Source organism: Schinkia azotoformans LMG 9581 (assembly GCF_000307855.1).
Classification (GTDB): Bacteria; Bacillota; Bacilli; order Bacillales; family Bacillaceae_J; genus Schinkia; species Schinkia azotoformans.
Window position 1 is genome coordinate 1 of the sequence record NZ_AJLR01000147.1, and the last position, 55,744, is coordinate 55,744.

Annotated in this window: 62 protein-coding genes and 4 riboswitches (1 of these 66 cut by a window edge); of the genes, 38 read left to right on the forward strand and 24 right to left on the reverse strand. The window is 37.9% G+C overall.

From position 1 onward, the window contains the following. Window positions 1–22 precede the first annotated feature (22 nt). Entirely contained in the window at window positions 23–262 is a 240-nt protein-coding gene (locus BAZO_RS17615) for a NifU family protein (protein ID WP_035192388.1), read from the reverse strand. Between the two features lie 104 nt (window positions 263–366). Between BAZO_RS17615 and BAZO_RS17620 the strand changes: the two genes are divergently transcribed. Continuing rightward, complete coding sequence (locus BAZO_RS17620; protein ID WP_003332771.1) at window positions 367–687, forward strand: YuzD family protein; 321 nt, start codon at window positions 367–369, stop codon at window positions 685–687. A 46-nt stretch (window positions 688–733) separates the two neighbouring features. Then, window positions 734–973: a YuzB family protein gene (locus BAZO_RS17625; RefSeq protein WP_003332773.1), complete on the forward strand. Its 240-nt coding sequence runs from the start codon at window positions 734–736 to the stop codon at window positions 971–973. A 92-nt stretch (window positions 974–1,065) separates the two neighbouring features. Here the strand turns inward: BAZO_RS17625 and BAZO_RS17630 are convergent, their stop codons facing one another. Then, window positions 1,066–1,773: a DUF2225 domain-containing protein gene (locus tag BAZO_RS17630; protein WP_003332774.1), complete on the reverse strand. Its 708-nt coding sequence runs from the start codon at window positions 1,771–1,773 to the stop codon at window positions 1,066–1,068. 356 nt (window positions 1,774–2,129) lie between these two features. Here BAZO_RS17630 and BAZO_RS17635 point away from each other — a divergent pair, with 356 nt between their 5' ends. After that, window positions 2,130–2,486 carry a HesB/IscA family protein gene (locus tag BAZO_RS17635; protein WP_003332775.1) on the forward strand — a complete coding sequence of 119 codons (357 nt, stop codon included), beginning with the start codon at window positions 2,130–2,132 and terminating at the stop codon, window positions 2,484–2,486. Window positions 2,487–2,540: 54 nt separating this feature from the next. Here BAZO_RS17635 and BAZO_RS17640 read toward each other — a convergent pair whose 3' ends face one another. Next, complete coding sequence (locus BAZO_RS17640) at window positions 2,541–3,539, reverse strand: NAD(P)/FAD-dependent oxidoreductase (RefSeq protein WP_003332776.1); 999 nt, start codon at window positions 3,537–3,539, stop codon at window positions 2,541–2,543. Between the two features lie 372 nt (window positions 3,540–3,911). On the opposite strand from BAZO_RS17640, the gene BAZO_RS17645 reads away from it, so the two are divergent. The 3 genes from BAZO_RS17645 to BAZO_RS17655 all read left to right on the forward strand — a co-directional run bounded on the left by BAZO_RS17645 (window position 3,912) and on the right by BAZO_RS17655 (window position 6,337). Continuing rightward, the gene (locus BAZO_RS17645; RefSeq protein ID WP_003332777.1) at window positions 3,912–5,135 is read left to right on the forward strand and encodes an NAD(P)/FAD-dependent oxidoreductase; all 1,224 of its coding nucleotides are present in this window, start codon (window positions 3,912–3,914) and stop codon (window positions 5,133–5,135) included. A gap of 67 nt (window positions 5,136–5,202) precedes the next feature. Further along, the gene (locus BAZO_RS17650; protein WP_003332778.1) at window positions 5,203–5,520 is read left to right on the forward strand and encodes a YuiB family protein; all 318 of its coding nucleotides are present in this window, start codon (window positions 5,203–5,205) and stop codon (window positions 5,518–5,520) included. Window positions 5,521–5,632: 112 nt separating this feature from the next. Then, the gene (locus tag BAZO_RS17655) at window positions 5,633–6,337 is read left to right on the forward strand and encodes a 3D domain-containing protein (protein ID WP_003332780.1); all 705 of its coding nucleotides are present in this window, start codon (window positions 5,633–5,635) and stop codon (window positions 6,335–6,337) included. Between the two features lie 52 nt (window positions 6,338–6,389). Here BAZO_RS17655 and BAZO_RS17660 read toward each other — a convergent pair whose 3' ends face one another. Next, a complete protein-coding gene (locus BAZO_RS17660) occupies window positions 6,390–6,866 on the reverse strand; it encodes a divergent PAP2 family protein (RefSeq protein ID WP_003332781.1) in 477 nt (158 codons plus the stop codon). 118 nt (window positions 6,867–6,984) lie between these two features. Between BAZO_RS17660 and BAZO_RS17665 the strand changes: the two genes are divergently transcribed. After that, complete coding sequence (locus BAZO_RS17665; RefSeq protein WP_003332782.1) at window positions 6,985–8,487, forward strand: leucyl aminopeptidase; 1,503 nt, start codon at window positions 6,985–6,987, stop codon at window positions 8,485–8,487. 64 nt (window positions 8,488–8,551) lie between these two features. Here the strand turns inward: BAZO_RS17665 and BAZO_RS17670 are convergent, their stop codons facing one another. From BAZO_RS17670 to BAZO_RS17675, 3 genes are all read right to left on the reverse strand, one after another. Then, a complete protein-coding gene (locus BAZO_RS17670) occupies window positions 8,552–9,142 on the reverse strand; it encodes a biotin transporter BioY (protein WP_003332783.1) in 591 nt (196 codons plus the stop codon). 136 nt (window positions 9,143–9,278) lie between these two features. Further along, complete coding sequence (locus BAZO_RS22500) at window positions 9,279–9,431, reverse strand: hypothetical protein (RefSeq protein WP_157382172.1); 153 nt, start codon at window positions 9,429–9,431, stop codon at window positions 9,279–9,281. A gap of 255 nt (window positions 9,432–9,686) precedes the next feature. Beyond that, window positions 9,687–9,869, reverse strand: a complete 183-nt coding sequence (locus BAZO_RS17675) for an aspartyl-phosphate phosphatase Spo0E family protein (RefSeq protein ID WP_003332784.1) — start codon at window positions 9,867–9,869, stop codon at window positions 9,687–9,689. Between the two features lie 301 nt (window positions 9,870–10,170). On the opposite strand from BAZO_RS17675, the gene BAZO_RS17680 reads away from it, so the two are divergent. Continuing rightward, on the forward strand, window positions 10,171–10,707 hold the full coding sequence (locus BAZO_RS17680) for a DUF420 domain-containing protein (RefSeq protein ID WP_003332785.1): 537 nt from the start codon (window positions 10,171–10,173) through the stop codon (window positions 10,705–10,707). Between the two features lie 69 nt (window positions 10,708–10,776). On the opposite strand, the gene BAZO_RS17685 is transcribed toward BAZO_RS17680, so the two are convergent. Continuing rightward, the gene (locus tag BAZO_RS17685) at window positions 10,777–10,968 is read right to left on the reverse strand and encodes a hypothetical protein (protein WP_003332786.1); all 192 of its coding nucleotides are present in this window, start codon (window positions 10,966–10,968) and stop codon (window positions 10,777–10,779) included. Between the two features lie 241 nt (window positions 10,969–11,209). Then, window positions 11,210–11,253: riboswitch (PreQ1 riboswitch) on the forward strand. A gap of 9 nt (window positions 11,254–11,262) precedes the next feature. On the opposite strand from BAZO_RS17685, the gene queF reads away from it, so the two are divergent. Then, on the forward strand, window positions 11,263–11,664 hold the full coding sequence (gene queF, locus BAZO_RS17690; protein WP_003332787.1) for a preQ(1) synthase: 402 nt from the start codon (window positions 11,263–11,265) through the stop codon (window positions 11,662–11,664). A 124-nt stretch (window positions 11,665–11,788) separates the two neighbouring features. Here the strand turns inward: queF and ribH are convergent, their stop codons facing one another. From ribH to ribD, 4 genes are read right to left on the reverse strand one after another with little or no spacing between them, the layout of a single operon-like run. After that, window positions 11,789–12,256 (reverse strand): 6,7-dimethyl-8-ribityllumazine synthase, encoded by a 468-nt coding sequence (ribH, locus tag BAZO_RS17695; RefSeq protein ID WP_003332788.1) that lies wholly within the window; start codon window positions 12,254–12,256, stop codon window positions 11,789–11,791. Between the two features lie 16 nt (window positions 12,257–12,272). Further along, a complete protein-coding gene (locus BAZO_RS17700; RefSeq protein WP_003332789.1) occupies window positions 12,273–13,466 on the reverse strand; it encodes a bifunctional 3,4-dihydroxy-2-butanone-4-phosphate synthase/GTP cyclohydrolase II in 1,194 nt (397 codons plus the stop codon). 25 nt (window positions 13,467–13,491) lie between these two features. Beyond that, a complete protein-coding gene (ribE, locus tag BAZO_RS17705) occupies window positions 13,492–14,142 on the reverse strand; it encodes a riboflavin synthase (RefSeq protein WP_003332790.1) in 651 nt (216 codons plus the stop codon). 1 nt (window position 14,143) lies between these two features. Beyond that, window positions 14,144–15,238: a bifunctional diaminohydroxyphosphoribosylaminopyrimidine deaminase/5-amino-6-(5-phosphoribosylamino)uracil reductase RibD gene (gene ribD / locus BAZO_RS17710; protein WP_003332792.1), complete on the reverse strand. Its 1,095-nt coding sequence runs from the start codon at window positions 15,236–15,238 to the stop codon at window positions 14,144–14,146. A 333-nt stretch (window positions 15,239–15,571) separates the two neighbouring features. Then, a riboswitch (FMN riboswitch) is annotated at window positions 15,572–15,824 on the reverse strand. Between the two features lie 222 nt (window positions 15,825–16,046). Between ribD and BAZO_RS17715 the strand changes: the two genes are divergently transcribed. The 8 genes from BAZO_RS17715 to BAZO_RS17750 all read left to right on the forward strand — a co-directional run bounded on the left by BAZO_RS17715 (window position 16,047) and on the right by BAZO_RS17750 (window position 25,014). Further along, on the forward strand, window positions 16,047–16,388 hold the full coding sequence (locus BAZO_RS17715) for an STAS domain-containing protein (RefSeq protein WP_003332793.1): 342 nt from the start codon (window positions 16,047–16,049) through the stop codon (window positions 16,386–16,388). A gap of 113 nt (window positions 16,389–16,501) precedes the next feature. After that, window positions 16,502–18,196 (forward strand): response regulator transcription factor, encoded by a 1,695-nt coding sequence (locus BAZO_RS23265; protein WP_003332794.1) that lies wholly within the window; start codon window positions 16,502–16,504, stop codon window positions 18,194–18,196. Between the two features lie 174 nt (window positions 18,197–18,370). Beyond that, window positions 18,371–18,841, forward strand: coding sequence for a chemotaxis protein CheW (locus tag BAZO_RS17725; RefSeq protein ID WP_003332795.1), 471 nt, complete (start codon window positions 18,371–18,373; stop codon window positions 18,839–18,841). After that, complete coding sequence (locus BAZO_RS17730; RefSeq protein ID WP_003332797.1) at window positions 18,834–21,416, forward strand: chemotaxis protein CheA; 2,583 nt, start codon at window positions 18,834–18,836, stop codon at window positions 21,414–21,416. Before BAZO_RS17725 ends, BAZO_RS17730 begins: the two co-directional genes overlap by 8 nt. Window positions 21,417–21,446: 30 nt before the next feature. Beyond that, on the forward strand, window positions 21,447–22,991 hold the full coding sequence (locus tag BAZO_RS17735; protein WP_003332798.1) for a methyl-accepting chemotaxis protein: 1,545 nt from the start codon (window positions 21,447–21,449) through the stop codon (window positions 22,989–22,991). Between the two features lie 133 nt (window positions 22,992–23,124). Then, window positions 23,125–23,553 carry an ATP-binding protein gene (locus tag BAZO_RS17740; protein ID WP_003332799.1) on the forward strand — a complete coding sequence of 143 codons (429 nt, stop codon included), beginning with the start codon at window positions 23,125–23,127 and terminating at the stop codon, window positions 23,551–23,553. Next, on the forward strand, window positions 23,553–23,897 hold the full coding sequence (locus tag BAZO_RS17745; protein ID WP_003332800.1) for an STAS domain-containing protein: 345 nt from the start codon (window positions 23,553–23,555) through the stop codon (window positions 23,895–23,897). Before BAZO_RS17740 ends, BAZO_RS17745 begins: the two co-directional genes overlap by 1 nt. Continuing rightward, window positions 23,890–25,014 (forward strand): SpoIIE family protein phosphatase, encoded by a 1,125-nt coding sequence (locus BAZO_RS17750; RefSeq protein WP_003332802.1) that lies wholly within the window; start codon window positions 23,890–23,892, stop codon window positions 25,012–25,014. Before BAZO_RS17745 ends, BAZO_RS17750 begins: the two co-directional genes overlap by 8 nt. A 52-nt stretch (window positions 25,015–25,066) precedes the next feature. Here the strand turns inward: BAZO_RS17750 and kapB are convergent, their stop codons facing one another. After that, entirely contained in the window at window positions 25,067–25,450 is a 384-nt protein-coding gene (kapB, locus tag BAZO_RS17755) for a kinase-associated lipoprotein KapB (RefSeq protein ID WP_003332803.1), read from the reverse strand. 96 nt (window positions 25,451–25,546) lie between these two features. Between kapB and BAZO_RS17760 the strand changes: the two genes are divergently transcribed. From BAZO_RS17760 to BAZO_RS17785, 6 genes are all read left to right on the forward strand, one after another. After that, window positions 25,547–26,308: a peptidylprolyl isomerase gene (locus BAZO_RS17760; RefSeq protein WP_157382173.1), complete on the forward strand. Its 762-nt coding sequence runs from the start codon at window positions 25,547–25,549 to the stop codon at window positions 26,306–26,308. A 160-nt stretch (window positions 26,309–26,468) separates the two neighbouring features. Next, the gene (locus BAZO_RS17765; protein ID WP_003332805.1) at window positions 26,469–26,732 is read left to right on the forward strand and encodes a DUF1871 family protein; all 264 of its coding nucleotides are present in this window, start codon (window positions 26,469–26,471) and stop codon (window positions 26,730–26,732) included. A gap of 102 nt (window positions 26,733–26,834) precedes the next feature. Next, the gene (gene nosD, locus BAZO_RS17770; protein ID WP_233276047.1) at window positions 26,835–28,190 is read left to right on the forward strand and encodes a nitrous oxide reductase family maturation protein NosD; all 1,356 of its coding nucleotides are present in this window, start codon (window positions 26,835–26,837) and stop codon (window positions 28,188–28,190) included. Then, complete coding sequence (locus BAZO_RS17775; RefSeq protein WP_003332807.1) at window positions 28,190–28,672, forward strand: nitrous oxide reductase accessory protein NosL; 483 nt, start codon at window positions 28,190–28,192, stop codon at window positions 28,670–28,672. The genes nosD and BAZO_RS17775 overlap by 1 nt, the downstream gene beginning before the upstream one ends. Window positions 28,673–28,712: 40 nt before the next feature. Next, window positions 28,713–29,543, forward strand: a complete 831-nt coding sequence (locus BAZO_RS17780; RefSeq protein ID WP_003332808.1) for an ABC transporter permease — start codon at window positions 28,713–28,715, stop codon at window positions 29,541–29,543. Beyond that, window positions 29,533–30,279: an ABC transporter ATP-binding protein gene (locus tag BAZO_RS17785; RefSeq protein ID WP_003332809.1), complete on the forward strand. Its 747-nt coding sequence runs from the start codon at window positions 29,533–29,535 to the stop codon at window positions 30,277–30,279. Before BAZO_RS17780 ends, BAZO_RS17785 begins: the two co-directional genes overlap by 11 nt. 214 nt (window positions 30,280–30,493) lie before the next feature. Here the strand turns inward: BAZO_RS17785 and BAZO_RS17790 are convergent, their stop codons facing one another. Beyond that, window positions 30,494–31,213, reverse strand: coding sequence for a nitrous oxide reductase accessory protein NosL (locus BAZO_RS17790; protein ID WP_003332811.1), 720 nt, complete (start codon window positions 31,211–31,213; stop codon window positions 30,494–30,496). Between the two features lie 191 nt (window positions 31,214–31,404). On the opposite strand from BAZO_RS17790, the gene BAZO_RS17795 reads away from it, so the two are divergent. From BAZO_RS17795 to BAZO_RS17820, 6 genes are all read left to right on the forward strand, one after another. Continuing rightward, window positions 31,405–32,382, forward strand: a complete 978-nt coding sequence (locus tag BAZO_RS17795) for a YncE family protein (protein ID WP_003332812.1) — start codon at window positions 31,405–31,407, stop codon at window positions 32,380–32,382. Window positions 32,383–32,386: 4 nt separating this feature from the next. Continuing rightward, complete coding sequence (locus tag BAZO_RS17800) at window positions 32,387–33,064, forward strand: response regulator transcription factor (RefSeq protein WP_003332813.1); 678 nt, start codon at window positions 32,387–32,389, stop codon at window positions 33,062–33,064. 4 nt (window positions 33,065–33,068) lie between these two features. Continuing rightward, complete coding sequence (locus BAZO_RS17805; RefSeq protein WP_039957708.1) at window positions 33,069–34,469, forward strand: sensor histidine kinase; 1,401 nt, start codon at window positions 33,069–33,071, stop codon at window positions 34,467–34,469. A 143-nt stretch (window positions 34,470–34,612) separates the two neighbouring features. Next, complete coding sequence (locus BAZO_RS17810) at window positions 34,613–35,131, forward strand: hemerythrin domain-containing protein (RefSeq protein ID WP_003332815.1); 519 nt, start codon at window positions 34,613–34,615, stop codon at window positions 35,129–35,131. A 135-nt stretch (window positions 35,132–35,266) separates the two neighbouring features. Beyond that, window positions 35,267–35,764 (forward strand): Lrp/AsnC family transcriptional regulator, encoded by a 498-nt coding sequence (locus BAZO_RS17815; RefSeq protein WP_003332816.1) that lies wholly within the window; start codon window positions 35,267–35,269, stop codon window positions 35,762–35,764. Further along, a complete protein-coding gene (locus tag BAZO_RS17820; RefSeq protein ID WP_003332817.1) occupies window positions 35,761–36,939 on the forward strand; it encodes an aminotransferase in 1,179 nt (392 codons plus the stop codon). Before BAZO_RS17815 ends, BAZO_RS17820 begins: the two co-directional genes overlap by 4 nt. A 151-nt stretch (window positions 36,940–37,090) precedes the next feature. On the opposite strand, the gene BAZO_RS17825 is transcribed toward BAZO_RS17820, so the two are convergent. Beyond that, on the reverse strand, window positions 37,091–38,449 hold the full coding sequence (locus BAZO_RS17825) for a sodium-dependent transporter (protein WP_003332818.1): 1,359 nt from the start codon (window positions 38,447–38,449) through the stop codon (window positions 37,091–37,093). A 183-nt stretch (window positions 38,450–38,632) separates the two neighbouring features. On the opposite strand from BAZO_RS17825, the gene yugI reads away from it, so the two are divergent. The 3 genes from yugI to BAZO_RS17840 all read left to right on the forward strand — a co-directional run bounded on the left by yugI (window position 38,633) and on the right by BAZO_RS17840 (window position 41,752). Beyond that, window positions 38,633–39,061 (forward strand): S1 domain-containing post-transcriptional regulator GSP13, encoded by a 429-nt coding sequence (gene yugI, locus BAZO_RS17830; RefSeq protein ID WP_003332819.1) that lies wholly within the window; start codon window positions 38,633–38,635, stop codon window positions 39,059–39,061. A gap of 141 nt (window positions 39,062–39,202) precedes the next feature. Continuing rightward, on the forward strand, window positions 39,203–40,369 hold the full coding sequence (locus tag BAZO_RS17835; protein WP_003332820.1) for an iron-containing alcohol dehydrogenase: 1,167 nt from the start codon (window positions 39,203–39,205) through the stop codon (window positions 40,367–40,369). A gap of 21 nt (window positions 40,370–40,390) precedes the next feature. After that, window positions 40,391–41,752 (forward strand): glucose-6-phosphate isomerase, encoded by a 1,362-nt coding sequence (locus BAZO_RS17840; RefSeq protein WP_003332821.1) that lies wholly within the window; start codon window positions 40,391–40,393, stop codon window positions 41,750–41,752. On the opposite strand, the gene BAZO_RS17845 is transcribed toward BAZO_RS17840, so the two are convergent. Next, window positions 41,732–42,721: a potassium channel family protein gene (locus tag BAZO_RS17845; protein ID WP_003332822.1), complete on the reverse strand. Its 990-nt coding sequence runs from the start codon at window positions 42,719–42,721 to the stop codon at window positions 41,732–41,734. The genes BAZO_RS17840 and BAZO_RS17845 overlap by 21 nt on opposite strands. Window positions 42,722–42,868: 147 nt before the next feature. Here BAZO_RS17845 and BAZO_RS22505 point away from each other — a divergent pair, with 147 nt between their 5' ends. The 3 genes from BAZO_RS22505 (at window position 42,869) to BAZO_RS17855 (ending at window position 44,583) form a co-directional block, all read left to right on the forward strand. Further along, the gene (locus tag BAZO_RS22505) at window positions 42,869–43,009 is read left to right on the forward strand and encodes a hypothetical protein (RefSeq protein WP_157382174.1); all 141 of its coding nucleotides are present in this window, start codon (window positions 42,869–42,871) and stop codon (window positions 43,007–43,009) included. Window positions 43,010–43,202: 193 nt separating this feature from the next. Further along, on the forward strand, window positions 43,203–44,120 hold the full coding sequence (locus tag BAZO_RS17850; protein ID WP_039957709.1) for a DMT family transporter: 918 nt from the start codon (window positions 43,203–43,205) through the stop codon (window positions 44,118–44,120). Window positions 44,121–44,256: 136 nt separating this feature from the next. Then, window positions 44,257–44,583, forward strand: a complete 327-nt coding sequence (locus BAZO_RS17855; protein ID WP_003332824.1) for a hypothetical protein — start codon at window positions 44,257–44,259, stop codon at window positions 44,581–44,583. Between the two features lie 51 nt (window positions 44,584–44,634). Here BAZO_RS17855 and BAZO_RS17860 read toward each other — a convergent pair whose 3' ends face one another. The 5 genes from BAZO_RS17860 to BAZO_RS17880 all read right to left on the reverse strand — a co-directional run bounded on the left by BAZO_RS17860 (window position 44,635) and on the right by BAZO_RS17880 (window position 49,824). Beyond that, the gene (locus BAZO_RS17860; protein WP_003332825.1) at window positions 44,635–46,212 is read right to left on the reverse strand and encodes an S-layer homology domain-containing protein; all 1,578 of its coding nucleotides are present in this window, start codon (window positions 46,210–46,212) and stop codon (window positions 44,635–44,637) included. Between the two features lie 101 nt (window positions 46,213–46,313). Beyond that, the gene (locus tag BAZO_RS17865) at window positions 46,314–47,060 is read right to left on the reverse strand and encodes a stalk domain-containing protein (RefSeq protein ID WP_003332827.1); all 747 of its coding nucleotides are present in this window, start codon (window positions 47,058–47,060) and stop codon (window positions 46,314–46,316) included. 104 nt (window positions 47,061–47,164) lie between these two features. Continuing rightward, window positions 47,165–47,935, reverse strand: a complete 771-nt coding sequence (locus tag BAZO_RS17870; protein ID WP_003332828.1) for an ABC transporter permease — start codon at window positions 47,933–47,935, stop codon at window positions 47,165–47,167. A gap of 11 nt (window positions 47,936–47,946) precedes the next feature. Next, complete coding sequence (locus BAZO_RS17875; protein ID WP_003332829.1) at window positions 47,947–48,708, reverse strand: ABC transporter ATP-binding protein; 762 nt, start codon at window positions 48,706–48,708, stop codon at window positions 47,947–47,949. An 18-nt stretch (window positions 48,709–48,726) separates the two neighbouring features. After that, complete coding sequence (locus BAZO_RS17880; RefSeq protein WP_003332830.1) at window positions 48,727–49,824, reverse strand: ABC transporter substrate-binding protein; 1,098 nt, start codon at window positions 49,822–49,824, stop codon at window positions 48,727–48,729. A gap of 76 nt (window positions 49,825–49,900) precedes the next feature. Further along, a riboswitch (SAM riboswitch) is annotated at window positions 49,901–50,012 on the reverse strand. A 182-nt stretch (window positions 50,013–50,194) separates the two neighbouring features. Then, window positions 50,195–50,308: riboswitch (SAM riboswitch) on the forward strand. A 144-nt stretch (window positions 50,309–50,452) separates the two neighbouring features. On the opposite strand from BAZO_RS17880, the gene BAZO_RS17885 reads away from it, so the two are divergent. The 3 genes from BAZO_RS17885 to BAZO_RS17895 are packed head-to-tail and all read left to right on the forward strand — an operon-like array spanning window position 50,453 to window position 53,066. Further along, complete coding sequence (locus BAZO_RS17885) at window positions 50,453–51,226, forward strand: enoyl-CoA hydratase-related protein (RefSeq protein ID WP_003332831.1); 774 nt, start codon at window positions 50,453–50,455, stop codon at window positions 51,224–51,226. A 26-nt stretch (window positions 51,227–51,252) separates the two neighbouring features. After that, window positions 51,253–52,281, forward strand: coding sequence for a CoA transferase subunit A (locus BAZO_RS17890; protein WP_003332832.1), 1,029 nt, complete (start codon window positions 51,253–51,255; stop codon window positions 52,279–52,281). Continuing rightward, entirely contained in the window at window positions 52,278–53,066 is a 789-nt protein-coding gene (locus BAZO_RS17895; protein ID WP_003332833.1) for a CoA-transferase subunit beta, read from the forward strand. The genes BAZO_RS17890 and BAZO_RS17895 overlap by 4 nt, the downstream gene beginning before the upstream one ends. Before the next feature lie 351 nt (window positions 53,067–53,417). Here the strand turns inward: BAZO_RS17895 and BAZO_RS23120 are convergent, their stop codons facing one another. The 3 genes in view from BAZO_RS23120 to BAZO_RS17910 are tightly spaced (each overlapping or abutting the next) and all read right to left on the reverse strand, a layout consistent with a single transcriptional unit that may run on beyond the window. Next, a complete protein-coding gene (locus tag BAZO_RS23120) occupies window positions 53,418–54,275 on the reverse strand; it encodes a PhnE/PtxC family ABC transporter permease (RefSeq protein WP_003332834.1) in 858 nt (285 codons plus the stop codon). Further along, the gene (locus tag BAZO_RS23125) at window positions 54,272–55,066 is read right to left on the reverse strand and encodes a PhnE/PtxC family ABC transporter permease (protein ID WP_003332835.1); all 795 of its coding nucleotides are present in this window, start codon (window positions 55,064–55,066) and stop codon (window positions 54,272–54,274) included. Before BAZO_RS23125 ends, BAZO_RS23120 begins: the two co-directional genes overlap by 4 nt. Continuing rightward, window positions 55,063–55,744, reverse strand: the 3' portion of a protein-coding gene (locus BAZO_RS17910; protein ID WP_003332836.1) for a phosphonate ABC transporter ATP-binding protein. 77 nt of this gene lie beyond the right edge of the window; only the last 682 of its 759 coding nucleotides appear in the window; its start codon lies off the right edge, out of view; its stop codon occupies window positions 55,063–55,065. The genes BAZO_RS23125 and BAZO_RS17910 overlap by 4 nt, the downstream gene beginning before the upstream one ends.

Genomic DNA, 55,744 nt, shown 5'->3' on the forward strand with positions numbered 1-55,744 from the left:
CAAGGCGCTTGCGCTTTTCTCTCTAAAATACTTGCTCTACTTCAACAATGCCTGGAACTTCCTCAACAAGAGCGCGTTCAATTCCAGCCTTTAATGTGATCGTAGAACTTGGGCAGCTCCCGCAAGCACCCATTAGGCGTAATTTTACAATTCCATCTTCTACATCTACTAATTCACAGTCACCGCCATCACGTTGTAAAAATGGACGCAATTTGTTTAAAACTTCTTCAACTTGCTGAATCATTGTATTGTTTTCACTCATTATAATCGACTCCTTCCTTACCTCCCTATTATAATTGTTGATAATTTAAAAAGCTATTCAAACAACTTGGGTTTTAGTAAAATAAAAAACAAGGGGGAGTTAATATGAGTCAACAAAATGTGCAAATAAAAGTTTACGGGAGTGAACATCCTTGTCCAAGCTGTCTGCATTCTCCTTCTTCAAAGGAAACGTTTGAATGGCTTAAAGCGGCCTTAACGAGGAAGTACCCAAATCAGTCCATAACAATTAATTATATAGATATTGAACAGCCGCCTTTTGAAAATGATCCGTATGTGGCATCTATTCAAAATGGGGATATTTTTTATCCGGCTGTTGTGATAAACGATGTCCTTGTTGGTGAAGGAAATCCTCAGCTAAAAACAATATTTGCAGAGTTGGAGAAAATGGGATATATATCGAAATAAGAAAAACTAGTTCTATTTGTAGATTAGTTGTGAAAGAGGTCGTAATATGATTAACCCACTTATTGAATTTTGTGTCAGCAACTTAGCAAGTGGTGCACAAAAGGCTAGAGAAGTATTGGAGAAGGATCCGAATCTTGATGTCATTGAATATGGATGCCTTAGCTATTGCGGGAAATGTGCCCATACATTATTTGCTTTGGTTAACGGTGAGTTTGTTTCGGGTGAGACTCCAGATCAGTTGGTAGAAAATATTTATAAATATTTAGATGAAAATCCAATGTTCTAATTAGAAAAGCGGAAGCGCCTTGTTCATCGCCGCACAAACTGGAGGAGCTAGACAATGATAAAGCTTCCATCAATTTTCTGATGGAAGCTTTGTTACTTTTCTGTCATGCTTCGCTTTTCATCCCTTGCCGCATACCATTGTTGTCTGGCCAAGTTAACAACCTTTCTTTCATGGGTTTTATTTTGCATGTCGACGACCTTTGAAAAATGAGAGATTGCTTGGTCGTAACGTCCCAAACGCCGGTTTAATTCACCAATTAAATATAAAACACGAATTTCCGTCATATCCTCACTATTCCCATAGTAAGCGTCTAAATAGGCTTTATTTAAATGCTCCAATGTCAGTTCGGTAAAACGTTTTTCCTCGTTATGATTATTAATTTTCCGACAGAGCCAGGCAAGACGAAGTAAAAGGTTCGCAATAATAATTGATTTTTCCTTCTTTAGTGTGGCGCAATAGAATGCTAGTTTATATGTTTGGATCGCTTGACTTATAGATCTTTCATCACCAAAGTTATGGGGCACCCATTTGTCAGAGACGGCCTCCTGGATTGCTTCTTGAGTTCCTTCATAGAAGTATGTAGTAAATTGGTCAGTATAAGAATATCCGCAGGATGGACATACTTTGACAAAATAAAGAAGGGGACTGATATTTTCATCTTGATAATAGGGACAAAAATCAGTATCACTATGGTCGAGTTTGATAAATCGTGAACGAATCTTTTTTGTAGTAAATGTTGTTTTACAATTTGGGCATGTTTCTTTTTTATCATACAAAGGTGTTAATAACTCTTTTGCCATTCAAGTTCATCCCCTCATCATGATATAATCTAATAATTCTAATGTACCACTAATTGTATTCAGAAGGTAGGAATATGTGCGAAAAGAACTGCATCCAATTACCTTATAGACAAAAAAATAAGAAAAACAACGTAATTTCCCTTTTGGCAAATTACGTGTCTTTCAAAATTTAGAGAAACGGGGGATAAAAACATTATGGTCAATCAAACTATCTTTTATACATCCTTTCTAACAATTTTTTAAAAATGCCATATAATAATATAGATTAAGCAACATTTTTGTATTAAAAGTAGGAAATTAGTATACTGTTATCAACCAGATGAAAAGTTATACACAAACAAAAGGAGGTTAATCTCATGAATCTTACGATCACCGAGGCAGCTGCCAGTCATATATTCGGAATGATGAAAGAAGAAGGCAATGAAAACCTGTTTTTACGTATTGGTGTTAAAGGTGGAGGCTGCAGTGGTTTATCATATGGGATGGGGTTTGAACAAGAGCAGTCCGATGCTGATTTATTGTTGGAACAACATAACTTAAAAATTGTAGTCAATAAGGAAGATGCACCAGTGCTTGATGGAGTGAAAATAGATTACAAACAAAACATGATGGGCGGGGGTTTCACGATTGATAATCCCAATGCCATTGCGTCCTGTGGCTGTGGTTCGTCATTTAGAACTGCTGAACGTACTGGCTCACCAGAAGAGTGTTAAATCTAATCCAATAATGCAGAAAAGAGCTAAGGGTGCCTTAGCTCTTTTTTAACTCTAACTATTAAACATACTTGAAGAATGCATTGGCTGCACTTTTGCATCGGGATCAATGTAAGACTTTGCAATATTTACTGCTGTTGGTGCTTCCCCAAAGCCAGTGGCAATTAGTTTAATTTTTCCGTTATAAGTTGCAATATCTCCAGCTGCATAAATCCCAGGTATATTAGTTTCCATCCTTGAATTTACAACGATTGAATTCTTTTCGATTATTAGGCCCCATTCTTTAATAGGTCCTAATGATGACACAAATCCGTAGTTCACGATTAATGCATCGATATCAATTGTAACTTCTTCTTTTGTGTTAGCTTCTGCTAATACGATCTGCGTTATTTTTTCTCCATCACCAATTAATCGGAGCGGATTATATGGAGTTAATACATTCGCTTTAGAATTCACTAAATTTTCAACGCTGTGTTCGTGGGCACGGAATTTATCACGGCGGTGAGCAATTGTTACTTCACCCGCAATTGGTTCTAGCATCAATGCCCAGTCAACTGCTGAATCTCCCCCGCCTAATACGACAACGCGCTGACCTTGAAATTTATTCATATCATCAACAAAGTAGTGTAGATTTTTACCTTCATATTGGGCCGCATCATCAAGTTCGAGACGACGGGGCTGGAAGGCACCATTACCTGCTGTAATAATGATCGCTTTAGTAAAATGGACCTCAGAATTCGTTGTCAGTTTAAATGAACCATCCTCTAATTTTTCAACCTTATCAACAGATTGATTTAACGTAATGGCAGGTTCGAATTTTTTCATTTGTTCCTTTAATCGATCTATTAATTCCTGAGCGCGGATTTTCGGAAAGCCGGCTACATCATAAATATATTTTTCAGGATATAAAGCGGACAGCTGACCTCCTAATTGTGGAAGACTTTCAATTATTTTAACGCTCGCTTGTCTCATGCCAGCATAGAAAGCGGCAAACAAACCGCAAGGTCCCCCACCAATAATGGTGATATCATACACTTTAGGATCTTTTTTCATGCCATTCCCCCCCTAGTCTAGTCTAGACTTACATATATTTTTATTCTAGCATATTTATAATGAAAATTCACAATATTTAGAAATACATTCAATCCAGAAAAGAAACAATTTTTGGCATAATATTTTTGAAATAAAATAGTTGATAAATGCATGAGAAAGGAATAATATGAATTCAAGAAGATATTGTTAAAAATTTGTTACAAAAAGTCAACTTATTTGTGAACAACCAGTAAACTTTTGATGAAATCTTTCATATTATGTAATAATGAAAGATTTAATTTTAGATAAGTTTGTGAAAAAGGTAACAAGATTATAAAAATGTTATGAAATGCAAAAAATATAACTACTAAAATAAAGGTGGATGTGATTGTCTTGAAAAGACCAAACGTAGTAATTCTAGGAGCAGGTTATGGTGGAATCATGACTGCCGTAAATTTACAAAAAACTTTAGGGGTTAATGAAGCGAATATTACACTTGTGAACAAGCATAATTATCATTATCAATCAACATGGCTTCATGAAGGTGCTGCTGGAACGCTTCACCATGATAAAATTCGTATCCCTATTAACGATGTTATTCAACCAAGCAAGGTTAATTTTATCAAGGACACGGTAGTTGAAATAAAGCCTCAAGAGAAAACGGTAATCCTCGAAAAAGGGGAGCCTCTTTCCTATGATTATTTAGTAATTGGGCTGGGCTTTGAATCAGAAACTTTTGGAATAAAAGGTTTAAAGGAGTATGCCTATTCAATTACAAGCATTAACTCCGTCAGACTTATTCGTGAACATATCGAGGTTTGTTTTGCTCAGTATAATAATGAAGTTGAAAAGCGTGAGGAATTATTAACCATTGTTGTAGGTGGTGCGGGCTTTACCGGAATTGAATTCTTAGGAGAGCTTGCGAATAGAATTCCTGAGCTCTGTGACGAATATGATATTGATCGCAAAAAGGTCCGTGTTGTCTGCGTCGAAGCAGCTCCAACAGCCTTACCTGGATTCAACCAAGCATTAGTTGAATATGCTATGAACCATTTAGAGCAACGTGGCGTTGAATTTAAAATTGGAACAGCCATTAAAGAATGTACGCCAGATGGAATTATTGTTTCAAAAGATGAAGTAGTTGAAGAAATAAAAGCGGCTACTGTTGTTTGGGCAGCTGGTGTCCGCGGGAATTCAATCGTTGAAAAATCCGGATTTGAAGCAATGCGTGGCCGTGTTAAAGTACAACCTGACTTAAGAGCCCCAGGTTATGATGAGGTATTTATCGTTGGTGACTGTGCACTATTAATTAATGAGGAAATTAATCGCCCTTATCCGCCAACCGCGCAAATTGCTATTCAAATGGCCGATACCTGTGCAGCTAACCTAGCAGCGTTAATTAGAGGAAAAGAGGGTGAATTGAAAGCATTTGTGCCGGATATTAAAGGTACAGTTTGCTCACTAGGTCACGATGATGCTATGGGTGTTGTCTTTGGCAATCATCAGTTATATGGAACACAGGCTTCGATTATGAAAAAGATGATTGATAACCGCTATCTGTGGAAGCTTGGCGGCCTTTCATTAGTTCTTAAAAAAGGAAAGCTAAACTTCTTTTAACTTTATTGATTGACGGCTCCCCCCACTTTAAGTAAACTAACTAATAGGTGTAGGGGAGGTATCTGTAGTGGGTATTCCACAGTTGCTAGTATCGATGTTATTATTTATTGTATTATTTTTGGGAATTGGTTTTATTTTAAATATGTTGCTCAGAACTTCATGGTTAATGGCTGTTGTTTATCCAATAGTTGTTATATTAATTGTTGATAAAATTCGCTTTTTTAAATATTTTACAGAACCAGCTGAATCATTTAAAAGGCTAGCAGATAACTTTTCTGCTTTAGGCGGGGCTGACGTCATTATTTTATCAAGTGGATTTTTAGGAGCCATTTTATCAGGAGTAGTCATTAAATTCTTACGTAAAAATGGATATCAAATGTTTTAAGGGACTGACGGTTTATGTCAGTCTCTTTTATTTTTGGGATAAATTAACACTCTTTTCTGTATATTTATTTTTCATTTTGGAAATAAATAGTTTAAGAGAGGAGTGGACATGAGTGAGATTTTGGAAACAAACACTAAAACGGACCATTATGACCTTTATGTTTATTGCGGCCTTATTGACTACTTTTCAATCTATATCAGGTGTTCAAGCAAAAGATTTTTCAATTTGGGAATGGTATCAAACGAAATTTGTTAAACAAGGTCCTGTAGTTTATGAAAACAAGGAGCATACTTCAAAGAAGTTATCATTAGGGAAAAAAGGATTATCAAGATATGTTGTTGAAAGAAAGGCAATTTCAAGTGAGTCAGTTGAAATGCCGCAGAGCCTTGAAGAGGCTTTCGATTGGTCTAAGTACCCTTCACAAAAGGTGGTGGCAACTGGTTATACGGCGGGAGTTGAATCGACAGGCAAAGATGAAGATCATCCCGAGTATGGCATTACCTATTCAGGGGTGAAGGTTAAACGTGACCTTTATTCAACGGTTGCAGCTGATTTGGATGTCTTTCCAATTGGGACAATCCTGTTTATTCCTAACTACGGGTACGGGGTTGTTGCTGACAAGGGTGGAGCAATAAAAGGTCATAAGATTGATCTTTATTATGAAACAGTTGATGATGTTTACAATAAGTGGGGCAAAAAAGAAGTGAAAGTATATGTCGTTAAAAAAGGCGATGGCTCCCTTACGGAAGAGGAACTAGTTCGTTTAAATGAAGATCGGTCCATGCAAGTATTTAGACAGCAAATCATAAAAGGTTAGTATAAAAGAGAGAAAAAGCAGCATTCTAACTGAAAATAGAGTGCTGCTTTTTTTAATATAGAAGATAATACAAAAGTAAAGTTAATAAAATGCCGGTTAGTGCTCCGAAAAAGACTTCGATCGGCTTGTGGCCAAGTAACTCTTTCAGTTCTTTTCTTCTTTCAAAGCTCTCCTTTTTAGGCAGTGCTTTAGCCTCTTCCACGAATTTATTGAATTCAGCGACGAGCCAATTCAGAACAGTGGCTTGCTCCCCTGCATGGTATCGAATTCCAGTTGCATCAAACATAACAATGACTCCGAAAATGACGGAAATTGCGAACAGTGGTGAACTTAACCCTTCTTGTAGTGCAATCGCAGTCGATAAAGCTGTGACAGCACCAGAATGAGAGCTGGGCATGCCACCTGTGCTAGTTAATAAGGACCAATCGATCTTCTTTGTTGCAATTAATGATATCGGGACTTTAACGAATTGCGCGAAGAATATTGAAAAGAGTGCTGCCCCAAGCGGGAAATTAGAAAATAGCTCCATAATTTCGTTTCGTCCTTTCTTGGTTTCGCTTTTCTTAATTATATCATAATTCATGTTATTCATTCGAAATTTGCAATTGTTTTCTAATAATTGGATAATAAAAATGGAGGTGTCGAAAATGTTTAAAGTCGTGGAGGAATTGGCCTTAAATGAAGTGCAGGAAGCACTTATTATTGGTTTGTTCGAGCATCAAAAAGTTGAAGGAGTCATCAAGGAAATAGATGATATATTTGCTGGACAGTTATTCGAATTAATACGGGATGGGGAACTTAGCGGAAAGAAAAAAGTAATTTCTAAAATACATACATTAGGAAAAATCGGATTCAAGCGCATTTATTTTGTTGGACTTGGAAAGGAAAAGGAATTAAAGTTTTCCGACTTACGCGAATTGTTCGGCTGCCTAGTAAAACAGGTAAAGAAAGATCGATTATCAAGTCTTTCATTTGTGTTAGATACTTTTATAACAACTGAAATTGAGGAGCTTGATGCAGCCCATGCCCTTGGAGAAGCTGTGGCTTTGGCCGCTTATCAATTTGAAAACTATAAGAAAAAACCGAATATCCCTGATAAACGGATTGAGTCTGTTGATGTCTATTCTGGTGAAGAGAAAAGCGAAATTCGTGCAGCACTAACAGTTGGCTACACCTACGGTAAGGGTACGAATACAGCCCGTAATTTAGTCAATCTGCCTCCTAATATGCTGACTGCTTCTGATCTCGCTGATTATGCGGTTGGAATAGCCAATAAATATGGAATGGATTATGAAGTGCTTGAAAAGGCAGATATGGAAAAGCTTGGGATGGGGGCGCTTTTGGCAGTTAATAAAGGGTCCGTCGAACCACCCAAAATGATTGTCCTTAAATATCATGGTAAAGAAAAATGGGATGATGTTCTAGCGTTTGTAGGGAAAGGGATCACCTACGATACCGGCGGCTATAGCCTGAAACCCCGTGAAAGCATGGTTGGGATGAAAACGGACATGGGTGGTGCAGCGGCAGTCCTCGGGGCAATGGAAATTATCGGGGAGCTCAAACCAGATTTAAATGTTGTCGCGGTTATTCCTTCAACAGATAACGTCATAAGCGGCACAGCCTACAAACCAGATGATGTCATTATCTCCATGAGTGGTAAAACGATTGAAGTATTAAATACAGATGCAGAAGGCCGCTTAGCCCTTTCGGACGCGATTACATATGCAAAGCACCAGGGGGCAAATTATATTGTAGATATCGCAACGTTAACTGGCGGTGTCATTGTTGCCCTTGGCGAAGAAATAACTGGTGCAATGACCAATCATGAGGAATTTTATGAAGAGGTTTTGGAAGCTTCCCATGAAGCCGGGGAACCGATCTGGCTCTTGCCTTATTTTGAAATTCATAAAGAAAGAGTCCGTAACCATAGCAAAATCGCTGATTTAAGCAATTCCCCTGGACGTGAAGGTCATGCCATTATGGCTGGTGCATTTTTAGGGGAATTCGCCGAAGATACACCATGGGTCCATCTCGATATAGCCGGCACGGCAACATCCAAAAAAGATTATGATTTAGGGCCAGCCGGGGCAACCGGTGTCATGGTCCGAACACTGGCAACCTTAGCTGAAAGAATGGCGGATAAGGATTAGCACTTACGAAAAAATCGCCTTTGGTTGCACTCTTAAAGTGCTAAAACCAAAGGCGATTTTCAATCTATTCAGCAACAGTCTCTTTCGCTAATGGATTTGATTTTTGGACTACAGCATAAATACGTGGTGACATTGCTCCGGCAAGAACGGATAAAATGATGTCTTTAGGCAGCGGTACCATCATCCATCCCCATGCCATAGCGTAACTAAAGCCATCCGGTGCATCGGCCCAAAGCTTATATGCATAATACATCCAGTTCGTGCCGATCACATAATTGATGACCATACCGATTAAAGAAGCAGTAATAAAACGGCGCATCGTCGGCTTTTGGCCGTTTTCAATGATTTTACCAATAACATAAGCAACTAGAATATACGATAAAATAAAGCCAAAGGTCGGTTTAATTAAAATAGCGGCCCCGCCTGTAAATTGTGCAAATACGGGTGCGCCAGCAATGCCGACTAAAGTATAAACGATCATCGCTAAAGCCCCGATTCGACTTCCTAAAATCGCCCCGGCAAGGATCGCGAAGAAGGTTTGCAACGTGATGGGTACACCGCCTATGACTAAAAAGGATGCTGTATTAGCCCCAATCGCCATCAATGCAACGAATACCCCTACCATTGTTAAATCAATCGTCCTAAAACGTTTCATCCGTGTTCCCCTTTCAAAATTTGTTAATTTAATAATAGTATGGGGGGTGGATTATTGTCAACTTAAATTTATAATAGGTTAACAATAAAACGAAAAAATAAAAGATAGGGGATGGGCCCCTATCTCTCTGCTCATGCTAATTGAAAAATTCTTTATAACCATGTTGGTCTTTCTGTGCTTTAGAAAATTCACTTGAGAACTCTGTTGTCTCAATATTTGTTTGAAGACCATCATGGACCTTTTTTTTAGGAGTTTTCGACTTTTTTCCTCTTCCAGCATGTTCAGCCATCGTCTTCACCTCTTAAGTGAAATTTTGAAAACGCAGGACGTTTTCATCGATTCTAGTTTGTGAAATTGGGGCGACTTTATACTTTTAGAAAGTTAAAACTTTTTGCGACAACTACTGAAGTGTAAAAATATAAAAAGGGGGCATTATAATGATAGGTGGATCTATAGAGAGCAGAAAGAAGGGAGAGTCCCTCTCACACAGAAAAAGTGTCCAGCATTATTTTTTATCGATGCCAGACACTTTTTCTTCAGTCCTTCAAGCCGTTTGTTTATGATACAACTTATAATTTAAACGATTCAATAAAATATCAAGTTCTTGACTGCATTGTAATGTAAGCTTACTATTAATGCCGTAAGTAGCTGCATAATTGAACATTTGTTTTCTTTTTGTCTCTATCTGTTGTTGTAGTAACATAACGTTTCCTGTTACATTAGTCATTTGTTCTTCTCCCCGCAATTCCCTATAAAAATAGTACTGTTTACTGTAAATCTATTATTACATATTTTGAAAAATAATATAATAGCTTCGACAAAACTAGTCATAATGCACTATAAAAAATGAAAAAGTGGAATTATTCGCTGCAAACTTCTATAATAAAAACAAATATATATATATATTATAAATAGACTTTGTGTCAAAACTATGACTATTTTGCTTTTAAAGTCGGTATTTACTGGGAAATAGTCTATAATTAGGGAAAGATATAACAAAAGGAATATTAAGAGGAGATGAGCGGGGAATGAATGACCATTCTGTTAAAGAACGCAATTTCACACCTATCATTGTATTGTTGACAATTGTAATCAATGCACTTGTAGCTTTTCTGTATTTTATGCCAAAATATGATACATTAAGCGATGTTGACTTAACGATTTTGCCGTTTTTGAATGCTGTGTTCAACAGTTTTACGTTTGTATTTTTGGTAGCAGCTTTAGTATCAATTAAACAAAAAAATATTAAACTCCATAAGCGCTTTATATTAGCAGCATTTACAACGACTGCCCTCTTTTTAGTATCATACGTAACCTACCATGGCATGGCTGAATCGACTGCTTTTGGCGGAGAGGGAATAATCCGATATGTGTATTATTTTATTCTATTAACTCATATCGTGTTATCGGCGGCCATTGTTCCGTTGGCATTAGTAACAGTTGCTAGAGGTTTCAATATGAAGGTTGAAAAACATCGTAAAATAGCACGTTGGACAATGCCGATTTGGTTGTATGTAAGCTTAACGGGTGTCCTTGTTTACATTATGATTGCACCTTATTACTAAACTAAACGTAAAAAAGCTGTAAGACAATGGTCCTACAGCTTTTTTACTTTATTTAGTGATATTATCACGTTAAATCCTTCCGACCCGTGACATTTCTACTAGGGCAAATACGATGTTGATCATTAGAATAGCGATCAAAACAGGAATGAAGTTTAATAGATTTGTTTTGCTGAACTTTGCCGAAATCATCCCAACCGCGTAGCCACAAACTAGTAATGCAATTAATGTGGCGAACATCATAATTGTATAAGTTACCGTCATCTTACCCTCTCCCTTTTAGGTATTAGTAATAATACCCTGCTTAGTAATATTATACGGCATTAAGGGCTTAATAAATTTGTCGATTTTGTGACAAGTGTTTTTGGCGGGACAGTTATTCCTTGATTTAATAGGTTTACAATAAAATTAACATAAAATATTAAAAAAGTTTTAAATAAATATTTTTAAAATACACATAATGACTTTTGTGGTATAATAATATGTCGTTTGTCTTATTCAATAAATGGCAGCAGTTCGAAAAATCCTGCTTTAAAAAACTAAGGAGATGAATATAAAATGAAAGAAAATTACTATTTGCCAAGATCCGGTCCAATGCCAAGACCAGGAAGTGTTGAGGAAAGCCGTGAAGTATTAAAGGGTGAAGCATTTCCAGCACCAAATGTACAACAAATAACATTCAGAGCAATGGAATTTACCGCTGTATGTCCCAAAACAGGGCAACCGGATTTTGGACGTGTTGAGATTTCCTATGTTCCGAATGAACTATGTATTGAATCTAAGTCGTTAAAATTTTATCTATGGTCTTATCGTGATCATGGTGCCTATTGTGAATCGTTGGCGGCCAATATTGCTGATGATATTGTTTATGCGATCAATCCGAAAAAGGTTGTTGTTACTGTTTACCAAACAGCTAGAGGCGGCATTGAATTAGAGACTCAAGCGATTAGAGAAAATTAAAAGGAGAACCATATCGGTTCTCCTTTTTTGCGCTTCTATGTTTAGCTCCAGCGCCTATCGCCTAGCAAACTTCAGGACTCCTCCAGTTTGTACGGCGATGAGCAAGGCGCTTGCGCTTTTCTATTTACCCTAAGTTTTTCATTAAGTTTGCCATTTCAATTGCCGCAACAGCGGTATCCCAGCCTTTATTTCCGGCTTTCGTACCGGCTCTTTCGATAGCTTGTTCAATATTTTCAGTTGTTACAACACCGAAAATAACCGGGATTCCTGAAGACATTCCTGCTTGAGATACACCTTTAGCAGCCTCATTGCAAACATAGTCATAATGTGTGGTTGCTCCACGAATTACAGTGCCCAAAGTAATGACAGCGTCATAATTTCCGGACTCAGCCATTTTTTTCGCCACTAGTGGCAGTTCGAATGCACCCGGTACCCAGGCAACGTCAACCGCATCATCATCAACGCCATGTCTTTTTAAAGCGTCCTGTGCGCCTGTTAGCAATTTTCCTGTAATAAATTCATTAAAACGTGATACGACGATCCCTACTCTAATTCCTGTCCCTACTAAATTACCTTCGAAAACTTTCCCCATGACGAATTCCTCCTAATTAGAATTTAAGCATATGTCCAAGCTTTTCATATTTTGTTTTTAAATAATTTGCATTTTCATTTCGTGCCGGTATTTGGATTGGCACGCGTTCTACAATTGTTAAATCATACCCTTCAAGACCAGCAATTTTGCGAGGATTATTCGTTAATAAGCGCATATTTTTTATTCCAAGATCTTTTAAAATTTGGGCGCCAATCCCGTATTCACGGAGATCTGGAGCAAAGCCAAGTTTCTCGTTTGCTTCAACTGTATCATAGCCTTCTTCCTGTAGTTTATACGCTCTTAACTTGTTTAATAAACCGATGCCACGCCCCTCTTGTCTCATATACAAAAGGACGCCTTTTCCTTCCTCTTCAATTTGCGAAAGGGCAGCGTGTAGCTGTGGTCCGCAATCACAGCGGTATGAACCGAAAACGTCGCCTGTTAAGCATTCGGAATGAACACGTACTAATACCGGCTCATCTCCGCTTACATCACCTTTCACTAGGGCAACATGTTCCTTGGAATCGACAATATTGGAGTAGCCGTAGGCTTTGAATTCCCCGAATTCAGTTGGAAGGGTAATTTCAATTTCTCGTGTTACAAGCTGCTCTTTATGATTGCGGTACTTAATTAAATCCTTGATCGTAATCATTTTCAAATTGAATTCATCTGCAATTAGACGAAGATCCGGAACCCTTGCCATCGTTCCGTCTTCTTTGATAATTTCACAAATAACACCGGCGGGCGCTTCCCCGCAAAGTCTCGCTAAATCCACCGCAGCCTCAGTATGACCAGCCCTTCGTAAAACACCGCCCTCTTTCGCAATTAACGGAAAGATATGACCGGGTCTTTTGAAATCACTAGCTTTTGAATTTGGATTAATTAATTGTTGGACCGTAGTTGCTCTTTCGAAAGCACTGATGCCTGTTGTTGATGTTTTATGATCAACACTGACAGTAAATGCGGTTCCGTGTGGGTCCGTGTTTCGGTTAACCATTGGGACTAAATTAAGAGTGCGGGCTATCTCTTCAGATATTGGAGCACAAACAAGTCCGCGCCCGTGCTTAATCATAAAGTTGATTGTTTCAGGTGTTGTCTTTGAAGCTAATGCTACAAAATCACCTTCATTTTCTCGATCTTCGTCATCACAAACGATGACAACATTACCTTGGATAAGCTCATTAATGGCTTCTTCAATCGTATCAAACATGTTCCATCACTCACTTTCGTTACCTTTATTTATAGCCGTTTTCTTCCAAAAAAGCTTCGGTAATTGTACTTCCCGTTTTGTTCATCCTGTCTTTTGATAAAAATTTTTCTATATATTTCCCTAAAATATCACATTCAATATTGACGATATCTCCAGGTGTTTTAGCACCGAGGATCGTTTCAGAAAGAGTGTGTGGGATAAGTGATATCGTAAATGATTTATCACTTAGACCAAAAATCGTAAGGCTTGTACCATCGACTGTGACAGATCCTTTAAGAAGCATATATTGCAGCAATTCCTCATTTACTTCAATTTCATAATAAACAGCATTGGATACAGGCTTCTTCGAAATGATTGTACCGATTCCATCAACATGGCCTGAAACGAAATGTCCTCCAAATCGTCCGTTAGCGGCCATTGCCCTTTCAAGGTTGACTTTAGACCCGTTGGTGAGATCCCGTAATGAAGTGGCCTTTACCGTTTCCGGCATTAAATCGACTGAGAATGTATGTTTATCAAAGGTCATTACAGTAAGACAAACGCCGTTAACTGCAATGCTGTCGCCTAAGTGAACATCCTCTAGTATTTTAGGAGCTTGAATCGACATTTTAATTGCATCACCCGATTTTGTTATCGATTTAACTGTTCCCTTTTCTTCAACAATTCCGGTAAACATTTTACTCCTCCTTTCGGATAGGCTTTGAGATTATTTTTATATCCGGTCCGATTGTTTCTATGGATTTTATTTGTAAAGAAAGGACTTCGTTCATTTTTTCAAAGCCTTCCCCGCCAATAGATGTAGGTGCTGATGTCCCTCCAATTATTTTGGGAGCTATATAGGTAATGACTTGATTGATCGCTTTAGCCTTAATAAAGCTGCCGTTGATTTGTGAACCACCCTCAACAAATAGGGAGGTAATTCCTTTTTCAGCAAGAAGCTTCAGAACGTTATGAATGTTCAGTGTATCAAACGACATTTCAATGACCTGAGCTTGTTTTTCATTCATGGTCTGAATTTTCTCAGCGGCAGCATTTTTTCCAACGATAATCCATGTTGGTGCTTTGTTATCGTTTACTATTTTTGCACCCGGCGGTGTTCTTAAATTCGTATCAAGAATGATGCGAATCGGATTTTTGCCGCCTAATGGAAGTCTTGTTGTTAATTCGGGGTCGTCCTTGATAATTGTATTTACACCGACTAATATCCCATCATGCTGATGTCTGTATTTATGAACATCCAGTCTAGATTCTTCGCTTGTAATCCACTTGCTTTCACCTGAAACAGTTGCAATTTTTCCGTCAAGACTTGTCGCTGATTTTAATGTGACATAGGGCATCCCGGTTGAGATGTAGTGAAAGAATACTTCGTTTAGCTGTTCCGCTTCTTCTCGTAAAATGCCGACATCTACCTCAATTCCAGCTTTTCTCAGCTTTTCAATTCCCTTCCCAGCTACAAGTGGATTCGGATCAGTAGATGCTATAACTACTCTTTTTACTTCACTTTTTATTAAGAGATCAGCACAAGGGGGGGTTCGTCCATGATGACTGCACGGTTCTAATGTCACATAAATAGTAGCACCTTTTGCTTTATCTCCGGCCATATTTATCGCATGAACCTCAGCATGCGGTTCGCCCGCTTTCAAGTGGGCCCCCATTCCGACTATTTGGTTCTCTTTGACCACTACCGCCCCAACAAGTGGATTTGGGCTTGTCTGACCGTTCGTATTTGCCGCAAGCTCAATCGCTAATCTCATATAATCTTGGTCCGTCATCGTATCACCTTTTTCAGTGTAAATGCATAATTACTATTGTGGGTTGGTATTCCTGAACGAGCCTTTGCTCTTGCACTTTAGAGCAACAGCGAAGTGAAGGGATGCCAACCCACAATTCTCATACTAGGTTGTCCGATCACTTTAGGGAGCGATAATCGACTTATGGAATAATTGGCTATACAAAAAGACCCTTAGAATGATTTCCAAGGGTCTCGAAATAAACAAATAAATATGAAAGCCAAAAATAAGTACAGAAAATAAATGTTCAAAAATTGCGCGTCAAATAAAATACACCATAGCGTATTCCATGACAACTTGAACTATCTGCCTTTACATTCTCTTCTCCCATCCAGACTGTAACTGTCGGCCCTGGATTCACACCAGCTCCTGCCAATCAAATGCGCCTTGGCGTATTTGCGCCCAGCGGATATTATCGAGCTACCATGCTCGAAAAACTACCTTTAAAAATCTGAGGCATCCGCCGGAGGCTTTAACTTCATTTATGAAGTTATATGGCTCGCGGGCTTATTAGTATATGTACTACATCACCGCCGATTGGGAATTTCACCCGACCCCGAAGAAAAAATATTCAATTACTTATATTAACTATATCTTACCTTTATTAAAAATTACAAGTATTTTCGTTTCCTTCGTGATAATAAGTGTTTTTACAACGTAAATCGTCAGGATATACACTTTTGCTGTCTCTAAATGTCTGAATAATACGATGAGATGGGGGTGTTCAGTACTAGGTATTGTATGAATAATTAATATAGTACCAAGTAATAAAAGAAAGGAGTGAGAATGGTTGTTCCAAACACTTGTATGGAATGATAATATTTCTCTAAGTAACATTGATCGATTCGAAAAGTCAATCAAAAGGCTTCTTTACGCAAATTTAAACGGCCTTATTTTAAATCTTGAAAATGTATCTTATATGAATGAATGTGCCCTAGGTATTATTGCGGATTCAATTAAAGAAGCTAAAGAGATGAACAAGGAACTTGTGATTATTAATAATACAACAACAATAAGAACGATATTTGAGATTGTTCGTTTCTATTCAATTGTACAAGTGTTTTCATATGAGCGTGATGCGCTTCACTATTTGGAAGACTACTTTTCTTCGACAACACGGAAAGTAGTTTAACAAACGCCCCTTTATCACAAAAAATCCATAATTATTTTATCTTGTAAAATTAAAATTTGGTAGAATATAGATATATTTGATATATTGCATTTTTGATAAAGGGGCTAAAGAAGTTGTTAAATCATTCGAAAATGCTTTTACAAAATTTGCAAGATTCTTTTTCAGCCTACATAAATATGACCCTCTATATGACAGATCAGGATGGCAGTCCGATGACAAACATGTCTGGCATTTCTCCATTCGTGGAATTATTAGTTTACAAGCAAAAATTACCCTTTTTGAGTCAGTTGAAAAAAATAATCGTTGAATATCCTACTATAACAACTTGTGTAGTCATTGATGTGATGGGGTGCCCTGTTTATTCTGGTGTGAAGGGGTTATTAGTTCCGGTTATTATCGATGAAAAAATAATTAGTTACATATGGTGTTGGGCATATATTGAAGAAGGGGTTTCTGATTATGTAAAGGCAGGCATTAAACTTGATGAGCTGAAGGAAGATTGGAAGTATCCAATCTACCAGCTCCCGGTGTTGACTAACAAACAACTTCAGCAAAAAAAAGAACAGTTAATCAACATGGCAAGTATATGTGCGGAATTATTGAAATCTAAAAGGGAACTAGAACTCTTGAATGTCGAAGAGCATCTCTTAAACGCTGTAAAAGCTACGAATGTCCATTACTATCAATTACTAGAAATAATGAAAAAAAATGAAAACCTTGATTATGCCGGTATTGCTTCGTTAACAGATGAAACGGTCAAAATTAAAGCTTTTATCGGTCCTTTAGAAGACAGTATTATTGGATGTAGTTTTATAAAGGCTGGAACATTTTTTGAGGATGTTAGTTCCTGTAAAAGCATGAAATATTGGGAATACATTGGCTTTGACCCCAGGCTTTCATTTTTAATGATCAATGGAATAAGAACGGGTTGCTTTTTTTGTTATCCGATTCTAATTAATAATCAAGTTGGCGCGTTTCTTTTTGGGGGAAAAACAATAGAAAATAGACTGAGTCCCTATTCAATACGAAGAATAGGTATCGTAGGGTCAATCGTTGAAATGGGTATGAATAATGAATGGCTAAAAACACGAATTGACTTGCATTTAATGAAATTATCTATATTAATGGAAATCTCAAAGTCAGTGACAACCATTAAAAACGTGCAAGATATGCTGCTATTAATGACTAATATAGCGAACTCACTGGTACCATCCCATTTTACTAGTATTACAACGAAGTTCGGCAGTTTCGAATTCTTGAATGTAACAAATATAATCAACGACATGACGATTAAGGAATATTGTCAAAATCTTCACGATCAAACCTTTAAAACAGAAAAAACGAATGCTACTTATCGAAAATCGTCAAGAATACTTGAAAAGTATGAAACATTTATGATCGAATGTCCGATCTATATTGATGATTCGCTGTTTGGAATGATCAGTGTTTCGTTGCTGGAGTCGATTGGATTTAAGGAAGCTGAGGCCTATTTAAATAGTTTAAGCTCCATTTGCGGCCTGGCTCTCAAACCTTTATTGAAAAAGTTAAAGCAGAAACAAATAAAATCAATAGAGGTTGAAAAAGAATTCATCAAATCATCGCCGCTAATGGGACTGTTAACGGCCAGAGAGCTGGAGGTATTGAGGCTTATCGTCAGAGGTAGGAGTAATAAAGAAATTGGTGATGAGCTTTATATTAGTAAACATACAGTTAAAAACCATATATCCAATATATTAAATAAATTGGAGGTTAATGATAGGCGTCAAATCATTGCGGCTTTTTACTCATTAAATTACAAAAACTTTTGATAAAGGCAGTTGCTAACTAAGGCAAGTGTCTTTTTCTTTTTTTTTCTATAGGAAAACGATCCTAATTCTATCACAAACATGTGAACGAGGGGAAAGAAGATAGGAATGATAGGTAATGGTGCTGGTAAAATTTTCATTTTATACTAGATGTATACCAATTCGGGAGGTGATAGCGTGGATACTGCAATAAGCTTAAAGGCTGGTCAATATGTTGTTTTTTCTATTAATAAACAACTATGTGCACTAGCGATTGAGGAGGTGGTGGAAATCATTCGTGTTCAAACGATAACAGAGGTTCCCGGTATTAAAGAGTATATTTCTGGAATGATCAATTTGCGCGGGAAGATCATTCCTGTTATTCATCTACGGAAAAGATATCATATGGAGGGCGAACCATTTACGAAAAAGAACAGAATTGTCATTGTCGAGGAGGATAGCGAGGATATCGGATTAATTGTAGATGAGGTTGTTATGGTTACTTATATTGAAGAGCAAGATTTGGAACCGACACTCGAAATGTTTAATACGTTAGAAAAAGGGTGCTTTAAAGGTTTTGCTAAAGTAAAAGACGAGTTAATTGGCATTTTAAATAAAAACAAAGTACTCTACCCTGATTTGGAAATGGGGGTGGCCTATAATGAGTGAATTTGATATATCAGCCTACCTTGGTGTTTTTTTGGATGAGGTTGATGAGCAGCTTCAAATTTTAGAGGAAGAGGTCCTTCATCTTGAACAGGATGGTGAAAACCTTCAAACCATACAGCGAATTTTTAGAGCAGCCCATACTTTAAAAGGGTCATCGGCAGCAATGGGCTTTGACAAAATGAAGGAACTTACGCACAAGGTCGAAAATTTATTTGATCTCATCCGTAATCAACAACTACAAGTGAATACGGATATTATTAATGTAATTTTTGAATCAATCGATTTTATTAAAGCTTTGAAGGAAGCTATCCTTAATGGAACTATCGAAGCAATTGATATTTCTCCAGTCGTTAATAAATTAGAAAAAGTAAAAGATTCAGCAGGAACTATGGAAGATTTTAGACCTGCCAGTAAAGAAGAAGAACACCTACCACATATTGATGATGTATTTTATCCCGAAGTAATTTTAGATGTTTATCAGAAAGATATAGTTGAAAAGGCTTTTGAAACAGGTTTTCAAGTGATGGCTATTTATGTCAGTATAAGACAAGATGCAATGTTAAAATCTGTAAGAGCATTTTTGATTCAAAACAATTTAAAAGAAATCGGAGAAATCATCGCCGCCTTTCCGCCACCAGAGATTATTGAAGATGATGCTAAATTCAAAGGGAGTTTAGTTTATCTTATCATTACCAATGCCACTGAACATGAAGCCATTCAAATTGTTAATAATATTTCAGATATTTACTCAGTTAATCTGACAAAAATTACGAAAGCGAACCTCGCTAAATTTGTTGAAGGAAATAAAATGGAATTTTCTGAGACAAAACAAGAGGTAGTCATCACTAGTAATCCAAAAAACGATGCCAAGATCAAACAAACCGTTCGTGTTGATGTGGAACGCCTCGAGCATTTGATGAACTTAGTCGGAGAACTTGTCATTGACCAGACAAGATTAGCCGATGTCCGCAGCCGGCTGGAAGACTGCTATTCAAATGATGTGGATATTGAATTATTCAGTGAAGTCGGGAATCACTTAGGACAAGTGATTAGCGAACTTCAAGAAGGCATGATGAAAACGAGAATGCTGCCGATTGAGCAATTATTCAATCGTTTTCCCCGTATGGTTCGGGATTTAGGTCAAAAGGCCAATAAAGAGATTGATTTTGTTATTGAAGGGAAGGAAACCGAGCTTGACCGTAATCTGATTGAAGAAATTGGTGACCCTATCATTCATTTACTCCGAAATGCGATTGATCATGGAATTGAAGACCCAAATGAGCGGGAAACAACAGGGAAGTCAAGGAAGGGACAAGTGTTATTAAAAGCTTCCCATGAGGAAAATCATATTGTCATTACGATTTCTGATGACGGGCGTGGTATTGATCCTGAAAAAATAAAAACATCAGCTATTAAGAAAGGCCAAATAACGAAAGAAGAAGCAGATAATATGAGCGATAAAGATTTAAGCTTCCTTATCTTTAGATCTGGAGTATCAACCGCCAGAAAGGTTACTGACATATCAGGTCGTGGTGTAGGGATGGATATAGTCAAGAGTCATATCGAAAAATTAAACGGACTCGTTGATATTGATTCAACCGTTGGTAAGGGTACAACCTTTACCATTAAACTGCCACTCACATTAGCGATTATTCGTTCATTACTTGTAAAAATTGGAGATAAAGAATTTGCCATCCCGCTCGTCAATGTACAGGAAATTGTCCGTTTGAACCAACATGAAGTAAAAACGATCAAAAATCAAGAGGTTGGTGTTGTCCGTGATCGTGTACTTCCGTTAGTGAGAATGCACAAGCGTTTAGGTGTTAGTGAAATAAAACTGGCTGGCACAAAGCGGATTTTCGTCATCGTTATCGGGTTAGCGGAGAAACGTGTTGGACTTGTCGTTGATAAAACATTGGGCAATCAAGAGATCGTGATAAAGCCTTTAGGTAAATACATTGGCACACCAAAGTATATTGCAGGTGCAACAATCATGGGTGATGGCAAGGTAGCGATCATTCTCGATACAGGGGCGATCGTTCGTGAAGAAGGTACAAAGGATATGATAAACGAAGAACTTAACTTTAAAAATGCAAAACGGCATGAAGAAATCATTGAGCTTGCAACCTTTAAGCTAGGGATGGAGGAGTATGGCATCGAAATTGATCGTGTGAAAGATATTATCACTGTACCGCCGATCACTAGAATTATGAATGCACCACATTCCGTTCTTGGAATGATTAATCTTCGCGGAAAGTTAATTCCGGTCATGGATGTAAGAGAGAGATTCGGGATCAATAAAACGGATTTAACTAGAAAATCAAGAATAATTGTGGTCGAATTGGCTCAGGAATTTATCGGTATATTAGTAGATAAAGTTACCCAGGTTTTAAAAGTAAACAGAGATACGATTGAAGCACCAATAGACTCTAACAACCAAATTGATGAGAAGTATATTCGTGGAATTAGTAATTTGAAAGATCGATTAATCATTCTATTAGATTTAGATCTTATTTTAGATATGGGGGAGCTTAAAGCTATTTCAAAGCTTACGGAAGAAAATAATAGGGTCTAATCAAAATGATCAATGGGAGGGATCTTCACTATGAAAAGCTTGCGGTTAAAAATATTAAGCGGTTTTGCAGTTATCCTTTCATTACTATTAGTTTTATCGGTCGTTAGTTATATTCAAACAAGTAAGTTTAAGGGACAAGTTGAGGAGGTACTGGGGCATGAATTGGACAAGCTATTAAACTGGGAAGAGTTGAATTATAGTGTGGCAAGAAGAACTGCCAATATACGTGGATATTTATTGACTGGGAATCAGGATTATTATACAGAATTTGAACAATTAACGAATGAAAGTAAAATAGTTCAGGAAAATTTATTAAAACAAGATATCACTACTGAAGATAGAACTATATTCGATAAAAGTGCAATATGGGATGAAGAAATATATTCACTTTTTGAATTATATAGGGAAAATCCTGAAGAAGCCATTAAACAAAGTGGCAATGTTCGAGACCTTACTAAGGAATTATGGGCTGATTTTGAAGGGGCTGCTGGTAAAACTAGAGAAAAGATGGATGATTTAGAAGAACAAATAAAGAAAAGTGGTAACTCCTTAATTATGATCACAACGCTCATTAGTGTATTCGGTATCTTGCTAGGAACCGTTATCGCTTTATTTCTAGCACAGAAAATTACCGGCCCAATTCTGGAAATCGTCAATCGCATTAAAACAGTAGCAGTTGGAGATTTATCAGGGGATACATTAGTGACGAAATCAAAGGATGAAGTTGGACAGCTGGTGAAATCAACGAATGAAATGGTTTTATCTCTAAGGAATTTAATTGGTAAGGTCACTGAAAATGCGATGAGTCTTGCCGCCAGCTCAGAAGAAATATCAGCAAGCACTGAGCAAATCGCTTCGGGGAGCGGACAGCAGGCTAACGATGCCGCCGCCTCCTCAGAGATGGTGAAAGAGGTGGCTAATGCTATTAGAAATGTTTCACAAAATGCCGAAGCAGCTTCAACCGGGGCTGATCAAACAGTCAATGCTGCTGAGGAAGGCGGTCGTGTTATCAGGGATACAGTTGCTGGGATGGCTGACATAAGTCAAAAAATTGGCGATCTTTCTTCTAAATCAGTGCAAATTGGTGAAATTGTGGAAGTGATTGATGATATTGCCGAGCAAACAAATTTACTTGCACTTAATGCAGCAATTGAAGCTGCACGTGCTGGTGATGCTGGAAAAGGCTTTGCCGTTGTAGCCGATGAAGTTCGAAAACTGGCAGAACGAAGCGGCAAAGCAACAAAGGAAATTTCAGAGTTAATTTTTTCTATTCAAAAAAACACGGAAGATTCAGTGGCAGCTGTTGCAGCTGGAAATGAAACCGTGGCAACTGCCGGAGATACATTTGACCATATCGTCAAGTTAACGAAAGAAGCTGCTCTAAAGATTGCTGAAATAGCAGCGGCTGGTGAGGAGGTGGCGGCCCAATCTAATGAAGTATTACTTGCTGTTGAAAATATAGCTTCCGTATCAGAGGAAACTGCAGCGGGTATTCAAGAAACAGCTGCAACAGCGACTGATTTGGCGAAAATGGCTGAAAGCCTTACACAGCTTGCGGCAACATTCAAGCTGTAAAAGTTTTTCTATAAAATAAGTATATTTTGTGACATTCGAGGAGGTAGGAAAGGATTTCTCTTACTTCCTCTATAATTTATAATATTGTGGGCGTTGTAATGAAAAATACACAACTCTAGTAAGGTGAATGGTCATGAATAATTATGAGGAAGAATTAAAACTGCTAGTAAAAAAAGCAGATGATATTTCCCGCGCAATGGATATGACTGACGAAATTGCCAACAAAATGGGTTTCATTCATTACGATAGATTATTTTTGCGACTTGTAACGGAAGAAGCCTGTATGAATGCCTATGAATATTGTCAAAAAACAAATCAACAAGGCTTTTGGATCTGCTGGGATCATAATCATAAGGACTGCCTTTCGATTTTCATAAAACATCGTGGGAAAAAATTTGCGATTACCCCAATGAACGGGACCAATCGTGGTCTTAGAGGAAGGGGGTTGCATTTAATTGTAAATTTAATGGACTATGTTCAAGTTCAAGGGTGTGGGGAGTATGTCGAGCTGGTTATGACAAAATGTATAACCCAAAATCTAAAAGAGGGGATTGGATATTAATGATATTCACTTCTAATGATCAAGTGATTCTATTAACCTGGGAAGACGATATTACATTAAGAAATAATACGAGCTTTAAAGACACAATGAAAGAATTAGTAAAATCAGATTCTAAACAATTATTATTATGTCTAGAAGGGGTACAGTATTTAAATAGCGGGGCTTTAGGTGTAATTGCTGATTCCGTTATGGAAGCGAGGAAGTACCAAAAGGAGCTTGTTGTCGTGGCAACGCAAAACTCTGTCAAAGAGATTTTTAATATCGTTAAGTTTGGTTCTTTTATAAAACTATTTGATTCAAAAGAAGAGGCTTTACAATTTTTCAAGCGTGATCAACATGAATAGCCTCCCAACCTCAGTCGAACAACAGCTCCAATTAGCTGCTAAGGTGTTTAAATATTCAATAGAAGCCATTTTTGTAACAGATTTAAAAGGCAGCATTCAAATCGTTAATAGTTCATTTGAAAGAATAACTGGTTATTCTGCTGAAGAAGCAGTCGGCCAAAATCCGAGGATTCTAAAATCTGGGAAACATCCGATTGAATATTATCAAGAAATTTGGGTTTCTCTTGAAAAAAACGGGCAATGGCAGGGCGAGTTTATCAATAGAAGAAAAAACGGCGAACTATATTTTCAGAGGACAACAATTGCGACGATCAAGGATAAAGACGAAAAACCAATAAGCTATTGTGCGATTTTTAGTGATGTTACAAAAGTGAAGGAAGCAGAACGCAAACTAATCTCTGACTTGAAATTGGCAAGGCAGCTGCAAAAAAGTGTTTTAAGTAAACCGATAAAAAATGAATTCATTCATATTGATGGCACTTATCTGCCGTCGGCTGAATTAGCCGGTGATATGTATGCTTGGTATCAAATCGATGATCATAGATATGGCGTTATTTTATTTGATATCATGGGCCACGGGGTTGCCTCATCATTAGTCAGCATGTCAATCCGGTCTTTATTAAGGGGGATTATTACAAGTTCAATCAAACCGGCAAAGTTATTTAACGAACTCAATCATCATATGCGTGTATTGTATCAACAAAATGAAAGGGAGCAATCCTACTTTTTCACAGCAATATATGTTCTAATCGATGTTAAAGAGAGAATAATAGAATATTCGTCTGCCGGTCATCCGCCTGCATTTGTAATTCAAGAAGGTGGAGGTGTGGACCTTTTAGATGTTGGATGCCCACCGATTGGCTTACTTCCTGAGTTAATTATTGAGACAGGAACGATTCCACTGAAAGGAAGGAGCCAGCTTTTCTTGTACACAGATGGTCTTATAGACTCCTTAGGCAAAGAAACTTCCCAAAACATAGAAAAACTGAAAAGGCTAGTCGTAGGTTTAAAAGATTTAGATAGTACACATTTCTTGGAAATGGTGTTGGAGCATACAAGTAGTAAAGATGGTCAATTTGAAGATGATGTAACGATGGTGGCGATTACGATTAACTAATGTAAAGGGGCTGTCTCAGGGCAGCCATACCTGGAGTAAGCCCCCTTTTCCATTATTTAAAGTATTCTTTCTTCAAGCTTTCAAAAATTTTAAGCGATTGTTTTGCCCAGTCACTATCTGTATTTTTAAGCTCCGTGATTTGGTCATCAACGACCTTTTTCAATGACTCATAATACTCCGGCATTTCATCCTCATATAGTTTAACTTGTGTCTTCGGAATATTCGTTTGTTCATTTAGAGCTAATGCTCTTCTTTCATGGAAAAATAAAACATCCGATTGTCTTGGCGCATGCAGATCACCTTGAAGTGGATGCTTTAAAACAGCTTTGACACGAATCGTAATATGCTGCGGCTTGATTGCTGTTACCTCGCCAATATATTTTCCGGTTTTATAGATTCCTGTAACGATTTGGCCGATTTGGTACTCTTCAGACATTAGTTTAGTCCCCCCACGACGAGAAATTTTGACAGACCCTTGCTAAAAATCTTATCATATATAAAGTGATAAATAAAAATGAAAGGTAGAGATAAGATGAAAAAGATATTCTTTTATACAGTAATGGTTATTTTGATTGCGGTCATGACGGCTTGTGGTGGAAATGAAGGAGATAAAAATACAGCTACAGAAAATGATGCTGCAAAAAACGGATCAGAAACTGCTGGTGAACAAACAGAAGCCAATGGGCAAGAAATTACAGCCTTGCCGCAGTTTGAACCAGTTAGTGATGAAGAGCCAGTGGTGACAATGAAAACAACAATGGGCGATATTGTAATTAAGCTGTTCCCTAAACAAGCACCAAAAGCTGTTGAAAATTTCATCACACATAGTAAAGACGGTTATTATGATGGTTTAACCTTTCATCGGGTCATCAGTGACTTTATGATCCAAGGTGGCGATCCAAATGGAAATGGTACTGGTGGCGAAAGTATTTGGGGTGGTCCGTTCGAAGATGAATTCGCTCCGGAATTAGCAAATTTCCGCGGGGCTTTGTCAATGGCTAACAGTGGATCGGATACAAATGGAAGCCAGTTTTTTATTGTTCAAGCAGGTCCAGATACAGTTGATGAAGAATTATTAGAACAAATGAAACAGGCCGGTTTCCCGGAAATTGTCGTTAATAAATACAAAGAAGTTGGGGGAACACCTTGGCTTGATCATGTACATACCGTTTTTGGACAAGTAATCGAAGGTATGGATGTTGTAGATAAAATAGCTAGCGTTAAAGTCAATTCAACATCAAGTGCACCACTTGAGTCAGTTATTATCAATGAAATTGTTGTCAATGATAAATAATTCGAATTTTTTTGAAGGGGCCATATGCAGTTGTGGTGCCCTTTTTCTTTGTTCTTTTCATAATGTCGTAAATCTGTAATAAAACTTATGTGTCCAAGCAGGATTCCGGGCGTAAAATAAGAATATGAATTAAGATATTTATTTTAATAAGGTGGTTTGGATGGAAGGGTCGAAAATGTTAAATGAAAAATTAAGAGAGGTTATTAATAAGTGGGACCCTTTAGGGCTTGGACCAGGTGCTTATGAAGTGGAAGTAGTCGATATTATTCAAGCTGTCCATGAGATTGATGATCTAAAGTATTTGGCAAAAAGAATTCAATTTATTTATGAATTTTCATTTGAGGAATCAATTCCTCTACCTGAATGTCAAAAGGTTGCAAGAAGAATGCTGTTATTAAAAGAAACAAGCCCATATGCAGTATAAAAGAAGAACGAACCTAGTAAGGTAAGTTCTTTTTTTATTCAAATTTTCTTTTTTGATTCTTCACATTTAATGGATATGATGGTATGTAGTAGAAGATTGGCGGTGAAACGAATAATGATTCGCATGCTGTTTTTATTATTTTTATTAATTGGAGTCGCATTTTCACTACAGCCTGCTGCAAATGCGGAAGAAGAAATTGTCGTCAAACCGGGTGATAGTATACAGAAGGCGATTGCTCAAGTACCAGAAGGCTCAACGATTTTGGTGAAAAAAGGACAGTATAATGGCAGCTTATTAATAGAAAAATCGGTTCAATTAATAGGTGAAGAAGGTGCAATTATAGCGGGCGATGGGAGCGGCAACGTTATTGAAGTGAAAGCTCCCAATGTCATAATTGAAAATTTCATAATTGAAAAGAGCGGGAAAAGGGGTACTGACGCCGGAATTTGGGTGGAATCCTCTAATAATCTGATCAAGGATAATGTGTTTAAAGAAATTTATTATGGTATTTATATTCAAAAAGGACGGTTTAATCGAATAATTGATAATCAAATTACCGGTTATGATGGTCATTTTTCACAGAAAGGGAATGGTGTCCATTTATTTTACGCTGAAGAAACGGAGTTAACAGGGAACGTCATTCGGCAGGTTCAGGACGGTATTTATTTTGATTTTGCAAAAGATAGCACTGTAAAAGGAAACAAAGTAGAAGGGTCCAGGTATGGATACCATGTTATGTATGCCAAGAAGGGTCTTTTAAACGATAATATTTCAACCAAAAACATTACCGGGGTCATGATCATGGATGCGGAAGATTTCGATATTACCGATAATGTAATAAACGAGAATTTAGATTATCGAGGTCATGGCATTTTGATCTTTGATTCAGACCGAATCAACATTATAAATAATCGAGTCACTTTTAATAATACCGGTTTAAGCCTGCAGGATGCTAGAGATTGTAAAATTGAGAGCAATGTTTTTGCCGGAAATTATATTGGCTTGGATTTAAAGGATAAAAATGAACGGAATACGATGATTAACAATAATTTTATCGGGAATATTGTGCAAACGAAAATCTTTACATCTGTTGAGCCGATGGATTTAAATGGTCAAGGAAATTATTGGGATGATTACAGCGGGATGGATTTAAATGGGGACGGGATCGGTGAAATTCCGTATGAGTCCGGCAAATTGTTTGATAAATTGGTAGAAGAAAATCCAATGCTGCAATTCTTTTTTGAAAGTCCTACGATCAAGCTCTGGTCCTCGATTGAAAAGATCTTTCCGGCCTTTTCAGGTGAAAAAGGAATGGATCGTTACCCCTACACCCAACCTGTTCAATATGAGGCTGATAAGACTGGACTTGATGCAGAGCGAAATTGGCTAGCTGGTTTAATTGGTATCGTTATGGTTAGTCTGGGAATAACTATTTTTTACCGTGGGAGGGTTTTATGATGGAAAAAATAATGAAGCGAAGCGGGTTACATTTGCTATTATTGTTGGCATTTTTACTATTTGTAAGTGCGTGTGGAAGTAAAGCAAGTTATGAGCCGAGAGCAGTCAATCCGGAAATTGATGCCTGTGAGGTTTGTAATATGTCTGTTGCTCATGAGGATTTCGCCACGCAGTTAATTGAAACGGATGGAACGGTTCATATGTTTGACGATATTGGCTGTATGGTGAAGTACTTACATGGTGAAGGCAAGGACAAAGAGGTTGGAGCAACCTATGTAAGAGATTTTGAAACGCTTGATTGGGTTCCTTTTGAACAGGCCTACCATGCGTATCACCCAGAGTTTTGGACTCCGATGGCATACGGAGTTGTCTCTTTTGAAACTAAGGAGCAAGCAGAATCCTATGTTGAAAAAGAAGGAAAAGGTGAAGTGCTAGATTATAATGGCTTGGAAAAAGTAAATTGGGTCATGCAGGGTCATTAATTCTAATGTCAAGTGCCAAACAGAAGGAAGTGATTAAGAAATGAATATGCTAATGATAGCAAGACATGAATTAAAGGTAATTTCCCGAAGCAAATGGGTCTTCAGCTTTACCATTTTATATACAGTGCTTGCGATTACGATCGTGTTATTCGGCGGCAGTGCAGAAGAAGCAGGGTTCACTGGCTTTAACCGTATGGCTGCAAGTCTATTAAATTTATCTCTGTTTCTTGTTCCGCTATTAACTCTATTAATTGGCAGTACTTCCCTTGCCGGAGATAAAGAGGATGGAAGCTTAACCCTTTTATTTACGTATCCAATTCCAACTTCGCGCATATTAGTAGGAAAATTCATTGGGTTACTAGTAACATTGTTTGCCGTCATAACATTCGGCTATGGTGCCGCTAGTTTGATTCTATTTTTTAGTAAAGCAAGTGTTTCGCTCCACTTTTTCCTATTGTTTTATGGATTTACGATGCTGCTAATGGTCTTATTTCTTGGTCTCGCCATGCTCGTTGGCGTGCTTTCATCAACGAGGTTTCAAGCTTTAGGTCTCAGTCTAATTTTGTGGGCAGTGACAGTTTTGTTTTATGAATTTGTCATTATGGGCTTAGCAATGGTCATTGGTAAACAAGCGATTCTAGCGATGTTTACCGCCTCCATTTTATTAAATCCGGTGGAATTAATTCGGGTATGGACAATTATTTCATTGGATAGCGGTTCAATCTTTGGACCTCATTTATATGATTTAACCGTTTGGAGTGAAGGGAATATCGGTCAAATTGTTTTTGCTTTAACCGCCATTCTTTGGGTCCTCATTCCGATTTTGATTTCAAATAGTATATTAAAACGGGGGATCAATCATGGAGCATAATTTGATGGTTGAAGTCAATGACTTAAGCAAAATCTATAGTCCTTCTAATAGAATTGAGCATATTAATTTTGAAATTACGAAAGGCGAATGTTTCGCCCTATGTGGTGGTAATGGAGCAGGAAAAAGTACCGTAATTCAGATGATCATTGGCAATGTGAAGCCATCGTCAGGAACGATCAAGCTGTCAGGGATGACGATGGACATGAATAGAGCAGTGTACAAATCGCTTTTTTCCTACATGCCAGATGCGATGGTATTTCCGAAAGTTTTAACAGGCTATGAGGTTTTATGCTTTTTTGCCGACTTATCAAATGTACCAAAAGGAAGAGTTGATTTTCTTCTTGAAAAAGTAGGTCTTGCCAATGATAAGGATAAAAAGGTGCGGGAGTATTCGAAGGGCATGCAGCAAAGATTGGCATTAGCGCAAAGTTTATTGCCGGAAGCACCGTTGTTAATTCTCGATGAACCGACAAACGGCTTGGACCCGTATTGGGTTCGTGAATTTAAAAATATTATTAAAGAAGAAAAGGAAAAAGGGACCACGATTTTATTCTCTTCCCATATTTTATCTGATGTTGAGGAGTTGGCCGATCGGGTTGCTTTTATGAATAGCGGCCGACTGCTTGTTACAGATACAGTCGAGGCGTTGACAAAAGGAAATAACGACAGTTCCGCAGTCAAAACAACGTTGGAGGAAGTATTCTTTTCGTTGGTGAAGGCTGAACAACCTGTATGATTTGGGGAGAGTGCTAATTAGCAGGTAACTCTTGCGCTTATCCTCACCAAACGGAGAGCAAGTTGCGTTTGATAGTAGATAACTAGGATTTATCCTCACCAAACAGGAGCCAATCCCCGTTTGATAGCAGATAACTTTACTTAACCTATTACAATATAAAGCAACAAAAAGGATTCCCTGCCATAGTAGCAAGGAATCCTTTTTGTTGTTCTTATTAGTGATTCATTTGTCCGTTCATGTTACCGTTCATTTGGCCATCCATTTGCATCTGTCCTTGACCGCCCGCCGCACCTGCTGCTTTTTCTTCTGCTGCTTTCATTTTTGCTAGTTTTGCTTTACGACGTTCTAAAGCAATCTTATCAACATCATCCATAGATGTTACTACAGCAGCTAACATTGGATTTTCAGTAACGAATTTGTCGGCAGCTTCCTCGGAACCAAATAATGCAAACCCCATTTTCATTGGAGTTTCGATGCTTGCTCTTACAGGAATTGCATTGCTTACTGGCACCCATTCCAACGTGTTATAATCACGCACCCATGCAGCCTGTGGTGCTTCTTCAAGAACTCGGATTTGGTTCATTAAACAACCTACATCATCTGTAAATAAATGTTCACCATCAGCCGTCACAACTTGTCCTGTAAATTTGCCCATATCATGGTCGTGAGGGTAGACTGTCATATCGCACATTGAGCATTTTGTTTCTGTGGTAGGTTCAGTTGCTTCAACAGCAACATTCACTGGTTCATTTTTCTGCGCTGCTTCATCTTTATCTCCACCTACACCATCTGTTTCTTGCATAGCAGCTTTTTCAACATCAGTAGTCCCTTCAACAGGTGCTCCACTTTGTCCTTCATTGCCGCCTGTACCACATCCTGCGATTACAGCTGTTAGTAAACCAAAGACTGATAAAACAATTAAAAATTTCTTCATAAATAAATCTAACCTCCAAAAATTATTTATATTTTTGATTCCAATTACAGATTAATAAAAAGATTTGAAATATCTGTGAGTAAACTTTATAGAAATGAAAAAGTTTAATAAAAATTTTATAAAATGAATTCACTTTTTCAACACATATACAAGGTATACTGGAGATAGTAACTTGATTTGGGGGTTAAGTAATGTATAAAACAAAGTGGTTACTAGTTTTGACCCTATCTCTCTTATTGACGGGCTGCCGAGCGGAACAATATACAAAAATAGAGGCGTCAAAAGACCAGATTATCGTTGTTAACCTGCTAGAGAGCAGCTTATCCTTTTTTGATCAAGACACAAAAGAAGAGCTGGCAAGGTGGACAATACCCTATACGTTCACAGGTGCTTTGTTATTACCGGATAATAAAACGCTGCTTTTATATGGGAAGCATTTAGAAAAAATCTACTTATATGATATTACGACTGGAACTGAAGTGGACCGCTGGAAAACAGGAAAAGGAATTGTTAATGTCCAAATTTCGAACGATGATTCAAAACTATTCTTGGCTAATCAAGAAAATGATAAAATTCAAGTGAGGACAGTAAGCGGGGAGAAAGTAGCAGAAGTAACTGTTGGAGACGATCCGCTAACGATATTGGAGAGTAAAAAAAGGCACCAATTATTTGCTATTAATTTCAATGCTCCTGAAATTACTGTCATCGATAGCAGATCATATGAAAAAACAAAGGTTATCCATGCGAAGCCAGCTTCTGTAGGCGCCGTACTAATTGAACCATATGATGAACTTTGGACCGGGGGCCATGGAGTCGGTCATAAGACGGAGAATGCTGTGACGGTATATTCATTGGATACAGGTGATATAAAAGGAGAAATTAACGCACCGATTATGCCGGTAGACTTGGAGAAATGGGAGGACTATGTTTTTGTTGTCAGTCATGGCTCCAATCAACTGCGAAAAATCAATATTCATACAAAGGAAGTTGTCGCAGTGAAGGAAATCGGCGCGAATCCGTTTAAAATCTCGATTATTGATAATTTAATTTATATTGCAAGCTATGACAGCAATGAAATTATCGAGGTTGATCCTACTACGATGGAAATAGTTGATACGATTCAGGCTGGAAAGGGTCCTTTCCAAATCCTGTTCAAAAAAGAGGTGTGAGAAAATGAGTAAAGGTATAGTTTTAGTTGTTGATGATGAAGCGGATATGAGACGTCTTATTCGCATGTATCTTGAAAAAGAAGGTTACGCTTGCGTCGAAGCAGAGGATGGTCAAGTTGCCCTTGATCTATTAAAATCACATACTTTTGATTTGATTATTTTGGATGTTATGATGCCAAAGGTCGATGGACTTACATTACTTATGAAAGTAAGAGAGCATTCTTCTGTACCGATTATCTTTTTAACAGCAAGGGGAGATGAATGGGATCGGGTTTACGGCTTGAAGTTGGGAGCAGATGATTATATCGTAAAACCATTTAGTCCGAATGAATTAATTGCGCGGGTGGATGCCGTTCTTCGCCGGGCGAATCCGAGTGTACGCGATGAGGAGGAGACTCTATCTTTCGGGCCGATTCAATTAAATATTAAAGGAAGGCAAGTTTATCTTGAAGGTGAACTCATTAACTTAACGTTGAAGGAATATGAACTCCTATTATTCTTCTGTCGCCATACTGGACAGGCGCTAAGTCGCGAACAGCTATTAGAAAATGTATGGGGATTTGACTATGTTGGTGGAGTTCGAACAGTGGATACTCATATTAAAACATTGAGATTAAAGTTGAAAAGCCATGGCAGTTTAATTCAAACAGTTTGGGGAATTGGATATAAATTTGAGGTTTAAAAAAATGGATAAAATTTCTCTTTCTCTTGAACAGAAATTATGGATTATCGTTAGTATTGTTATGTTGACCGGGATCGCTGTTTCCTATGGTATGTATCATTATTTATATAAAAAAATATATGTTGAAGACGTCGAGACTAATCTCAGACAGGAAGGCTTTCAACTGGCTAATGAATACACAGGCGGAGAGTTAACGCCTGAACTTCAGGAAAAGATTGAATGGTATAACAACATATCAAGATCCGAAGTGGTCATGGTCAATGATCCGAAGGAATTAAGTGCCTGTTTGCCTTTTGATGTAAATCATCAGACCTTGATTGGCGCAGAGGATCGGGAACGATTAATTAATGGTGAAAGTGTCACAAAAATTGGTTATGAAAAACAATTTGATAGGAATATAATGGGCGTCATTGTGCCGCTTCTTGATGAAAAGCGATTGAAGGGTATTATCTATCTTTATATTCCGCTGGCCACGCTTAATGAAGTTTTTGAAGAGGCCAGCCTTATCATTACGATTATTAGTCTAATCTTTAGCTTATTTGCTCTTCTCTTTGGAAAGAGAATCGTAAAAAAATTAACAACCCCGTTAAACGAAATGGAACGGGTAGCGTATCAAATGTCAAAGGGAGATTACAGCGAAAAGGTTCATGTTTATTCCAATGATGAGATTGGTAGGCTCGGTATGGCCTTTAATCAAATGTCGGAAGCGATAAATGAAGAGGATGAACGGAGAAAAGAATTTTTGGGGAATGTATCCCATGAACTTAGGACGCCGATCAGTTACATCAAAGGGTATAGTGAGGCCATTTTAGATGGGACGATTTCTGAAAAAGAAGAGGCCATCAAGTATATGCAATTAATCAATCGTGAAGCGGGTAGAATGCAGCGATTAGTCCATGACTTGCTCGATTTAGCCCGATTGGAAAAGAAATCACTGCCAATGAAGATCCAGCCGATTGCGCTTGCCCAATTAATTGAGGAGTCGCTTGAGAAATTTGAACCATTTTTACGCGAGAAAAAGCTCAGCTTTGAGAAAAAACTGGATCCTGATATCATCATTATGGGAGATCAGGATCGGATCGAGCAGGTTATTCAAAATATCACGGAAAATGCTGTACGCTATTCACCGGAAAACTCATTTATTCGGGTTTCATTGGAAAAATCGAAAGGCAATACTTGTACAATTGCAATAAAAGACAACGGGATAGGAATCCCAAAAAAGGACATTCACCGCATCGGCGAACGATTTTTTAGAATTGATAAAGCAAGAACGCGTGTCTATGGCGGTACAGGCTTAGGAATAGCGATTGTCCAAAAAATTGTGCAACTTCATGAAGGTAATTTTTATATAGAAAGTGAAGAAGGTGTTGGTACAACGGTATTCATTAAATTACCAATCATTTGATTTTTTTGTTTTATAACATAAACTACATTTTATTGTGCAAATGTGTGATAAACTTCATTTTTCATGATAATCAATCAGAGTATTCTTATGGTATCCGGTCTAGATCATTAGATGACCTTTTCTATAAGAAGGAGCTGTTGCAAATGAGTGAAGTCAAAGGAAGTAATTTATGTGAACCGCTAGATCAACTAAAGGGTACACATGGTTTACTTTTAGGTCAAATGAGAAAGATTTCCCAATTAGTACGGGAATTACAACAAAGTTCCTTTGACAACGAATGGGATGGAAAATGGTTTGAATTGTATCAACATGTCGTTATGTTTTTCGCGCATTTGAAAATTCATTTATATAAAGAAGAGCATTTCCTCTTTCCAATCATAGAACAATATTATGATGATGACGATAATGTGTTATTGGTAATGGATCATGAGCATAAAACAGTTGAGCAAAAAATTGTCCAGTTCATGGAGACATTTGAAAAACGGAAAACGCCATTTAGTCCAATTGAGGCACTATCACTTTTATCCTGTATTGAGTTTGCGTACACAACGCTTATTGACCATTTTCACAAAGAGGAAAAAGTACTTTTTCCATTTGCAGAAAGACATTTAGTAGAGTGTGAAAAAGAAAAATTATCAAGCAAAATGAACATTTTTAAATAGATAGTATAATATCCTACTGGAAATACTGAGTACCAGTAGGTTTTTTATATTAGTTTCAAAAATGTATTCGATATTTTTCCTATTTTTGATATAATTGGTCTCAAAACTATATAAATCTAGGGAGTGTCACTCACCATGAATCAAAAAGAAATTGAGATTCTAGAGATTCTTGAAAAGAATGGCCGCTTAAGCATGGAAGATCTTGCAAAGATGGTCGACCTAACGGTAAAAGAAACAGAAGAAATTATTGAAAAAATGGAGAACGGACAAATTATCCTTAAGTATTTGACCGTGATTGATTGGCAAAAGGTTGAAGCGCGTGATCCGGGCGTTACAGCGATGATTGATGTAAAAGTAACTCCGAAAAGAGATAGAGGTTTTAACGAAATCGCCGAAAGAATTTATCGTTTCCCAGAAGTTCAGTCAGTATACTTAATGTCTGGTGCTTATGATTTATCCGTTGTCATCGAAGGAAAGTCTTTGCATGATGTGTCTCGTTTCGTGTCTGAAAAGCTTTCAGCGTTAGATTCTGTCGTTTCAACAACAACACATTTCATCATGAAAAAGTACAAGCATGATGGAACAATTTTTGGTGATGACGAGAAGGATCGTAGGATTGTGGTGACACCATGACCCACGGACAGCAATATTTATCAGAAAAAGTAATAAACCTTAAGCCCTCTGGTATCCGTCGATTTTTTGACCTTGCTTCCGGTATGGAAGGGGTTATTTCTTTGGGTGTAGGTGAGCCTGATTTTGTTACGTCCTGGGCTATCCGTGAGGCCAGCATTCTATCATTGGAACAAGGCTACACGGCCTATACGGCTAACGCAGGTTTAATTGAGCTTCGGCGGGAAATCAGCAAATATATGAAAAATCGTTTTGAGGTCAGCTATTCTCCTGAGGAAGAAATCATAGTTACAGTCGGTGCAAGCCAAGCATTGGATTTAGCTGTCCGTGCGACGATTAATCCTGGTGATGAAGTGATCATAGTAGAACCATGTTTTGTGGCCTATGCTTCAATTGTTCAACTCGCAGGCGGTATTCCTGTACCTGTACAAACAACGGCTGAGAATGAATTCAAGCTGCAGCCGGAGCAAATTGAGGAAGTGATCACTCCGAGAACAAAAGCTATTTTGATTTGTTCACCCAATAATCCAACAGGTTCAATGTTGGTAAAATCTGAGCTTGAAAAAATTGCTGATATCGTGAAAAAGCATGATTTAATTGTTTTTTCTGATGAGATCTATGCAGAATTAAGCTATGAAGATAGCTATGCCAGCTTTGCATCAATAGATGAAATGTGGGAGCGGACGATTGTCATTAATGGCTTCTCAAAAGGATTTGCGATGACAGGCTGGCGTTTAGGTTTTGCCTGCGGCCCAAGCGTATTTATCCAAGCGATGTTAAAAATACACCAGCATACAATGATGTGTGCCCCTACAATGGCCCAGCATGGTGCTGTTGAAGCGATGAAAAACGGCATGGATGATGTAGCTCATATGCAAAAGAGTTATCTGCAACGCCGTAATTATTTTGTCAAGTCACTAAACGAAATTGGTCTGGACTGTCATATGCCAGGGGGAGCATTCTATGCTTTTCCATCCATTAAAAGGACAGGCTTAACTTCTGAAGAGTTTGCCCAAAATCTATTAATGGAAGAAAAGGTTGCTGTTGTACCTGGTGATGTATTTGGAGAAAGCGGAGCAGGACATATACGCTGTTCCTACGCAACTTCCATGGAACAGTTAAAAGAAGCAATTAAACGTATGAAGCGGTTTGTTGAAAACCTACAAGTAAAAGCATAATAAGAAAAGCGCAAGCGCCTTGCTCATCGCCGTACAAACTGGAGGAGACCTGAAGTTTGTACGGCGATAGGCGCTGGAGCTAGACAATGATGCACAACACGCTTTCATTACTTATAATAAAACAGCCTGGGAAATACATCCCAGGCTGTTTTTACACTTGAATAATCCCCAGCGCATGCAGGAACACAATTACGATGCCAATTGGCACCAAATACCGAATCGACCAATACCATACAGTAAATAGCTTTGTACTTGCGCTTGATGATCGCAGCAGTTCTTCCTTCAGAACCGCTTTCGGTATTTTTAAGCCAACAAAAAGGGCTATTAATAGGCAGCCGGTTGGAAGGGCAATGTTGCTTACAAAATAATCGGACAGGTCAAAAATGGTTTTATTGAATAAAGGTTTAAAGTCCGCAAGAATGCCATTGGACAGGGCTGCTGGGATTCCTAATAAAAATACCAAAATTCCTGATATCCAGGCTACCTTTTTACGCTTTCCAACATCATCTTTAGCAATGGTGGCAACAATAATTTCCAAAATTGAAAAGGCTGAAGTTAATGTTGCAAATAAAAGTAAAATCATAAAGATCGCAAAGAAAACACTTCCATAGGCTATATGCTCGAAAACAGCAGGGAAAATAATAAAGACTAACGAAGGGCCGCTGTCCGGCTCAAAGCCAAGTGCAAAAACAGCAGGGAAAATAGCAAGTCCGGCTAGTAAAGAAATAAAAATATTCAAGCTGACAATGGATGTTACAGAGCGTGGTAGGCTTTCAGTCTTTGAAAGATAAGACCCGTAGGTGACCATAACAGAGAGCCCGACACTTAACGCAAAGAAGGATTGGCCAAGAGCCATAATGAATGTTTTAGAAGTAATTTCATGCATGTCTGGCATTAGAAAAAATTTAATACCTTCCATTCCACCTTCTAGCGTAACGGACCGAATCACTAATATGATGAAAAGGATAAATAAAGAGGGCATCATATATTTATTTGCTTTTTCAATTCCATTTTGGATTCCACCCTGAACGACGGCGATCGTCATAATAAGGAAAATAAGCTGTGTAATCGTTACTTCCCATGGGTTTGAAATAATTTGGCTGAACAAATTACCATACTGCTCATTTGATAATCCACTCAAATCACCAGTTAGGCTTCTAACCATATAAGAAAGGATCCATCCGCCAACAACACTATAGAACGATAATAAGACAAATGAGGAAATGACCCCGATCACCCCAACTAGATGCCAAGGCGTATTCGGAGATAGCTTTTTATAAGCTGTAATCGCGTCCTTCTGAGTTCTTCTTCCAATAATAAATTCTGCGAATAACATCGGTGCACCGAAAAATATAGTAAATAAAATAAAAATTAAAAAGAACACACCTCCGCCATTCGTACCGGCCATATAAGGGAATTTCCAAATCGCTCCGAGTCCAATCGCAGAACCGGCAGCCGCTAATATAAAACCTATTTTAGAAGACCATTGTTCGTGGTTTGGTTTTTCCATGAAGTTTTTCATCTCCTTTTCGCTTTTACTATAATAGTGGAAAATGTCGAATAATGAAAGGTAAATAAAATTATTTTCTTTGTATAAGATAATAGTGTAAATAGCATTGTTTTTGATTATATAGGCCGTTTATGATATACTTCTTTAATGCGCAGAAAAAATGTATAAATTAGGAGTGTTTCCATGTCAGAAAAGTATGAAGTTGGACGTGAATTAACAGGAAAAGTAACAGGTATTCAACCTTATGGAGCGTTTGTTGCCCTTGATGAGAATACACAAGGTTTAGTTCATATTTCGGAAATTACCCATGGCTATGTTAAGGACGTTAGTGAACATTTAGCCGTAGGAGATGAGGTGAAAGTAAAGGTTTTATCTGTTGATGAAGAAGCAGGTAAAATAAGTCTTTCTATTAAAGCTACTCAGGAGGCACCTGAAGTAACGGAAGCACCAGCTCGTCCGAAAAAAGAAAGAAAGCCACGTCCGCAGGTTAACAAAGAACAGCAACAAATGCAACTTGATGCTACTAATGCTTCAGGCTTTAATACCTTGAAGGATAAGCTTGAAGATTGGATCAAACAATCATCAGACCGTGAAAAATTATTAAAAAAGTAAAGGGTCATTAAAAAGAGGTATTCAATATCAATATTGGATGCCTCTTTTGTTTTACATATTGAAGATGGGTTCAGGTTTTAACATCCATTGGAAATAGCGTATAATATTACCATTGGGTGATTTTCGAAGGGAGAGTACTCTATGCAAAATTTCGTGTATCATAATCCAACTAAATTAATCTTCGGTAGGGATCAACTAATCCGCTTGAAAACCGAAATAGTAAAGTATGGAACGAAAATATTACTTGTTTATGGTGGAGGCAGCATCAAGAAAAACGGTCTTTATAACAAAATTACACAGTTGCTAACAGAAATGAATGCTGACATATTTGAGCTTTCAGGAGTTGAACCGAATCCGAGACTATCAACAGTACATAAGGGAATTGCAATATGCAAGCAAGAAAACATTGAGTTCATTCTAGCTGTCGGTGGCGGCAGTGTTATTGATTGCACGAAAGCCATCGCTGTCGGTGCTAAGTATGATGGCGATGTTTGGGATATTATTACCCGTAAAAATACAACCGCAGATGCTCTGCCTTTTGGAGTGGTTTTGACAATAGCTGCTACAGGCTCAGAAATGAACCCAAGCTCTGTCATTACAAATTGGGAAACACAAGAAAAATACGGATGGTCGCTGAATCCATTCACTTTTCCAAAGTTTTCCGTCCTAGAGCCCGAAAATACAGTCACGGTACCAAAAGATCAAACCATTTATGGTATTGTCGACATGATGTCGCATGTGTTTGAGCAGTATTTTCACCAGACTCCTAATACACTGCTTCAAGACCGGATGTGTGAAGCGGTATTAAAGACAGTGATTGAAACAGCACCAAAGCTCGTAAAAGACCTTGAAAATTTAGATTTACGTGAGACGATTTTATACTCGGGTACAATTGCCCTAAACGGCATACTTGCGATGGGAGCACGTGGGGATTGGGCAACCCATAATATTGAGCATGCTGTCTCCGCTGTTTATGATATACCGCATGGCGGCGGGTTGGCGATTCTCCACCCAAACTGGATGCTCCATGTTTTGGATGAAAATGTGAAAAAGTTTAAACAGCTGGCTATTCGCGTCTTTAATGTCAATCCGACAGGCAAGGAGGATCGCGAAATTGCGATTGAAGGAATTGAAAAACTACGAGTTTTTTGGACTTCAATTGGTGCTCCAGAAAGCTTAGCTCATTATGGTATTGATGATTCTAAATTGGATGTAATGGCAGATAAAGCAATGGCACGTGGGGAATACGGGATTTACAAAAAATTGAATAGGGAGGATACTCTTGCTATCTTAAAAATGTCTTTATAAATGATAACTGGGGGAACGTCAATGAGTAAAGTGAATTTTGATTATTCGAAAGCATTGCCTTTCTTTAATAAGCATGAGCTTGATTATGTAAGAGACTTTGTAAAAAACGCCCATCATTCACTTCATGAAAAGACTGGCCAGGGCAACGATTTTCTTGGCTGGATCGATTTGCCGATCCATTATGATAAAGAGGAATTTTCCCGGATCCAAACAGCCGCTGAAAGGATTAAAAATAATACAGATGTTTTACTAGTCATCGGCATTGGGGGTTCCTATTTAGGAGCAAGAGCGGCATTACAAATGCTTACCCATTCATTTTATAATGAACTCCCCAAGGATAAACGACAAACACCGCAAATTTATTTTGTTGGAAATCATATTAGTTCAACCTATGTTCAGGATTTGCTGGATTTATTGGATGGAAAAGATGTATCGATCAATGTAATCTCTAAATCGGGGACCACAACTGAACCGGCGATCGCCTTTAGAATTTTTAAAAAGTATATAGAAGAAAAATATGGCGTAGAAGAGGCGAGGAAACGCATTTATGCAACAACGGATAAGGAAAAAGGTGCACTAAAAACTTTGGCGGATGAGGAAGGCTACGAAACATTTGTCGTTCCGGACGATATTGGCGGCCGTTATTCTGTTTTAACAGCGGTAGGGTTACTGCCAATTGCAGTGAGTGGTGTTGATATTGAACAGATGATGATGGGGGCCCGTGCGGCAAGGGAGGATTTAAGTAAATCTGAACTTGCAGAAAACCCCAGCTATCAATACGCTGCCATTCGAAATATTTTATACCAAAAAGGGAAAACCATTGAAATGCTCGTTAATTATGAGCCTAGTCTTCAATATTTTTCAGAATGGTGGAAGCAGTTGTTTGGAGAAAGTGAAGGAAAAGATCAAAAAGGGATTTTTCCAGCATCAGCCAATTTCTCTACCGACCTTCATTCATTAGGACAATATGTGCAGGAAGGCCGCAGAGATTTATTTGAAACAGTACTATACATAGAAAAGTCACGGCAACAAATCGAAATAGAACAAGCGGCAAGGGACTTGGATGGACTAAATTACCTCGCCGGTAAAAGCATGGATTTCGTCAATCAAAAGGCGTTCCAAGGCACACTTTTAGCACATACGGATGGAAATGTGCCCAATCTAATTATTACGGTGCCGGAGATCAATGCATTTACTTTTGGATATCTTGTCTACTTCTTTGAAAAGGCATGTGCCATGAGCGGCTATCTATTAGGCGTGAATCCGTTTGATCAGCCTGGAGTGGAAGCCTATAAGAAAAATATGTTTGCTCTTCTAGGAAAACCAGGCTTTGAAAAGGAAAAAGAAGAATTAGAAAAGCGTTTAATGAACAATAACCAATAATTCGTCATTCATATCAATTGTAATCGAAGGGGAAGGGTAAATTAAAAACTCTTCTCTTTTTTTTATCCCAATCAACAGGAATCCCTCTTTTAATAATAATTCAACTCCACGTGAAAATGTTTTATCGCGGAATTCTTCTGTTGGGGTTACTAAAGCCAATCGTCGTTCTTTTGTAAGATTTAATAAAGAAAGAATAGGGGTAGATAATCCATGTGAATGAATACTTGTGACCATAATATAGCTTGACACAAGGTATGTTTCAATGAGTTCATCTGCACCAGCGCGACGCGCGTTGTTTACCTGTTCATGTGTTAAAATTTCAACTAGGCAATATATCATTGGATTAAGTCCCTTTATGGCCAGTAGTGTTAGGATGGACTGCATATCAGCTTCATGCTCATTCATATTTTGATCAGCAGTGATAAGGACAGTTCCTGCCTTTTCAATATTGGCCCGTTTTAAAGTTTCATCCTTTGTAGTATTTCCTTTTACAAAATACACGTTCCGATCAGCTAAAGGATTCTCTGTCAATGAATCATCAATTAAGACAATATGTAAAGTTGGATTGATGAAGTGGAGGTGTTGAATCGTATTTTTCGATCGCTCATTCCAGCCAACAATAATCATATGCTCCTTTCCTTTATAAGCAGCACTTCCTTCATGCAAAGCATCGAGCGTCTTAAAGATAGAGGTTGCTACTGTTACCATATAAAAAGTAACAAGGGAAGCCCCTATTAAAATCATAACGATGCCAACAGACCTGCCAATAACAGTTTCTGGAACATAATCACCATAGCCAACTGTAGCGGTCGTAACAACAACCCACCATATTCCATCGAAAATAGTCGGGAAGTTTTCAGGCTCAATAAAATGGATGGACACCCCAAAAGCAATAAAGACTATGCTAATAATTAGAAATAACCGTAAAATAATATTCATTTGCCTAAATCTATCAAAAAAACCGCGCAAAATCGGAACACTCCTTTAAAACCTATCTTATTCCTATTATTAACAAATTATTGAAAATTTATATTGACTAGCATTCGAGATGTGTTATATAATAAAATACAACAGTTGATATCTGTTATAATACAATATAAAGAGGAGAGAAATAAAGTGGAAAAGTATGAAATGGCATATTCGAACTATATTAGGAATTGTGAAAAGCATGGGATTGATCGAATCATTGATTTTAAAAAATTTATCGAATGGTTAACGTATGAGCAACTTGAAATGATGATAAATGAAGCCCATTAAGGAGTGGAAGAATGAAAAGTGATGTCAATGTGTGCATGATATACGTACTTTTGTCTAAATCATAAAATCGTCTGTTACTTTTTTAAAAAGAAACAGGCGATTTTTTTGCTTCTATAATAGCAGTGAGTGATGTATATTTAAAATATTCAAAAAACATTATACCTTTTTATAATTTTTATTGGGGGATTTTTTATTGAAAGCAATATTGATTGGAATTATAGCCTCATTCTTTTTTGCCTCAACTTTTATTTTGAACAGATCCATGGATTTGAGTGGGGGAAGCTGGATTTGGAGCGCATCTTTACGATACATATTCATGATCCCATTTTTACTCTTAATTGTTGGAATAAGGGGAAATATGAAGCCTATGTTTGAGGAAATGAAGAAAAAGCCATTTGAATGGCTGCTTTGGAGTACAATTGGCTTTGGTTTGTTTTATACACCAATTACATATGCAGCGGCCTTTGGTCCCGGCTGGCTTGTTGCTGGTACATGGCAGACAACGATCATAGCCGGGTCTTTACTTGTTCCTTTTCTTCAAAAAGAAAAAATACCAGTTAAAGAGCTGAAGTTTTCTTCCCTTATTTTAATTGGTGTTATTATTATTCAAGCACAGCAAGCCACACAGGTCGAATTAAGCTCCACACTTTTAAGTATCTTGCCTGTCATCATAGCCGCATTTGCGTATCCGCTCGGTAATAGGAAAATGATGGAAGTGTGTGATGGCAGATTGGATACCTTTCAGAGAGTATTGGGGATGACGATTGCCAGCCTTCCTTTTTGGTTTGTATTGTCAACAATAGGGTTGTTTATCCATGGAGCTCCCTCTAATAACCAGCTTTTCCAGTCGTTTATTGTAGCGATTTTTTCAGGGCTCATTGCTACGGTGCTGTTTTTTTATGCGACAGATCTAGCCCGCAAGAGCTCTCGCCTGCTCGCTGCCGTTGAGGCGACGCAATCCGGTGAAATTATCTTTGCCATCATTGGCGAAATGCTATTATTAGGTGCTGCAGTCCCAGGTGCTATCGCCCTTGTAGGACTTGGTCTTATCGTCCTTGGAATGATCCTTCATAGCTTATCTTCACAAAAGATTCAAATAAATAGTGACTAATGTCACTCTTTTTTTTCGTGAATTTGTATAACTTTAATATAGAATACTTAACTAGTTTCGAAGGATGGTAAGGATAATTTTTGAAGTGAAGTAAATAATTATCTTAGGGCTATGTTTAACATCGGAGGGGTAAACCATGGAACAAACAATAAACGAAATTTTAAAATTACTAAATCAAATGAATTCAAATATAATGAGCAAATTGCAAACAATTGAATCCAGGCTGGCAAGAATAGAAAAGATGGATAGCATCGAACATTATGTAAGTGTGAACCAAATAGATTTAACGGATATAAAAGAAATATTGGAACGCATTGAGGAAAGTAAATGTCTTCATGGAAATGGAGTGGATGTAATTGAAACATCCGCTGACTTTGTCGGTAAATTAAACAAACGATTGGATACGCAGCTCTTAAGAATAGCGAAAGTAGAAGAAGAAATTGAATTATTGAAGGAAAAGTAACAAGGAGGGACAGTCACAAATTGGACTAGTCCCTTCTTTTGTATTTAGTAGCTATTTCAGTTTTTTCGATTCCATTAATTTATAGATCATTGACATTGCTTCCGCTTTTGTCAATTTGCCTTTAGGGTTAAAGTTTCCGCTAGTAGGCGTGATCAATTTTTCGTTTGTAGCTTGTAATACTGCCGGTGCTGCCCAATCGGAAATCTTGTTTGCATCCTTATATGTCTTTTTGAGTTCGGCTTTTGGATCTTCAGGCGCATCTTTTGTTGATTTTTTCTTTTTCGTAAATTTAGACTTTGAGGCCTCTTGTTCAGCACCATTTAGGCTGATTGCCCTAGCTAAAAATGCAACAGCTTCTTCACGGGTTAACGTGTTCTTTGGCTCCATGACCATATATCCAGGAATATTGGACTCCTTCCCAAAAACAAGTCCATTCATTACACCTGCCATTAAATACCCAAGTTCATCTTGGCTATAGTCAATTTCTTTTATATCGGAGAAGACGCCAGTGTAATCTAGCGGTTGGAATCCAAGTGCTTTTGAAAGAAGCACCGTATAGTTGAGGCGGTCAATTGGCTTATCTAAACTTGTTAATAACTCTTTATCCTTCGTGTTTATTTCCGGTTGAATCACACCTTTATAAGCAAGTCCGAGTACTTCCTTTTTAGCCCAATGGTTTTTAAGACCGTAGTCTTTGTACACTAGACCGATAGCATACGTTCCAAAATCATCGAAGACTGCTGTTACCGTTTTATTTTGACTATTAACAACCCCGCCGATCGGAATCCATTTACCATAATTGTTTTTTAAAACAGCTAGGTTATAGCCTTCCATTGCTTTAGGCACAGCCCCTTCGTAGGCAAGCGTAATGTCCCCCCATGTACTTGGCTTTGCAATCAGACTTCCATTCGAATCGTCAATGATGAATTGCTGACTTAAAAACACATAATCATCAGATGGCTGCGGCTTTTCGCGAACATTAACGACAAATCTTTGGTCTAAGAGAATATGTTTAAAAGAACTAGATTCAGCTTTGACATTATCAGAGATATAAGTGCCTACAGGGAAACGAAGAATTAACTTATCCCCAAACATTTTTATATCTTTTCCACCAATAAAGTCTGTATAAAATTTGGCCTGGGAATGATCAACATGATAATAGTTTAATTCAATGTCGATTTTGCCACTTTCACCTTTAAAATTACTGTAGGAAGAGTCTTTAGAATCACGATTCTTTATTTCGATTGGTATCTTATAGCCTGTTTGTGTTTTTGTAAGTTTGGTATCAATATCGTGAATCGTATAAACATGTTCGTAAGACTTTTTCGTAATTCTTGAATGGCTGACTTTTGTATCAACATCAAAAACACCGTAGGGGATACCATTATACCCGAAGTTCGGTTTCGAATTATCCTTGTTATACCATAGGACAGTAAAGGTTAATTCATCAATCATGTTTGTACTTATGTTATTTGTCCTGGGATTATCTAAACGAATATAAAATCCGCTAGATGAATCAAAATAATAATGATACCCGTTTTCATCATTATATACATGCTCTGCATTACCAGTAGTGGCAGGTAATAGAAGCAGAGTTAAAGAAAGTAATAGAATTAATTTTTTAATCATAGTTGCGATATCTCCCCTCTCTAAATATGCCCTATGGTTATTTTAATATATAATGGAAACTATTTCTTCATTTTAAAGAAAAAAGAGTAAAGGAATATCCTTTACTCTTGAACGGCTTCTAAAACGACATCTACTAGTGCTACTCTTGAAGCGGTGCCGCTCGCTTTGATATTTTTAATTTCTAGTTTTTCAACACCTGTAATATCAACCTCAAACGAGATTGGCTCATCCCGCTTTGTTCCGGTCGTAATCGTCGCAAGCTCTTTGTTATCACCATAGAACTTAATAATGCCTTTTTCTGAATAACCAGGGTTGGAGTCGTCTACACCAACTAGCCCCTTAATAGATTTGAATTTATTGTCATATAGATGATAGGCAACAGAACTGCCGTCAAGAAAGGCGATAGAATTGATTGTGCTAAATTGTTGTTTTAACAACGTTATTTTTCCGCCGTCTTCCTCGGGCTCGAGATAGTCTTTGCCGCCATAACCGACAAACATGTACGTTTCACCATATATCGGATCTAGTTGGTAGATTCCCGTTGAAGGTCGATGGCTTTTTTCGGTCTGTCCGATCATAATCGTGTTGTTTACTCCATCCCATGTTACTTGTTTTCCAAATGCTTCCCCTATATCCCTTAGCGGTAAATAGGTCGTTCCGTCGATTAACAGCGGATCAGTCTTTAGATAAATAGGTTTCCCATCCAAAACAATATTGATAGAAGAAATAAACGCTTTAACATTTTTATAGTATGGTTCAAAAGCATCCACAGTAGATATCGTTGTTATGAAAAGTGTAGTCCCGACAATGCCCGTTGCCAACCCTTTTAAATATGATTTACGTCCCATAAGATATACGCCTCCTATTCTACTATATTATTTCTATACTAATTTTAAATATCCTTTAAAAATAAAAAGGACTGTCACATGCAGGGCATAATGACAGTCCTTCCTTAACTTCTCCAGCGGAGCAAATGTTTTTCAAGTTTGTGAAACAATGTCATGATCACAGTTACGATGAGGCCAATGAAGATAATACCAGTAATTACTTTTGTATAATTACCGTAATCTGTTGCTAACTTTACATAAAAACCGATGCCGGCTGAGGACCCAATCATTTCTGCGGCTGTTAACAAAATAAACGATAATACTAAACCGACCTGTACTCCTGAGAAAATCGAAGGCAATGCTGCCGGAATAATAATTTTAGTAGTCATTGTATATTGATTTAATCCAAGGGTTTGTGCAGATTTAATGTATCTTGAATCAATATTGGTAACACCATTTAATGTATTAAGAAAAATAGGCCAAAAAGCACCGATAAAGATGACAAAAGTTGATGACGCTTGAAACGAAGGAAGGATCGCAATTGCATATGGTATCCATACGATTGGCGGGATCGGAGATAAAACGCTGGCAATTGGTCTAATTACGAATTCAAGCCGTTTATTTGATGCTGTAAAAACCCCTAATGGAACTCCTAAAACAATGGCTAAAATCATTCCACTGGCTAATAGTTTAACGGATGCCACCAAGTGAGCAAGCAGTTCTGCCCCATCGGCTTTAAATTGACCTAGTACTGATTGCGGGGATGGATAAAGGAAATTCGACAAAAGTCCCAGCTGTTGGGTTAAAAGCTGCCAAGCAAGTAATAGTACCCCAATAATGATTATAATATCAGTCGTAGCTTTTCTCTTTTCATTGCCAACAAGTAAATTTTTCATCTTAATGCCTCCTAGTATTCTCCGGAAATAGCTTTTAATAGTTCGCGGCGAATCTTCGTATATTCTTCCTCTTGATCGATATTGAATCTGTTTCTTGGTCGTTTAAAAGGGATGGCAAGATCCTCTTGGATTTGACCGTCATGAAGAACTACAACCCGGTCCGATAGAAAAATAGCTTCATCTATATTGTGGGTGACAACGAGGACGGTTTTCTTTGTTTCCCCTTCTTCCCAAAGGTTTAATAGCAGGTCTTGAAGCTGATTTCTTGTGATTTCATCAACGGCACTAAATGGTTCATCCATTAAAAATACTGGGGCATCAAGGATAAACATCCGAGCGATGGCAACCCGTTGTTGCATTCCGCCGGAAAGCGCAGATGGAAAAGATTTTTGCGCTTTTTCATCTAAACCGACTTTTTCAAGAATTTGAATCGCTTTTTTTGTAATTACTTCTTTTGGTTCTTTCGACTTTTGTTTTAGGGCAAAGGTAATATTTTCGAGCACCGTCATCCAAGGGAATAGGGAGTAGTTTTGGAATACTACTCCACGGTCAAGACCAGGCCCTGTAATCTCGCTATCATTAATTTTTACCGCACCTGAAGTTGGAGTTAATAAGCCAGATGCTAAATTAAGAGTTGTAGATTTACCGCATCCAGACGGGCCAATTAATGAAACAATTTGACCCGCTTGGATAGTAAGGTTTAAGTTTTTTAAAGCATATTGTTCTGTTTTGTCGTATTTGACATTAATATCTTCAAATAGTATTGTACTCACTTTTATCCCATCCTTATCCTATAGGTTGTTTTCTTGAAAACGTACTAGTAACTCTTGATAGAAAGGATCATTTGGTTCAGCTGCTATTAACTGATCCAGTGCTTCTTTGTAAGTTTCAACATGAATAAGATCTGAAATATCTTTCTCTTCTTTTAAATAACCGATATTAACCATCGTGTCTCTCATTGAAAGAATCGCTTTTTTATTAGGGTCGGCACTTTGATCCACGTAGCCGCCGTAAATATCTTTTTCAATAATTTCAAGATCAACATCTACATATTTTTTGATATCTTCGATTGCTTTTTGTTTATTGGCTTCATCTTTTTCAAATCTTTCTGCTTTAATGATCGCTTTTAAAAATTTAACATATTTTTCATGATTTTCGTCAAATCTCTTTTCGTCTGCAATAATGCGGCAGCAAACATGATTTTCAGCATACTCTTGTGAATACTTAACAATCTCTAATCCTTCTTGTTTTGCTTTTTCAACAAATGGAGCCCATACTACACCGGCATCCACTTCCCCTTTTTTAACTGCCATAATTACATCGGCTGGTGAGTTCATTTCAATAATGGTTACATCTTTTTCATAATCAATTCCAGCTTCATATAATGCTCCACGCAAAATAACATCACCAGTAGCAAGCTTAACAGTAGCAACCTTTTTTCCTTTAAAGTTGTTAATATCCTGAAGCTCATGTAATAAGTTAGGCTTTGAGACGACCCCTGCACCAGTTCCCATTTGACCGCCTAGGAACACAATATCGGCACCTTGCTCTTCAAAAGTAAGTGGCGCTGGAGTCCCGAATGTGCCGACATCTAATTTTCCAGCTATTACTGCATTGATTCCTTCTCCACTATTTGAAAATGGATGAAATGTAGCATTTAATCCTTCTTCTTTAAAATAACCTTCTTCTTGTGCGATATAATACAAGCTATGCCCTGTTGTTGGTAAGTGACCGATAGCAAAGTCTATCAATTCTTGGCTTTGATTATTATTTTCTGCTTGTTCTGTTGGGGGCTGTGTTGTATTAGCCGTATTCTCTGCACTGTTACATCCTGCTAATCCTATTGTTAATGATAATGCTGTACCTAAAACTACTAATCTCTTTTTCATAATGATAGATCGTCCTCTCGATTATTTTCTGAAACTAAAAAACCTCTTCCCAAGGAAGAGGCAAAAAATCGACTCTTCCTTATCTTCTAACAAGTTATACAACTTGTTACTGGAGTTAGCACCTTTTGCATGGCTGCAAGGTTGCTGAAGGATCATAGAGCCAGTCTCTCCCCTTCTCTGGATAAGGTATCCGTTTCGATATTTGGTTGTTTTTGTTATGATTGTGATTGTACGGGAGGAAAGTATACTTTGTCAATAAGGATTATTAGAAATTTTAAAATTTTATTTTTTTGAAAAAGCAGTTGCCAAACATTGAAGTTAATGATAGAGTTAAGGACATAATTTTAAAAAAATAAAATATTTGAATTTTTACTTATCCAGAGTGGTGGAGGGAAAGGCCCTATGAAACCACGGCAACCCCATTCTTTTAATAAGATGGAAGGTGCCAATTCCTACTGATGAATCGTCAGCAGTAAGATAAGTGAGGGACTCATAAATGTTGTAGTGGTCTTTCCTTATCTTGAGGAAAGGCCACTTTCGTTTTATAGGCATAGTTTCCATTAAGGAAAAATTGCAACAGTTTTACACATATTAAACTAACTAAACAGATATGAAAGGTGGATTTACTATGAGTTTAATTAAATATGAGGAAAATGGAAAAATTGGAACCATTACATTAGATAATGATAAGCAGCGTAATGCGCTATCGCTTGAATTGATAAGAGAACTGGATGCAAAGTTAACTGAAATTGCAAATGAAAGAAAAATAAATGTTGTTATTATCCAAGCAGAAGGAAAAGTGTTCAGCTCCGGCCATAACCTTCGTGAGATTGACGGTGCACCAGTTGAAGATGTTGCAAATCTATTTGAAGAGTGCCAAGCCTTAATGGAAAAGATCAGAAATATTCCACAAGTTGTCATTTCAAAGGTGCATGCTATTGCGACAGCAGCGGGTGCGCAATTGGTAGCGGCATCTGACCTAGCGATCGCAAGTGATAATTCATTATTTGCAACCCCTGGAACATTAATTGGCCTATTCTGTCATACACCGGCTGTTTTCGTAAGCCGTAACCTTGATCGCAAGAAGGCTGCGGAGCTTCTATTTACAGGCGATTTCATCACAGCAGAAGAAGCGAAGATTCATGGGTTAATTAATAGAGTGGTACCGCTTGAAAAGTTAGATGAAGAAACTGAGAAGTTTGCAAACTCCGTTGCTCGTCATAGTTTGGCAGTTTTAGAGGCTGGTAAAAAACAATTATATACACAGCTTCAAATCACTAACGATTTTGATGCCTTAACATACAGCTCTGATGTGATGGTGAAAAATAGCCAAAAACCAGATGCAGTAGAAGGTATACGTGCATTTTTAGAAAAAAGACCAGCAGAGTGGTCAGACCGCTAAGAAAAAACGAAGGGAGAAATGTTACGATGACTACTACAAGTGCAAAAACTGAAAATCCATATTTATATGGCTGGGCATCTACTGATGAAATAAGAGAATATCGCAGAAATAATAAATCAACAAAGAAAATTGATAAACGAGTTACTTTAAAAGAGGCAGTAAGCCGTAGGGTTAATCAAGGGGATTATATTGTATTTAGCGGCATGGGCTCGGTCCGCAACCCAATGGCTGCTGTATATGAGATTATTCGTCAAAATATCGGTGACTTAACCGTTGCGGCAAAGGGGTCACAGCATGACTGGCAGCTGTTGGCAGCAGCTGGGTTAATAACAAAAGCTGAAATTGCCTATGGCTTTGGGGATGAAATTCGTGGCCTTTGCCCAGCATCACGCCGAGCAGTAAAGAACGGAACTTTGGAGATTCTGTCCGAAATGACAAATGCCGGCTTCCAATGGCGTTTTTCAGCTGCTGCAAGAGGAATTCCATTCTTCCCATCAAGAACAGCACTTGGAACTGACACTCTTCATTATAGTGGGGCGAAAGTAATTGAAGACCCATTTAGTGGTGAAAAAATAAACTTATTACCTGCATGCTATCCTGATGTAGCCATTATCCATGTCCACCGTGCTGACAAATATGGAAATTGCCAAATAGACGGAAATATTACGCTTGACGTGGAACTAGCACATGCAGCAAAAAAAGTGATCATTACAGCTGAAAAAATTGTGTCAGACGAAGAAATTCAAAAACGACCTGATTTAACAAAAATTCCATACTTTGTTGTTGATGCAGTAGTTGAAGTACCGTATGGATCCCATCCAAACCAAGTTCCATACCAATATTCATTCGATGAAGATCAATGGATGGAATGGTTGAAGGCTTCAGCAACAGATGAAGGGGTGCAGGAATACTTAGACCAATATATCCGCTCAACTAAAGATCATTATGAATACCTAGAAAAAGTCGGCGGCCTTCGGAAACTGCGCGAGCTTGAAAATATCGAAAATGGAACACTACCACATCCAACCGTATCTACAAGGGGGGCAATAAAATGACAACAACTCAAGCAAAACAAACAGCAACTGCTGCTGACAGAATGATTATTGCAGCCGCAAAAGCTTTAGAGGATGATAAAAGTGTCTTCGTAGGGACAGGGATGCCGTTATTAGCAGGTATTTTTGCTCAAAAAACACATGCTCCCGGATTATTAACGGTCTATGAAGGTGGCGGTATTGGCGGCACGCCATCACAACGTCTACCTATTCAAGTTAGTGAATCAATGACATTTGAAAATGGTACGATTGTCGGTTCAATGGATTATGTGATGAGCTTAGCACAAGCAGGTTTCATTGAATATGGATTTTTAGGTGGAGCCCAAATTGACGCTTACGGCAATTTAAATTCAACATTAATCGGGACATGGGAGGACACAAAAGTACGTCTTCCTGGTTCTGGTGGAGGAGCAGATATCGCTTCATTTTGCTGGAGAAATATCATTTTAATGCTCCAGGATAAGCGTAAATTCGTTGAAAAGCTTGATTTCTTTACAAGCCCAGGCTACTTCCGAGGACCGGGTGAGCGTGAGAAGCATGGACTGCCGAAAAATACTGGCCCATATCGTGTCATCACGCAATTAGGTGTCTACGGTTTTTCAGAGGAAACAAAACGGATGAAGCTGCTTCACTTATACGAAGGCGTTACATTAGAAGATGTTCAAGAAAACAGCAGCTTTGAAATCGAAATCGATCCAAACTGGAGCTATATTCCTGAGCCAACTAGCGAGGAACTTGAGATTCTACACAAAATAGATGCAACAGGAATCGTGTTAGGGAAAAACTAATTGGAGTTGCTTCGACTGAAACATAAAAAGGAAGCCCAAACGTAAAATAGTTTGGGCTTCCTTTAATTTTGGTTAAATTCATGTTTTATCCATAACCCAACATGATGGCTCCTTCGTTTGATTACTGATAACTAGGATTTATCCTCACCAAAAGGGACACCGCGCCTGTTTGAATATAGATAACTTGATTTTATCCTCACCAAAAGGGGCACCGCGCTTGTTTGAATATAGATAACTTGATTTTATCCTCACCAAAAGGGTTTCTGTGCTTGTTTGATTATAGATAACTCGATTTTATCCTCATCAAAACGGGACCAGAACTGATTTGATTAATAATAGCGCACTAATTTACTATTTAATAAATCTCCGAATCCCTTCTGAAATCGAATCCGTCAAAATCACTAACAGCACATAACAAATTAAAAACAACGTTATATCAGAATAATGGAACCAGCTCATACTCAGCTTGAAAGCTTGACCTAATCCTCCTGCTCCGACAAAGCCGACAACAATGGTTGTACGGATAATAACTTCCCATCGATATAGAATATAGGTGATAAACTGGGGAAGTACAGTTGGGATGACGCCATAAATAAACATTTGTACTTTACCAGCACCGGAAGAGGCTAGACTCCGTATTGGTCGCGTATCAACATCCTCAATAACCTCTGCACAAAGCTTGCCTAATATACCGAAGTTATGCAGCGCCAAGGCAATAGCCCCAGGTAGAATGCCTGGTTTAAAAATAAAGATAATAATCATTGCCCAAATTAATTCTGGAACCGATCTTGAAAAAATATAACAACCACGAATAAGTCCATACACTATTTTTCCATACCATTTTCTTGACAAGGTCAATGTTCCATTGGCCACATTTCGGGCAGCCGGAACCACCGTTAATACCATAATAATGACCGAAAATCCAATGGCCATAATACTCATTTGCAATGTTTCAACTGAAAGCTTTAATGCCTCGAGCCAGCTTTCCTTACTTAAAAAGGCGGGATGTTCTTCCCCTACACCAGCCAATCCATTGAAAAATTCCTTCGTATATACCAAGTTTTCCTCTGAAAACAAATCAAATAGACTGGCATCTTCTCCAACAAAAATGAAAAGCCAAGAGCTAAGAACAAGGGCGAAAATTAACAAAACGGAGAGCTTAATAACACCGATTTTGGCTGGTCGCCTAAGATTTTTTTCGTTTTTCATGCTACCAACCTCTTTCGTAAAACTTGGCTCCAAAAATCAATCAGTAAAACTAGGGCAATTAAAAAGAACATGAATGTCCATACTTCATCGTATTTTAAATCATTAAGTGACAGTTGAATTTGGTAACCAAGGCCTCCTAAACCGATAAAACTCATAATTGCTGATGAACGGATCGCACACTCAAAACGATACATAACATAGCTGACCATTCCACCAGCAGCTATCGGAAAATACCCGTACAACAATATTTGCAGGCGTGAGGCACCGCTCGCTTTTAATGCTTTGATTGGTTCTTCAGGAATGTCATTTAACATATCAGCAAAAATCCTTCCTAAGATGCCGCCATAGGGAATCGCAATTGCAAAAATAGCTGCAAATGGAGATAATCCGAATGCTGCTACGAACAACCAAGCCCAGATAAGTTCATGAATTGCCCGCATAAATCCTAAAATCCCCCGGAAGGACGTGATGAACATCGCTTTACTGTAGGGTTTCGAAGCAACAACACCAGAGCCCAACACACCGAACACAACACCGAACAAAACGGCTAGTGACATTCCGGCCGTAGCATAAGCCAATGTTCTCCAGGAAGAAGTGATCGCTAAATTAATAATTTCCGGAGAAAAATCTGGTTTGATCATTCCTTCAAGGATTTGCATGGTGGTTGCTTTTCCGCCGGAATGTAGAAGGTCAGATCCCCATTCTACAGAAAATAAGCTCCAAGCAAATACAATGATCATTATAATTGTTAAGGTCGTCTTTTTATGGAATGGAGGTTTCGTATGCATCATCTCTCGGGCTCCATTAAATCATAAAGATCTGTTAACATATGTTCAGTTACTTCATTAATAGGAAGATCAAAGAAAATCCTTCCTGCCCTTAACGCGATAATACGGTCAAAATATTTCGTAGCCAGTTCAACTGAATGCAAGCTAGTAATTAAGGTTTGGTTTTCTTCTCCTGCTAATTGGACAAGCTTCGAAATAATATCGTCAGCACGGGCCGGATCTAGGGAAGCAACTGGTTCATCTGCAAGAATAATTTCCGGCCTTTGCACTAATAGGCGTGCAAGTGCGATACGCTGTTGCTGCCCGCCGGAAAGATTGGCTGTTTTTTCATATATTTTTTCTAATAGCCCGACTCTTTCCAAGGCATGAATAGCCATATTTTTATCTTGTGGAATAAAAAATGATAGGGCTGATCTGAAAAAGCCCCATTCACCTAACCGTCCTGCAAGAACATTATGAATAACCGGCAAGTTAGGTACTAGATCAAACTGCTGACGAATAATGCCTAACTTACGTGACAGTGTTTTGCCTGCCTTATATTGGGAAGACGTCATCCCATCAAGCCAATATTCTCCGCTATCAGGTTGAATAATCATCGCTAAGATATTTAATAATGTTGATTTACCGGCACCGCTTGGACCGATTAATGCGATTCGTTCACCCTTATGGATACAAAGAGAA

What these genes read in the sequence shown, in the direction of transcription:
- BAZO_RS17735 (WP_003332798.1), top strand. Translation starts at nt 21,447, where the DNA reads ATGAAAAGCTTGCGGTTAAAAATATTAAGCGGTTTTGCAGTTATCCTT.
- BAZO_RS22500 (WP_157382172.1), bottom strand. Translation starts at nt 9,431, where the DNA reads ATGGCTGAACATGCTGGAAGAGGAAAAAAGTCGAAAACTCCTAAAAAA.
- BAZO_RS17760 (WP_157382173.1), top strand. Translation starts at nt 25,547, where the DNA reads ATGAAAAAGATATTCTTTTATACAGTAATGGTTATTTTGATTGCGGTC.
- BAZO_RS17640 (WP_003332776.1), bottom strand. Translation starts at nt 3,539, where the DNA reads ATGAAAAAAGATCCTAAAGTGTATGATATCACCATTATTGGTGGGGGA.
- BAZO_RS17825 (WP_003332818.1), bottom strand. Translation starts at nt 38,449, where the DNA reads ATGGAAAAACCAAACCACGAACAATGGTCTTCTAAAATAGGTTTTATA.
- BAZO_RS17785 (WP_003332809.1), top strand. Translation starts at nt 29,533, where the DNA reads ATGGAGCATAATTTGATGGTTGAAGTCAATGACTTAAGCAAAATCTAT.
- ribE (WP_003332790.1), bottom strand. Translation starts at nt 14,142, where the DNA reads ATGTTTACCGGAATTGTTGAAGAAAAGGGAACAGTTAAATCGATAACA.
- BAZO_RS17800 (WP_003332813.1), top strand. Translation starts at nt 32,387, where the DNA reads ATGAGTAAAGGTATAGTTTTAGTTGTTGATGATGAAGCGGATATGAGA.
- BAZO_RS17880 (WP_003332830.1), bottom strand. Translation starts at nt 49,824, where the DNA reads ATGAAAAAGAGATTAGTAGTTTTAGGTACAGCATTATCATTAACAATA.
- BAZO_RS17660 (WP_003332781.1), bottom strand. Translation starts at nt 6,866, where the DNA reads ATGGAGCTATTTTCTAATTTCCCGCTTGGGGCAGCACTCTTTTCAATA.
- BAZO_RS17815 (WP_003332816.1), top strand. Translation starts at nt 35,267, where the DNA reads ATGAATCAAAAAGAAATTGAGATTCTAGAGATTCTTGAAAAGAATGGC.
- BAZO_RS17750 (WP_003332802.1), top strand. Translation starts at nt 23,890, where the DNA reads ATGAATAGCCTCCCAACCTCAGTCGAACAACAGCTCCAATTAGCTGCT.
- BAZO_RS17615 (WP_035192388.1), bottom strand. Translation starts at nt 262, where the DNA reads ATGAGTGAAAACAATACAATGATTCAGCAAGTTGAAGAAGTTTTAAAC.
- BAZO_RS17810 (WP_003332815.1), top strand. Translation starts at nt 34,613, where the DNA reads ATGAGTGAAGTCAAAGGAAGTAATTTATGTGAACCGCTAGATCAACTA.
- BAZO_RS17860 (WP_003332825.1), bottom strand. Translation starts at nt 46,212, where the DNA reads ATGATTAAAAAATTAATTCTATTACTTTCTTTAACTCTGCTTCTATTA.
- BAZO_RS17625 (WP_003332773.1), top strand. Translation starts at nt 734, where the DNA reads ATGATTAACCCACTTATTGAATTTTGTGTCAGCAACTTAGCAAGTGGT.
- BAZO_RS17855 (WP_003332824.1), top strand. Translation starts at nt 44,257, where the DNA reads ATGGAACAAACAATAAACGAAATTTTAAAATTACTAAATCAAATGAAT.
- BAZO_RS23125 (WP_003332835.1), bottom strand. Translation starts at nt 55,066, where the DNA reads ATGATGCATACGAAACCTCCATTCCATAAAAAGACGACCTTAACAATT.
- queF (WP_003332787.1), top strand. Translation starts at nt 11,263, where the DNA reads ATGAAAGAAAATTACTATTTGCCAAGATCCGGTCCAATGCCAAGACCA.
- BAZO_RS17680 (WP_003332785.1), top strand. Translation starts at nt 10,171, where the DNA reads ATGAATGACCATTCTGTTAAAGAACGCAATTTCACACCTATCATTGTA.
- BAZO_RS23120 (WP_003332834.1), bottom strand. Translation starts at nt 54,275, where the DNA reads ATGAAAAACGAAAAAAATCTTAGGCGACCAGCCAAAATCGGTGTTATT.
- kapB (WP_003332803.1), bottom strand. Translation starts at nt 25,450, where the DNA reads ATGTCTGAAGAGTACCAAATCGGCCAAATCGTTACAGGAATCTATAAA.
- BAZO_RS17730 (WP_003332797.1), top strand. Translation starts at nt 18,834, where the DNA reads ATGAGTGAATTTGATATATCAGCCTACCTTGGTGTTTTTTTGGATGAG.
- BAZO_RS17745 (WP_003332800.1), top strand. Translation starts at nt 23,553, where the DNA reads ATGATATTCACTTCTAATGATCAAGTGATTCTATTAACCTGGGAAGAC.
- BAZO_RS17890 (WP_003332832.1), top strand. Translation starts at nt 51,253, where the DNA reads ATGACTACTACAAGTGCAAAAACTGAAAATCCATATTTATATGGCTGG.
- BAZO_RS17670 (WP_003332783.1), bottom strand. Translation starts at nt 9,142, where the DNA reads ATGAAACGTTTTAGGACGATTGATTTAACAATGGTAGGGGTATTCGTT.
- BAZO_RS17765 (WP_003332805.1), top strand. Translation starts at nt 26,469, where the DNA reads ATGGAAGGGTCGAAAATGTTAAATGAAAAATTAAGAGAGGTTATTAAT.
- BAZO_RS17685 (WP_003332786.1), bottom strand. Translation starts at nt 10,968, where the DNA reads ATGACGGTAACTTATACAATTATGATGTTCGCCACATTAATTGCATTA.
- BAZO_RS17665 (WP_003332782.1), top strand. Translation starts at nt 6,985, where the DNA reads ATGTTTAAAGTCGTGGAGGAATTGGCCTTAAATGAAGTGCAGGAAGCA.
- BAZO_RS17740 (WP_003332799.1), top strand. Translation starts at nt 23,125, where the DNA reads ATGAATAATTATGAGGAAGAATTAAAACTGCTAGTAAAAAAAGCAGAT.
- BAZO_RS17895 (WP_003332833.1), top strand. Translation starts at nt 52,278, where the DNA reads ATGACAACAACTCAAGCAAAACAAACAGCAACTGCTGCTGACAGAATG.
- BAZO_RS17700 (WP_003332789.1), bottom strand. Translation starts at nt 13,466, where the DNA reads ATGTTTGATACGATTGAAGAAGCCATTAATGAGCTTATCCAAGGTAAT.
- BAZO_RS17630 (WP_003332774.1), bottom strand. Translation starts at nt 1,773, where the DNA reads ATGGCAAAAGAGTTATTAACACCTTTGTATGATAAAAAAGAAACATGC.
- BAZO_RS17675 (WP_003332784.1), bottom strand. Translation starts at nt 9,869, where the DNA reads ATGACTAATGTAACAGGAAACGTTATGTTACTACAACAACAGATAGAG.
- BAZO_RS17840 (WP_003332821.1), top strand. Translation starts at nt 40,391, where the DNA reads ATGAGTAAAGTGAATTTTGATTATTCGAAAGCATTGCCTTTCTTTAAT.
- BAZO_RS17635 (WP_003332775.1), top strand. Translation starts at nt 2,130, where the DNA reads ATGAATCTTACGATCACCGAGGCAGCTGCCAGTCATATATTCGGAATG.
- BAZO_RS17620 (WP_003332771.1), top strand. Translation starts at nt 367, where the DNA reads ATGAGTCAACAAAATGTGCAAATAAAAGTTTACGGGAGTGAACATCCT.
- BAZO_RS17835 (WP_003332820.1), top strand. Translation starts at nt 39,203, where the DNA reads ATGCAAAATTTCGTGTATCATAATCCAACTAAATTAATCTTCGGTAGG.
- BAZO_RS17820 (WP_003332817.1), top strand. Translation starts at nt 35,761, where the DNA reads ATGACCCACGGACAGCAATATTTATCAGAAAAAGTAATAAACCTTAAG.
- BAZO_RS17780 (WP_003332808.1), top strand. Translation starts at nt 28,713, where the DNA reads ATGAATATGCTAATGATAGCAAGACATGAATTAAAGGTAATTTCCCGA.
- ribH (WP_003332788.1), bottom strand. Translation starts at nt 12,256, where the DNA reads ATGGGGAAAGTTTTCGAAGGTAATTTAGTAGGGACAGGAATTAGAGTA.
- BAZO_RS17775 (WP_003332807.1), top strand. Translation starts at nt 28,190, where the DNA reads ATGGAAAAAATAATGAAGCGAAGCGGGTTACATTTGCTATTATTGTTG.
- BAZO_RS17885 (WP_003332831.1), top strand. Translation starts at nt 50,453, where the DNA reads ATGAGTTTAATTAAATATGAGGAAAATGGAAAAATTGGAACCATTACA.
- ribD (WP_003332792.1), bottom strand. Translation starts at nt 15,238, where the DNA reads ATGACGGACCAAGATTATATGAGATTAGCGATTGAGCTTGCGGCAAAT.
- BAZO_RS17790 (WP_003332811.1), bottom strand. Translation starts at nt 31,213, where the DNA reads ATGAAGAAATTTTTAATTGTTTTATCAGTCTTTGGTTTACTAACAGCT.
- BAZO_RS17870 (WP_003332828.1), bottom strand. Translation starts at nt 47,935, where the DNA reads ATGAAAAATTTACTTGTTGGCAATGAAAAGAGAAAAGCTACGACTGAT.
- yugI (WP_003332819.1), top strand. Translation starts at nt 38,633, where the DNA reads ATGTCAGAAAAGTATGAAGTTGGACGTGAATTAACAGGAAAAGTAACA.
- BAZO_RS17805 (WP_039957708.1), top strand. Translation starts at nt 33,069, where the DNA reads ATGGATAAAATTTCTCTTTCTCTTGAACAGAAATTATGGATTATCGTT.
- BAZO_RS17865 (WP_003332827.1), bottom strand. Translation starts at nt 47,060, where the DNA reads ATGGGACGTAAATCATATTTAAAAGGGTTGGCAACGGGCATTGTCGGG.
- BAZO_RS17795 (WP_003332812.1), top strand. Translation starts at nt 31,405, where the DNA reads ATGTATAAAACAAAGTGGTTACTAGTTTTGACCCTATCTCTCTTATTG.